At 40.3% G+C, this 57,671-nt stretch carries 51 protein-coding genes and 1 other RNA gene (1 of these 52 running past the window's edge); 13 read left to right on the plus strand and 39 right to left on the minus strand.

Annotated features, from left to right (window positions below):
• Positions 1–414 precede the first annotated feature (414 nt).
• From TY15_RS11015 to TY15_RS23170, 4 genes are all read right to left on the minus strand, one after another.
• The gene (locus TY15_RS11015) at positions 415–1,389 is read right to left on the minus strand and encodes a cation diffusion facilitator family transporter (RefSeq protein WP_040204081.1); all 975 of its coding nucleotides are present in this window, start codon (positions 1,387–1,389) and stop codon (positions 415–417) included.
• A 66-nt stretch (positions 1,390–1,455) separates the two neighbouring features.
• Positions 1,456–1,689, minus strand: a complete 234-nt coding sequence (locus tag TY15_RS11020) for a hypothetical protein (RefSeq protein WP_040204082.1) — start codon at positions 1,687–1,689, stop codon at positions 1,456–1,458.
• A 118-nt stretch (positions 1,690–1,807) separates the two neighbouring features.
• Positions 1,808–2,815 carry an AI-2E family transporter gene (locus TY15_RS11025; RefSeq protein WP_392391402.1) on the minus strand — a complete coding sequence of 336 codons (1,008 nt, stop codon included), beginning with the start codon at positions 2,813–2,815 and terminating at the stop codon, positions 1,808–1,810.
• Between the two features lie 91 nt (positions 2,816–2,906).
• On the minus strand, positions 2,907–3,917 hold the full coding sequence (locus TY15_RS23170) for a polysaccharide deacetylase family protein (protein WP_052353751.1): 1,011 nt from the start codon (positions 3,915–3,917) through the stop codon (positions 2,907–2,909).
• Between the two features lie 222 nt (positions 3,918–4,139).
• On the opposite strand from TY15_RS23170, the gene argR reads away from it, so the two are divergent.
• The 7 genes from argR (at position 4,140) to arcC (ending at position 11,972) form a co-directional block, all read left to right on the plus strand.
• Positions 4,140–4,592, plus strand: coding sequence for an arginine repressor (argR, locus tag TY15_RS11035; RefSeq protein WP_040204083.1), 453 nt, complete (start codon positions 4,140–4,142; stop codon positions 4,590–4,592).
• A gap of 38 nt (positions 4,593–4,630) precedes the next feature.
• Positions 4,631–5,329, plus strand: a complete 699-nt coding sequence (locus tag TY15_RS11040) for a Crp/Fnr family transcriptional regulator (RefSeq protein ID WP_244440914.1) — start codon at positions 4,631–4,633, stop codon at positions 5,327–5,329.
• A gap of 311 nt (positions 5,330–5,640) precedes the next feature.
• Positions 5,641–6,930, plus strand: a complete 1,290-nt coding sequence (gene arcA / locus TY15_RS11045; RefSeq protein WP_042374434.1) for an arginine deiminase — start codon at positions 5,641–5,643, stop codon at positions 6,928–6,930.
• A gap of 49 nt (positions 6,931–6,979) precedes the next feature.
• Positions 6,980–7,990 (plus strand): ornithine carbamoyltransferase, encoded by a 1,011-nt coding sequence (argF, locus tag TY15_RS11050; protein ID WP_040204084.1) that lies wholly within the window; start codon positions 6,980–6,982, stop codon positions 7,988–7,990.
• A gap of 69 nt (positions 7,991–8,059) precedes the next feature.
• Positions 8,060–9,415 carry a M20 family metallopeptidase gene (locus TY15_RS11055; RefSeq protein WP_042374436.1) on the plus strand — a complete coding sequence of 452 codons (1,356 nt, stop codon included), beginning with the start codon at positions 8,060–8,062 and terminating at the stop codon, positions 9,413–9,415.
• 32 nt (positions 9,416–9,447) lie between these two features.
• Positions 9,448–10,938 carry a YfcC family protein gene (locus TY15_RS11060; RefSeq protein WP_040204086.1) on the plus strand — a complete coding sequence of 497 codons (1,491 nt, stop codon included), beginning with the start codon at positions 9,448–9,450 and terminating at the stop codon, positions 10,936–10,938.
• Between the two features lie 71 nt (positions 10,939–11,009).
• On the plus strand, positions 11,010–11,972 hold the full coding sequence (arcC, locus tag TY15_RS11065) for a carbamate kinase (protein ID WP_040204087.1): 963 nt from the start codon (positions 11,010–11,012) through the stop codon (positions 11,970–11,972).
• Positions 11,973–12,170: 198 nt separating this feature from the next.
• On the opposite strand, the gene TY15_RS11070 is transcribed toward arcC, so the two are convergent.
• Entirely contained in the window at positions 12,171–13,046 is an 876-nt protein-coding gene (locus TY15_RS11070; protein ID WP_040204088.1) for a LysR family transcriptional regulator, read from the minus strand.
• 180 nt (positions 13,047–13,226) lie between these two features.
• Here TY15_RS11070 and TY15_RS11075 point away from each other — a divergent pair, with 180 nt between their 5' ends.
• Both TY15_RS11075 and TY15_RS11080 read left to right on the plus strand, forming a co-directional pair.
• Positions 13,227–13,856: a chromate transporter gene (locus TY15_RS11075; protein ID WP_040204090.1), complete on the plus strand. Its 630-nt coding sequence runs from the start codon at positions 13,227–13,229 to the stop codon at positions 13,854–13,856.
• Positions 13,857–13,875: 19 nt separating this feature from the next.
• On the plus strand, positions 13,876–14,418 hold the full coding sequence (locus tag TY15_RS11080) for a chromate transporter (protein ID WP_040204092.1): 543 nt from the start codon (positions 13,876–13,878) through the stop codon (positions 14,416–14,418).
• Positions 14,419–14,490: 72 nt separating this feature from the next.
• Here the strand turns inward: TY15_RS11080 and TY15_RS11085 are convergent, their stop codons facing one another.
• The 7 genes from TY15_RS11085 to TY15_RS11115 form a co-directional block, all read right to left on the minus strand.
• A complete protein-coding gene (locus TY15_RS11085; RefSeq protein WP_040204093.1) occupies positions 14,491–15,471 on the minus strand; it encodes a formylglycine-generating enzyme family protein in 981 nt (326 codons plus the stop codon).
• Positions 15,472–15,606: 135 nt separating this feature from the next.
• The gene (locus TY15_RS11090; RefSeq protein WP_040204094.1) at positions 15,607–16,809 is read right to left on the minus strand and encodes an ROK family transcriptional regulator; all 1,203 of its coding nucleotides are present in this window, start codon (positions 16,807–16,809) and stop codon (positions 15,607–15,609) included.
• Between the two features lie 78 nt (positions 16,810–16,887).
• A complete protein-coding gene (locus TY15_RS11095; RefSeq protein ID WP_052353753.1) occupies positions 16,888–17,928 on the minus strand; it encodes an ABC transporter substrate-binding protein in 1,041 nt (346 codons plus the stop codon).
• Between the two features lie 20 nt (positions 17,929–17,948).
• Positions 17,949–18,743, minus strand: a complete 795-nt coding sequence (locus TY15_RS11100) for an ABC transporter ATP-binding protein (RefSeq protein WP_198138240.1) — start codon at positions 18,741–18,743, stop codon at positions 17,949–17,951.
• On the minus strand, positions 18,740–19,561 hold the full coding sequence (locus TY15_RS11105; protein ID WP_198138242.1) for an ABC transporter permease: 822 nt from the start codon (positions 19,559–19,561) through the stop codon (positions 18,740–18,742). The genes TY15_RS11100 and TY15_RS11105 overlap by 4 nt, the downstream gene beginning before the upstream one ends.
• Positions 19,562–19,589: 28 nt before the next feature.
• Complete coding sequence (locus TY15_RS11110) at positions 19,590–21,065, minus strand: sulfatase family protein (protein WP_040204095.1); 1,476 nt, start codon at positions 21,063–21,065, stop codon at positions 19,590–19,592.
• Between the two features lie 118 nt (positions 21,066–21,183).
• A complete protein-coding gene (locus TY15_RS11115; RefSeq protein WP_040204097.1) occupies positions 21,184–22,695 on the minus strand; it encodes a sulfatase family protein in 1,512 nt (503 codons plus the stop codon).
• Between the two features lie 127 nt (positions 22,696–22,822).
• Between TY15_RS11115 and TY15_RS11120 the strand changes: the two genes are divergently transcribed.
• Complete coding sequence (locus TY15_RS11120) at positions 22,823–23,683, plus strand: AraC family transcriptional regulator (protein ID WP_042374439.1); 861 nt, start codon at positions 22,823–22,825, stop codon at positions 23,681–23,683.
• Between the two features lie 53 nt (positions 23,684–23,736).
• Here TY15_RS11120 and TY15_RS11125 read toward each other — a convergent pair whose 3' ends face one another.
• From TY15_RS11125 to TY15_RS11145, 4 genes are all read right to left on the minus strand, one after another.
• Positions 23,737–25,008, minus strand: a complete 1,272-nt coding sequence (locus tag TY15_RS11125) for an anaerobic sulfatase maturase (protein WP_042374441.1) — start codon at positions 25,006–25,008, stop codon at positions 23,737–23,739.
• A gap of 261 nt (positions 25,009–25,269) precedes the next feature.
• Positions 25,270–26,118: a polysaccharide deacetylase family protein gene (locus TY15_RS11130; RefSeq protein ID WP_040204098.1), complete on the minus strand. Its 849-nt coding sequence runs from the start codon at positions 26,116–26,118 to the stop codon at positions 25,270–25,272.
• Between the two features lie 419 nt (positions 26,119–26,537).
• Positions 26,538–27,773, minus strand: a complete 1,236-nt coding sequence (gene pgaC, locus TY15_RS11140) for a poly-beta-1,6-N-acetyl-D-glucosamine synthase (protein WP_040204101.1) — start codon at positions 27,771–27,773, stop codon at positions 26,538–26,540.
• Between the two features lie 433 nt (positions 27,774–28,206).
• Positions 28,207–28,791: a TetR/AcrR family transcriptional regulator gene (locus tag TY15_RS11145; protein WP_040204102.1), complete on the minus strand. Its 585-nt coding sequence runs from the start codon at positions 28,789–28,791 to the stop codon at positions 28,207–28,209.
• Positions 28,792–28,976: 185 nt separating this feature from the next.
• Between TY15_RS11145 and TY15_RS11150 the strand changes: the two genes are divergently transcribed.
• Positions 28,977–29,858: an ABC transporter ATP-binding protein gene (locus TY15_RS11150; protein ID WP_244440915.1), complete on the plus strand. Its 882-nt coding sequence runs from the start codon at positions 28,977–28,979 to the stop codon at positions 29,856–29,858.
• A gap of 9 nt (positions 29,859–29,867) precedes the next feature.
• The gene (locus TY15_RS11155; RefSeq protein WP_040204105.1) at positions 29,868–31,478 is read left to right on the plus strand and encodes an ABC transporter permease; all 1,611 of its coding nucleotides are present in this window, start codon (positions 29,868–29,870) and stop codon (positions 31,476–31,478) included.
• Between the two features lie 33 nt (positions 31,479–31,511).
• Here the strand turns inward: TY15_RS11155 and TY15_RS11160 are convergent, their stop codons facing one another.
• The 7 genes from TY15_RS11160 to TY15_RS25155 form a co-directional block, all read right to left on the minus strand.
• Positions 31,512–33,023, minus strand: a complete 1,512-nt coding sequence (locus tag TY15_RS11160; protein ID WP_040204106.1) for an MDR family MFS transporter — start codon at positions 33,021–33,023, stop codon at positions 31,512–31,514.
• Positions 33,024–33,162: 139 nt separating this feature from the next.
• Entirely contained in the window at positions 33,163–34,083 is a 921-nt protein-coding gene (gene rbsK / locus TY15_RS11165) for a ribokinase (RefSeq protein ID WP_040204107.1), read from the minus strand.
• Between the two features lie 12 nt (positions 34,084–34,095).
• Positions 34,096–35,112: an aldose 1-epimerase family protein gene (locus TY15_RS11170; RefSeq protein ID WP_040204108.1), complete on the minus strand. Its 1,017-nt coding sequence runs from the start codon at positions 35,110–35,112 to the stop codon at positions 34,096–34,098.
• 72 nt (positions 35,113–35,184) lie between these two features.
• Positions 35,185–36,516 carry an L-fucose:H+ symporter permease gene (fucP, locus tag TY15_RS11175; protein WP_040204110.1) on the minus strand — a complete coding sequence of 444 codons (1,332 nt, stop codon included), beginning with the start codon at positions 36,514–36,516 and terminating at the stop codon, positions 35,185–35,187.
• Between the two features lie 244 nt (positions 36,517–36,760).
• The gene (locus tag TY15_RS11180; RefSeq protein ID WP_040204111.1) at positions 36,761–37,777 is read right to left on the minus strand and encodes a LacI family DNA-binding transcriptional regulator; all 1,017 of its coding nucleotides are present in this window, start codon (positions 37,775–37,777) and stop codon (positions 36,761–36,763) included.
• Between the two features lie 127 nt (positions 37,778–37,904).
• Complete coding sequence (locus TY15_RS25150) at positions 37,905–38,033, minus strand: hypothetical protein (RefSeq protein ID WP_257000212.1); 129 nt, start codon at positions 38,031–38,033, stop codon at positions 37,905–37,907.
• A gap of 115 nt (positions 38,034–38,148) precedes the next feature.
• Entirely contained in the window at positions 38,149–38,274 is a 126-nt protein-coding gene (locus TY15_RS25155; RefSeq protein ID WP_257000213.1) for a hypothetical protein, read from the minus strand.
• Between the two features lie 141 nt (positions 38,275–38,415).
• Here TY15_RS25155 and TY15_RS11185 point away from each other — a divergent pair, with 141 nt between their 5' ends.
• Positions 38,416–38,823 (plus strand): LAGLIDADG family homing endonuclease, encoded by a 408-nt coding sequence (locus TY15_RS11185; RefSeq protein ID WP_040204112.1) that lies wholly within the window; start codon positions 38,416–38,418, stop codon positions 38,821–38,823.
• A 335-nt stretch (positions 38,824–39,158) separates the two neighbouring features.
• On the opposite strand, the gene ssrA is transcribed toward TY15_RS11185, so the two are convergent.
• From ssrA to TY15_RS11260, 16 genes are all read right to left on the minus strand, one after another.
• Positions 39,159–39,493, minus strand: a transfer-messenger RNA (tmRNA) gene (gene ssrA / locus TY15_RS23625).
• 170 nt (positions 39,494–39,663) lie between these two features.
• Positions 39,664–40,131 (minus strand): SsrA-binding protein SmpB, encoded by a 468-nt coding sequence (smpB, locus tag TY15_RS11190; RefSeq protein ID WP_040204113.1) that lies wholly within the window; start codon positions 40,129–40,131, stop codon positions 39,664–39,666.
• Positions 40,132–40,227: 96 nt separating this feature from the next.
• Positions 40,228–42,585 carry a ribonuclease R gene (rnr, locus tag TY15_RS11195; protein WP_040204114.1) on the minus strand — a complete coding sequence of 786 codons (2,358 nt, stop codon included), beginning with the start codon at positions 42,583–42,585 and terminating at the stop codon, positions 40,228–40,230.
• 27 nt (positions 42,586–42,612) lie between these two features.
• On the minus strand, positions 42,613–43,359 hold the full coding sequence (locus tag TY15_RS11200) for an alpha/beta hydrolase (protein ID WP_040204116.1): 747 nt from the start codon (positions 43,357–43,359) through the stop codon (positions 42,613–42,615).
• Positions 43,360–43,495: 136 nt separating this feature from the next.
• The gene (gene secG / locus TY15_RS11205) at positions 43,496–43,729 is read right to left on the minus strand and encodes a preprotein translocase subunit SecG (RefSeq protein WP_040204117.1); all 234 of its coding nucleotides are present in this window, start codon (positions 43,727–43,729) and stop codon (positions 43,496–43,498) included.
• Positions 43,730–43,885: 156 nt separating this feature from the next.
• Positions 43,886–44,839 (minus strand): 3-hydroxyacyl-CoA dehydrogenase family protein, encoded by a 954-nt coding sequence (locus TY15_RS11210; protein ID WP_040204118.1) that lies wholly within the window; start codon positions 44,837–44,839, stop codon positions 43,886–43,888.
• 21 nt (positions 44,840–44,860) lie between these two features.
• Positions 44,861–45,622: an SDR family NAD(P)-dependent oxidoreductase gene (locus tag TY15_RS11215; RefSeq protein WP_040204120.1), complete on the minus strand. Its 762-nt coding sequence runs from the start codon at positions 45,620–45,622 to the stop codon at positions 44,861–44,863.
• A gap of 60 nt (positions 45,623–45,682) precedes the next feature.
• Positions 45,683–47,125 carry a GntP family permease gene (locus TY15_RS11220; protein ID WP_040204121.1) on the minus strand — a complete coding sequence of 481 codons (1,443 nt, stop codon included), beginning with the start codon at positions 47,123–47,125 and terminating at the stop codon, positions 45,683–45,685.
• 178 nt (positions 47,126–47,303) lie between these two features.
• The gene (gene hisD, locus TY15_RS11225; RefSeq protein ID WP_040204122.1) at positions 47,304–48,596 is read right to left on the minus strand and encodes a histidinol dehydrogenase; all 1,293 of its coding nucleotides are present in this window, start codon (positions 48,594–48,596) and stop codon (positions 47,304–47,306) included.
• A gap of 135 nt (positions 48,597–48,731) precedes the next feature.
• On the minus strand, positions 48,732–50,192 hold the full coding sequence (locus TY15_RS11230) for a CoA-acylating methylmalonate-semialdehyde dehydrogenase (RefSeq protein ID WP_040204124.1): 1,461 nt from the start codon (positions 50,190–50,192) through the stop codon (positions 48,732–48,734).
• 22 nt (positions 50,193–50,214) lie between these two features.
• Complete coding sequence (locus tag TY15_RS11235; protein ID WP_040204287.1) at positions 50,215–51,390, minus strand: iron-containing alcohol dehydrogenase; 1,176 nt, start codon at positions 51,388–51,390, stop codon at positions 50,215–50,217.
• A 167-nt stretch (positions 51,391–51,557) separates the two neighbouring features.
• Positions 51,558–53,384, minus strand: a complete 1,827-nt coding sequence (locus tag TY15_RS11240) for a sigma-54-dependent Fis family transcriptional regulator (protein WP_081799389.1) — start codon at positions 53,382–53,384, stop codon at positions 51,558–51,560.
• 215 nt (positions 53,385–53,599) lie between these two features.
• Positions 53,600–54,898: a phosphopyruvate hydratase gene (gene eno / locus TY15_RS11245; protein ID WP_040204125.1), complete on the minus strand. Its 1,299-nt coding sequence runs from the start codon at positions 54,896–54,898 to the stop codon at positions 53,600–53,602.
• 145 nt (positions 54,899–55,043) lie between these two features.
• Positions 55,044–56,576 carry a 2,3-bisphosphoglycerate-independent phosphoglycerate mutase gene (gene gpmI / locus TY15_RS11250; RefSeq protein WP_040204126.1) on the minus strand — a complete coding sequence of 511 codons (1,533 nt, stop codon included), beginning with the start codon at positions 56,574–56,576 and terminating at the stop codon, positions 55,044–55,046.
• A complete protein-coding gene (gene tpiA / locus TY15_RS11255) occupies positions 56,569–57,330 on the minus strand; it encodes a triose-phosphate isomerase (protein ID WP_040204128.1) in 762 nt (253 codons plus the stop codon). The genes gpmI and tpiA overlap by 8 nt, the downstream gene beginning before the upstream one ends.
• A 46-nt stretch (positions 57,331–57,376) precedes the next feature.
• Positions 57,377–57,671: the 3' end of a phosphoglycerate kinase gene (locus TY15_RS11260; protein WP_040204130.1), read on the minus strand. 890 nt of this gene lie beyond the right edge of the window; 295 of the gene's 1,185 nt are visible here — the last part of the coding sequence; its start codon lies off the right edge, out of view; the stop codon is at positions 57,377–57,379.

Genomic DNA, 57,671 nt, shown 5'->3' on the forward strand with positions numbered 1-57,671 from the left:
AAATAAAATTCCCCCATTTTCACGTTTTTCAAGTCAATATAGGCGGAATTTTTCCGTCTGTTTAGGCTATTTTTGATGATAATTCCTAAATAGGCGGAGTTTTTCCGTCTATTTATCAGATTGGGTGCTTAATCGGATCTCAAAACCGATAAGAGCGAGGCCAGGTACCGCGACTTCATGCTTCTCTTCTTTAACCTTCTCGACGGACCCGCTTGTGACCTCGAGCCGATGGCTTCTTGAGCTGGACAATTCCCAAAGTCAAAATTTATACATTCTTATCTTTTAAAGAAAACTCGCCGACTGGCGAGCCCCTAAGGGCGAAGACAGAGGCGTAGTTGCACTTATGCCTGATTGGAAAGTTATACTTTCCTATCGGCCAATGAAAGAAGGTTCGAGAAATTCGCGAACCTTCTTTTACTCTTTGTTTTCTTCGCCAGGTTTTTGCCACGTCATGACGCCATCTTCTTCATCAAACTCAATCGTCACATCAACGACCCCTTTTTCCGCCATGATTTTTTCTTCTAAACGGTCTTTAATATCATCGGCGGCAGCTACTGTTAATCTAGGATCCACTTCAATTTCCAATTCAACATGGAGATCCTCGCCCTCTTTAATGACGGTAATTCCTTGAATGTCTTTTACATCGGGATCCTCCATCACCATTACGCCAATTCTATTTTCCATTTCTTCATCCGCTTGGCCAATAACACCCGCAGCATTGTCCAAGAACACCTTCCCCACCACAAAAAACATCATGGCACCAATTAGTACGGAGGCAATTCCTTCTAATGCATGGTAATCGGTGAAATGAGCAATAACGACAGCAAGAATGGCTAACAATCCACCCATTGTTGCAACGAGATCCTCCATAAACACAAGCTTCGTTGCTGGTTTTGCTCTTCCTAAATTGGCAAAGCTTTTCGTAAACACACTCATCCCCGTTGCTTTTATGTCAAGATCATGAAGTATCTCTTTCATCGCCTTAAACAACACAAAGGTTTCAAGGATGGTTGCTACCGCTAAAACAAGGATATTAATCAAAAAACCGCCCGATTTAGTCGGATGCAGAATATGATGATACCCCTCCTTTATCGTTTCAAAGGCCATAATGCCAACAATCAATACGGCACCTAAAAGAACAAGGTTTACAAGGCGGCCGAACCCATTTGGGTATTTTTCAGTTGGCGTCTTTTTACTTAAGGCTGATCCTACAAATACAAAGAACTGATTGGCAGCATCTCCAAGGCTATGCATCGTTTCCGCAAACATCGCCACATTACCTGTAAACATAAAGGCAACGCCCTTTATGATGGCAATAATCGTGTTAATTATAGCGGCGAGCATTGCCGACCTATTGCCCCGTTTTAATAATTGAAGTATATCTCCCATCGTATCCTCTTTCCTAACAAGACTTTTTTATACTATTTCCTAACACCTCATTTTTCATTGATGCACTTATACATTTTTTAATACCAATAGTAAACGATTATTTCGTGCAGATTGTTCTTCTGCTGATGCTAAATCATATTTTTTCAACAAATGGAATACCTCATTTAATAGCTCCTGCGCATGGTCTCTTGCAAAAAAAGGACTAAATAGCGACTTTATCTCCGCTGGTAAAAAAGACTCCTGGGACTCATATTTCCTTTTTAGATCCGCTTTCGTATGATTTACCCTGCATTCACTCATCTAAACTTCCTCCTGTTTATGTAATACATTTAGAATAGCAGAAATGAGCAAAAAATAAAAAAGCCCACTGAGGGGCTTTTTAGAATTTCCGTTCCAAGCACAAGAAACATATTCCTTTTTAAACCTTATGACTATCTGTTACTTCTAATACATCTAATAGGAAGACGAATACCGGAATCCCAATAATTAGACCCCACACTCCAAAAAAGTGTTCTGAGAAAATCAAAACAATGAATGTATAGAAGACAGGAAGATTTGTTTTTGAACTCATTAAATTTGGATTTAGTATATAGGCCTCTATGCCGTGAATAATGGCAACGGCAATTCCAACATAAAGAACTTTTATCATGCCACCGATACTATAGGCAATAATCACAAGCGGAATTAAAGAAATAATAACACCTGCAACTGGAATTAATCCCAATACGAAAATCATAATGGACAATCCGCCTAATTGTGGGAAATCCAGCAGCCATAAGAAAATAGTTGTCAGCGCACAGTTCACAACAGCAATAATTAATTGTGCTTCGATTACCTTCCCAAATGTCCCAACAAATTTTTTTGCAAAAAATTCAACTTCGACATAAATGGATGAGATTTTACTTGTTCTAAATTTTTTCGTAAATTCAATTAAGCGTGGTTTTTCCAATAAACAGAACAGACTCAATAATAGGGCTAATAAAACTTGCAGTGTGATTTTACTAATATCAGTAAAATACTTGATTAAGAAAGTGAAGCCTTGTTCCAAATAGCTAGAAATTTTAATTTCTTCAATTCGTCTCACCACATAGTTTAAAACCATGTTATCGTGTTTAGACGTATAAAAGGTGGTTAACTGCTTAATCAATGCGGTGATTTCCTCCACAATCATTGGCAGGTACATCACTAACCCATAGGAAAACAAACCAACAATACACGCATAGGACACGATTACAAGAAACTTACGGTTAAGCGGGATCTTACTTTCTAGAAATTGAACCAACCGATTCATTAAAAATGTAAAAATAAACGTGAGTAAAATTAAATTAATCATCGATTTCATTGCGTATAAAATAAGCGCAATGAATACAAAAATTGATATTCTTTTAAATCCGCTGCTTTTAAAAAGTTTATTTATCATAGGCAATTATCGAACCCCATTATTTTTACTATTTCACGCATGGAAAAAATGTCACTACGTGTTAATTATATCAAATTATTCCGATAGATGCTTCATTTTAATTTTTAAATTGAACAGGGGTCATTGTGTTATCTATTGCTTTTCCTTTAAAGCCTTGGCTTGTTAAAAAATCAAGTAGCTGGGGCAGGTGGGCCACGGTTTCCTTCCTTTCATGCAAAAGAATAACAAGTGGTCCTCGATGGTTTGTCAATTTATTTAATTGTTCAATTACACTGTTGACGTATCTGCCATCTTTATAGTCCCAATCCCTGCTGTCGACATTCCAGTCCCACATCAAATAGCCGTTTTCATTCACTACCTTTCTATCCTCTTCGGTCATATATGGCACGCTGCCGTACGGAGTTCTCATTATATAAGAATCAATCCCGGATATTTCTTTTAAGGTGTTACGGTTTTGCGTTAATTCCGCCATGACAGAAGTAGCCGAAGCATAAAAAAGCTTTTGATCGTGTGATACACTATGAAGGCCCACTGTCTCTCCCGATTGAACCATCAATTTTACCGCATCTGGATATTTCCTAATATTCCCGTCTATCATAAAAAATGTAGCTTTAAAATGATAGTTTTCCAATAGTGCGATAATTTCACTGGAAAAAGGGGATGGTCCATCATCAAAAGTTAGAAAGATCGACTTCTCGGAGCTAGTGTTTCCAATTGGTGGATTATTTGGCACAGCTTGAACTTGATCAGATTTCTTTGTTGGCGTTTGAGGTGCTGTATCGTGTGTGGAAATTTTGGTCGCGTTAATTGGCGTAGTAGAAGTTTCTAGCACACTATTTTTCTCACGGTCTTGCATATTTCTCCAAAACATCACTTCCTTAGACTGTTTAAAAATCCGTTCTTTTTCGAGCTTTAAATCGTTCGTGTCTTTGACAATTGGACCTTTTGCATATGCACTTTTTAAAGATTCATTTTTTTGATGATTAATAGGTTGATTTGAAGCCTTTGCCTGAAAATAGTTACTCACAAATATACCTGCAAACAAGAACCCAATAGCAATAATGACAACGACTGCCCCTCTTGACCATCCGCATTTTAGATTCCCCACTGTTCATACCCTCTTTGGTGTTATTTCCTACTCCATTATAGACGAAACTACCCTCCAAATGTTTCAATTCTATTAAAAATATTACAATTATATTAAAATAATAAGAATCTTAGTAAATTTACCAGCCTGTAAGTGTAATAAGTTCACCATTTGTACATACCAATTATTTGTCATTGGCAATATGATATAAGTGATGAAACCTATAGAAAGTGAGTAAAACGAATGAATAAAGAGATGAGATTGCAAACGATTACAAAACTTATCTCTGAACATGAGATAAAGACCCAAGAAGAACTGGGACTATGGCTGCATAATAGTGGATTACAAGTAACACAGGCAACGATTTCTAGAGATATCCGCGAATTGAAACTGATTAAGGTCCCCTCAAAAGAAGGCAGTTTAAAGTATAGCTTTAAAGTAAACCAAGACCATTTTATTTCCGAAAAGCTCCGCCATAAGTTGAAGGATGCTCTTATTAACATGGAGGTTATAAACTATTTTGTCATCATTAAAACACTTCCAGGGCATGCCCATTCATTTGGTGCATTGTTAGATTCAATGGAACTCGATGGAAAGGCGGGAACAATCTGTGGAAATGACACATGCTTAATTATTTGCCGCTCACCGGAGGAATCAGAAAGAATTAAACAGCAAATTGAAGGATTACAAGAATAAAATCATACTAATTTTTCACACGGAAAGGAGAGTCGCTTGTGCTCAACTCACATGTGATAAAAATGGATGTCCAAGCTGATTTACAGCAATTTGATGTTTTTACCCGTCTTACCTCAAAGAGCTTACAAAAATTTCTTCCACACTTTTATTATCGATGCTACAAAAAAAATCAATGTCTCTTCATGCAAGGAGACCCGAGGGATAAAATCTTTTTTTTACTCGATGGTTTTGTCATGTATGAACGTGCCAGTCAAGACGGAGATATGCTTTATTTAGATTTCATCAAAAAAAATCAAATGTTTCCTTATGGTGGAATCTTTCAGGATAAGGCTTACCAAGATACAGCGATTGCTGTTACCGATGTCCATTTATACTTCATTCAAACTCATATTCTGGAGGAATTTTTTAGGACAAATCCAAAGCAATTAATCTATATCATTCATAAACTCTCGGATATTTTAAATCTTCACCAAAAACGGGTGCAACGGATACTCATTCCTAATGCTCAGGAACGCGTGCTGCATTCAATTCAATTTTTAATGGAAGACCTCGGGGTAAAAGATGATGGACAAATTATTATCCCATGTCCACTTACTGCTAGCCATATTTCTAAATTATCTGGAACCACACGGGAAACCGTTAGCTTATTCATGAACCAATTAAAAAGGGAAAACGTCATTTCGGTTTCGGCAAAAAAAATAAGGATCCTGCAACCAGATTATTTTAAAGAAATATAGATCAGCCATACATAAAATATAAAAATGCTGACTCGTTTATCATCGAGTCAGCATTTTTTCATGGTTGAATTATCTTAATTTTAGAACTTTATCTGTGAACATATTATGACATTCAGCGTTTATTCAGGCTTTTCCGTTTGAAATATCCCATTTGCTCCCATCTATACATATTTATTCATTTCCATTTATGCGATAGTCAAAAAAATGTTAAGATTATTACATTTTGCTTGTAAGGGTGATTACAAAAGAAAGGGTTTACATCACGTAGAATGAAGTTGTAGCAAGGAACTTAGAAAAAAGGAGGAAAAAAGATGAACAGTATAGCAGAACTCACTTCTCATCGGGAAACGGACACCAAATTAAAACACCCCATCCATGTTACATCGGAAATTGGGACCTTACGAACTGTTTTATTAAAACGCCCTGGTAAAGAAGTTGAAAATCTAACGCCTGAATATCTACAACGACTTTTATTCGACGATATTCCTTATTTACCGATTATCCAAAGAGAACATGATTATTTTGCCGAGACATTAAAAAATAGAGGCATAGAGGTCCTATACCTCGAAAAATTGGTGGTTGAAACATTAAGTAATACAGACAAAAAAATACAATTTATCGATGATATTTTACGAGAAAGCAAGGCTAATGTCAACGGAGCTGCCAAGGTATTAAAAGAGTACCTACTCTCCTTTTCTACGCCCGAAATGGTTGACAAAGTCATGAGTGGGATTCTGAAAAGAGAGATAGAGCCAGAGAAAAAGTCCCACCTCTACGAATTCATGGAAGACCATTATCCATTCTACTTAGATCCAATGCCAAACCTTTATTTCACCAGAGACCCCGCAGCAAGTATTGGAAATGGCTTATCGATTAATAGAATGCGCGAACCGGCGCGCCGGCGCGAATCACTATTCATGCAATATATCATGAACTTTCATCCCCGCTTTTCAGGTCATGATGTCCCTGTCTGGTTAGATCGCGACTTTGGTTTCTCAATTGAAGGCGGCGATGAACTCATACTTAGTGAGGAAGTAGTTGCGATTGGGGTCTCAGCCCGCACCTCTGCACGTGCAATTGAAAAACTGGCACTAAATTTATTTAAGAGACAATCATCCATTAAAAAAGTCGTGGCCGTGGAAATTCCTAAATGCCGTGCCTTCATGCATTTAGATACCGTCTTTACAATGGTGGATTACGATAAATTTACGATTCACCCTGAAATTCAAGGGCCACAAGGCAATATGAATGTCTACATCCTCGAAAAAGGGATCGACGATGAGCATGTTACTATCACCCACCGTACGAATTTACAGGAAACGTTAAAAGAGGTCTTACATCTAGAAGAGTTAGTCTTAATTCCATGCGGTGGCGGAGATGAAATTGCTGCTTCCCGCGAGCAATGGAATGATGGCTCCAATACATTAGCGATTGCCCCTGGAGTGGTCGTTACCTATGATCGAAACTACATTTCTAATGATTTACTGCGACAACACGGAATTGAAGTCATTGAAATCTTAAGCTCGGAATTATCCCGCGGTCGTGGCGGCCCACGCTGCATGAGCATGCCAATCGTCCGTGAAGATTTAAAAAACATGTAACCTCATCACAAACAACAACACAACAACCATATTAAAGGGAGAGATCAGGATGTTACAAACAGTACCTAATTTTTATGGAAAAAGCTTTCTGTGCGAAAAAGATTTTTCAAAAGAAGAATTTGTTTATTTAATCGATTTAGCCATGAAACTAAAGGATGAGAAGAAACAAGGGATTCCGCACCGCTATTTAGAAGGCAAAAATATTGCACTATTATTTGAAAAACCTTCAACTCGTACCCGCTGTGCCTTCACTGTCGCATGTGTCGATTTAGGGGCACATCCTGAATATTTAGGAAAAGATGACATTCAGCTTGGCAAAAAGGAATCGATTGAAGACACTGCTAAAGTATTGGGCAGGATGTTTGACGGAATCGAGTTCCGCGGTTTCGAACATAAAAAGGTAGAAATGTTAGCCGAACATTCTGGGGTACCCGTTTGGAATGGCTTAACCGATCTCTGGCATCCAACCCAAACACTTGCCGACTTCTTAACTGTAAAAGAAAACTTTGGCCGCTTAGAAGGAATTAAATTCGTTTATGTTGGCGATGGTAGAAATAATGTAGCCAACAGTTTGCTAGTTGGCGGTGCCCTAGTTGGAATGGATGTACGCATTGTTGCGCCTGAAACCTTGTTCCCTGCACCTGAAGTGGTAGAAATGGCAAAGAATTTGGCAGAAAAATCTGGCGGCCGAGTAACAGTAACTGCCGACGTTGAAGAAGGTGTGGCTGGCGCAGATGTTATCTATACAGATGTTTGGGTCTCCATGGGCGAAGAAGATAAATTTGCCGAAAGAATTGCACTTCTCTCTCCATATCAAGTCACGATGGACTTGGTCAATCAGACAGGAAACAAAAATATGATTTTCCTACACTGCCTGCCTGCCTTCCATGATCAAGAAACCACCTATGGTAAAGATATTTTTGCCAATCACGGGCTTGCTGAAATGGAAGTAACCGATGAAGTATTCCGCAGCGAGCATTCAATGGTCTTTGATCAGGCTGAAAATAGAATGCATACCATTAAAGCTGTCATGGCAGCTACTCTTGGCCATATTGAATAAATAAATAATCTGGAGGAGATAAGGGCATACCCCCTATCTCCTATCTGTAAAAAGGAATGGAGGATCCGCATGAACAACATCTCTGATGCTTTGCAAGCAAGCTTGAGAAAAATAGAACCTGCTTTTCACCAAGCACTTCAGCAATTAGTTGAAATCCCCAGTGTTATTCATGAAAACGAAGCTGATTTTCCATTTGGGAGACAGATAGATCTTGCCCTTAAAAAGACTCTTACTATTTGTGAGCAACTCGGCTTTCGCACCTACTATGATCCAAAAGGCTACTACGGTTACGCGGAAATCGGTGAAGGGAATGAAATGATCGGTGTCCTTGGCCATCTAGATGTTGTACCGGCAGGAAGCAGCGAAGAATGGAGCACCCCACCCTTTCAAGCAATAATCAAAGAAGGAAAAATGTTTGGAAGAGGAACACAGGATGACAAGGGACCCACGCTGGCAGCCCTATTTGCTGTTAAAGCTCTCATGAATCTTGACCTCTCTTTTCAAAAAAGAATTCGGTTTATTTTTGGCACCGATGAGGAAACACTCTGGCGTTGCATGAACCGTTACTGTGAGCTTGAAGAAATCCCAAGTATGGGCATTGCGCCTGACTCGGTCTTCCCACTTGTTTATGCCGAAAAAGGACTGCTACAGCTGCTATTAGAAGGAAGAAACGAAACGAGCCTACGAATAACAGCAGGTAATTCCTTTAATGCGGTGCCTGACACCGCCACGTACACAGGGGAAAAACGAACAGAATTAACAGAAGCCTTAACAAGTTTAGGCTTTGTCTATGAAACAACAGACACGGGCGTTACCGTTGTCGGAAAAGCCGTTCATGCACAGGTAACGGAAAAAGGAATCAATGCGATAAACCGCTTGTTAATTGGCTTAAAGCGAATGGGTGTCAGCTCGAAAACAATTGACTTCATTCATGATTTGATCCAAGAAGACCCGTTTGCTGTCACTATCTTTGGTGAGTGTGAAGATGAGCCATCTGGAAAACTGAAATTCAATGTGGGAAAAATCGAGCTAAATGAGGATGTTGAACGATTATCGATTGATATCAGGATACCCGTGACCATCGATAAACAAGAGATTGTGGATGCAATTACACAAAAAGCTGGAGATTATGACTTAACCTATAAAGAATTTGACTATTTACATTCAATCTATGTACCGAAGGACCACTTCTTAATCAAAACCTTAATGAATGTCTACCAAGAAGTAACAGGTGACTTCACTTCGGAACCGATTTCTTCTGGTGGTGCCACCTATGCAAGAGCGATGGATAATTTTGTCGCATTTGGGGCTATTTTTCCACATCAGACGAAAACAGAGCATCAACCAAATGAACATATCGATTTAGAGGAAATGTTTACGGCCATGTTGATTTATGCGAAAGCGATCTATCTTTTATCCCAGTAACCGCAATTATCACATTTTACGGGGGAATTCCTATGAAAAAATTAAAGATGCCGTCTGCTTATACGTTATTATTCTTAATTATTGTTGTGATTGCCGCCCTAACCTGGGTTATCCCGGGCGGGCATTATGATACAAAGGTCGATAAAGCCACGCAGCAAGAGATTCCAGTTGCGGGAACCTATGAACAATTGTCTACCGCCAAACAAACCCCACAAGGCTTATGGGAAGTATTAAATGCACCGATCAACGGATTCTTTGACGCGAAAGATATTGCCTTGTTCGTCTTAGTGATCGGTGGTTTCCTTGGCGTTGTCATGAAAACAGGTGCCATTGATGCCGGAATCACCCGGGTCATACGAAAATTAAAAGGGCGAGAGCAATGGTTAATCCCGATCTTAATGGTTCTCTTTGCGATTGGTGGTTCAACTTACGGAATGGCAGAAGAAACAATTGCCTTCTACCCAATCCTGATCCCAGTCTTAATTGCTGCCGGATATGACGCATTAACAGCTGTTTCGATTATTGCTCTTGGCGCTGGAATTGGCTGCTTAGGATCTACTGTTAACCCGTTCGCCACTGGGATTGCCTCTGGTTTTGCCGGAGTCTCCATTGGAGATGGTATGGGACTGCGCCTCATCATTCTTATTGTGACATTAATAGTGACGATTTATTTTGTCATGCGCTATGCAAAAAAGGTGAAGGACGATCCATCTAAATCACTAATCTCCAATATGAAGGCAGATAATGAAAAGCACTTTTTATCCCAAAATGCCGAAGAAGTGGAATTTACTGGCCGTCATAAAGCTGTTCTATCGGTATTTGGTTTAACCTTTGTCGTGATGATTTTGGGTGTAATCCCTTGGGCCTATAAATTTAATATTACGATTTTTGAAGATATGACAAACGCCGTCGCGAAAGTTCCATTCATTGGTAAATTACTTGGAGCGATGATGCCGCTTGGTGACTGGTGGTTCGGCGAATTAACGATGCTTTTCTTAACCTCTTCTATTATTATTGCATTTATTTACAAAATGGGAGAATCAGAGTTTACTAGTACCTTTGTAGACGGTGCACGTGACTTATTAGGAGTTGCCTTAATCATCGGGATCTCCCGCGGTATCACCGTGGTAATGGATGCTGGTGGAATGACCGCAACGGTGCTTCACTGGGGTGAAGGAATGTTAGAAAATATGGGATCTGTTCTCTTCACGAACATCTCATTCCTATTCTATATCCCATTATCCTTCCTAGTCCCATCCACCTCTGGACTAGCGACACTTTCGATGCCAATTATGGCACCGTTGGCTGATTTTGCTGGAGTTGGCCGTGATTTAGTCATCACCGCTTATCAAAGTGCTTCCGGGGTTGTGAATTTAGTTACACCAACAAGCGCCGTCATTATGGGGGCACTTGCAATCGCCCGCATTCCTTACAGCACTTACTTAAAACATGTTTGGAAATTGGTCGTAGGATTATCTGTTATCGTCATGGTGATTATGAGTATTGCCACCATGATGAGTTAACGATCACCCAGATAAAGTCAAATTAATTCGTTTGAAAAAAAAAATAATACACAATAAAGAGGCGATACTTAATGAAAAGACAAAAGGTCGTCATTGCCCTTGGTGGTAATGCCATTCAATCTGGAGATGCTACAGCAGAAGCCCAGCAGCATGCACTTGAAAAAACAGCCCGTCAGCTTGTCGATTTTATTGAAAAAGGGATCGATATTATCATTTCACACGGGAATGGACCGCAGGTCGGGAATATTTTACTGCAGCAAGCAGCTGCCGACTCCGTTAAGAATCCAGCCATGCCGCTCGATACATGCGGAGCGATGAGTCAAGGCATGATTGGCTACTGGATGCAAAATGCCATGGATAAGGTATTAAAAGAACGAGGGCTCCATAAAAATGTGGTCACTGTGGTAACCCGGGTCGTTGTCGATCAAAATGACCCTGCATTCTTAAACCCAACAAAACCGATTGGTCCATTTTACAGTGAAGAAGACGCAAAAAAAATGATGGCTGACACGGAGACTTTCTTTAAAGAGGATGCTGGTCGTGGCTGGCGCCGTGTGGTCCCTTCACCAAAACCGATAAGCATACGGGAACATGAAGTGATTCAATCATTAATGGAACAAGGAAGTATTGTCATCTCTGTCGGTGGAGGCGGAATTCCCGTAATTGAAACGGAGAATGGCTACATTGGAATTGAGGCTGTTATTGATAAGGATTTTGCCTCCCAGAAACTAGCTGAACTTGTCGATGCCGATGCATTATTGATCCTTACTGCTGTCGACAATGTGTACATTGATTACAATAAGCCAACACAAAAGAAATTAGCAGATGTCAGTATTGAAGAGCTGCAGTCATATATCGCTAGTGGGCATTTTGCCGCAGGCAGTATGCTTCCGAAAGTTGAAGCGGCCATTACTTTCGCCCAAACAAACCCAGAACACAAAACCATTATTACTTCCTTAGATCAAGCCCTACATGCTATCGAAGGAAAAGCAGGAACGAATGTCAGTTTACATGGGGCCGGGGTTCTTGCATAAATAGAAAAAAACCTCTTTGTATCTAGGTTCAAAGAGGTTTTTTTCTATTAAAATATCCTTTTGATGATAAACAAATTCCTTGCAAATTAATCATCCCTACCGGCAGTATGTTCATGGCCAATGCTCAGGTCAGATTAAGACGAAAATGCCAATTAATAAAATAAGAGATACGTCCATACCGCCATATCCCTCTCAAGGTTACCCCTTCAAAAAATCTAAAAAATGAGTAACACCATTTTTGCTGAATCGTTTGCTTTTTTTCACCAGCCATAAATCTCTCTTTATGGTTCCTTCGGAAATATGTACTTCCTTTAAAGTCCCTTGCTCTAATTCTCTTGCTACAGTCAATCGCGGCAGGATACTAATCCCAAGTCCAGCTTCTACGGCACTTTTGATCGCTTGTGTACTCCCTAATTCCATATAACTTTCAATTTTTTCTAAGATGGCGTGATTTCTTAACATATTTTCGACAATCAATCTTGTCCCTGAACTGGATTCACGCCAAATCATTCTTTCATTCGCCAGCTCTTCGATTTGGATTTGTTCACTCCATACGTGATCAGGGGAACAAACGAGTATGAGCTCGTCGTCTGCAAATTTTTCGATGATAAAGTTTTCGTTTTCAAAAATCCCTTCAACCAAGCCCAAGTCGATGACATCATTGGATAAATCTTCGATAACACCTGGCGTATTTTTAATTGTTAAAGACACCTTTATATCATGTTGTTGCTTTTTAAAGCTTCCCAGCAAGCTCGGCAATAAATACTCTCCAATGGTAAACGATGCACCAACGTGGAGGGTAGAATTATACTCTCCTGTTGCCTGTTTGATGACTTCCTTGGAACGATTGAAATCATGTATGATGGTTTTGGCAAAAGGATATAACATTATTCCCGTTTCCGTGACCTTCATCTTTCCATCCTTTCGATCAAATAATAAGGTGCCATAAAAACTCTCCAGTTGATGAATCTGCCTTGTTACAGCTGGCTGAGAGACATAGCTTAATCTTGCCGCCTGACTGATAGTTCCTTCATCGACGACCAAACAAAACATTTTCAAACTCTCTATGTTCAATAGGAAAACCCCCACACTCCTAAATTCAGGCCATTCTATTTGATATAACAAATTGTTATACCCTATCCGTTTATTGCAATTTACCCTACAGACTTCTTTTGCTAATGTATTAGATATGATGATTCATATGAAAGTTTTCCCCATATGAATACATGACAAAAAAAGAGAGAGGGGAATTTAATGGAGAAACAATGGAAATTGCTGTTCCAACTATTTTGGTGTTTTTTCAAAATTAGTCCTGTCACATTTGGTGGGGGTTTTGCCATGATCCCCTTAATTGAAAAAGAAATTGTCGAAAAAAGAAAGTGGTTAACAAGTGAAGATGTGACAGATGTATTTGCCTTATCCCAAACCGTTCCGGGAGGAGTTGCAGTTAATTCGGCGACATTTATCGGAACTCGGATTGGCGGCCAAAAAGGGGCAATGGCAGCCTTGATTGGTGTGTCGCTGCCAACCTTTTTAATCGTTCTTACACTGGGAATATCATACTTTTTCATTCATGATAACCTAAAGCTAGACGCAGCTTTTAAATCGATCAGGATCTCCATTGTAGCCATGATCGTGTATGCAGCTTTTAAAACCATAAAGACAGCGATTGTCGATAAGACCACATGCTGCATCATGCTTGTGGGTATCCCGGCATTATTCTTCATTCATCCGATAGCGGCCATCTTTGCTGGAGCATCGATAGGTATTTTAACCGTCTGGATTAAACGAAAAAAGGGCTGCAAAGTGGAATTGGAACATCGTCAAGACAAAGAATCCGATCCCACCCAACATCCAGATTATTTTATGGGGGCAGGAATATAAAAAGAATGGAGTGATTTTTATGGTACTATGGCAGCTGTTTAAGACATTCTTAGTAATGGGCTTTGTCTCCTTTGGAGGGGGATATGCCATGATTCCCCTCATCGAAACTGAGGTTACAAAATATGGATGGATGACAGCAGAGAAATTAACTAATGTGATCGCCATTGCAGGCATGTCACCCGGTCCAATCGCCACCAATAGCGCGATTCTTATAGGTTATTCAACGGCTGGGATCATGGGCGCAATCGTATCTGCCATTGGCATGCTGCTGCCATCCATGATATTGGTGGCCATTGTTTCCGCTTTTTTCATAAAGCTGCACCACAACCCTATTGTCCAATCGATATTTTACGGAATAAAGCCATTGGTGGCCAGTTTAATCATCTATGCTTCCATAAAGTTTTCATTTTCCAATAACTTAATTTCGACTGAGCTCTCATTTCTAACAATCAGCTCATTCCTTATATTTGGATTATCCTTACTTGCCATCATGAAACTGAAGTGGCACCCACTTTACGTCATTTTACTTTCTGGATTAGTCGGTGTTGCCCTTTATTCCTAATACAATGGGATTAGAAAGAAATTCGCTAACCCCAGTATCGATAGAATATTCAATTCGATTTTTACATGACACCTACCTTCCCAACCCATTTGCTGGTTTAGAAACATCCCCAACACACCTAAATCCAATATTCCCCGTTGAACTATCAGGAGTATTTGAGCTCCTCGCAGCAACCCGATACCGGTTACAATAAGATTTATGACATAAATAGGAACCTCCACGCATCGACCGATTTACCCCAGTCTCTGGTCCTTTAGGATTTTCGCAGGATCTCATCGCGTGATAGTCTTTGCTGAACCAATCCCCACACCATTCCCATACATTACCAGATACATTATACAATCCATATCCGTTGGGATAAAAAGCATCAACAGGGCACGTTCCTACATACCCATCTCTTGCCGTATTTTTATGAGGGAAAACCCCCTGCCAGATATTACACTGGTGCTTGCCATTAACGATTAACTCGTCTCCCCATGGATATTTCTTTTGTTCCAATCCACCGCGCGCAGCATATTCCCACTCAGCCTCGGTCGGTAGCCGCTTCCCGCTCCATTCACAATAGGCTTGTGCATCATTCCAAGAAATATGGACTACCGGATGATTTAACCTGTTTTTTATGGTTGAACCCGGCCCCTCTGGCTGTCTCCAAAAAGCACCATTTACTGGCACCCACCAAGGAACCTGCGCTGCCCATCTTGGATTTTCCTTTAAAACCTCATCGGCTAACAAGAGTTGAAAAACAAATGACCAGCCAAACTGTTCAGCCTCGGTAATATATTTAGTTTCTTCAACAAATTCCTTAAAACTTTCATTTGTGACAGTGTATTGGTCAATATAAAAAGAATTGACTTTTACCATCCCTACAGGTCCCTCTCCATCATGTGGAAAACCTTCCGAATCATTGGTACCCATTAGGAATTCTCCGCCTTCAATTAAAACCATATTTTTTTCAGAAAATGATTTGCCCCTTGAAACTTTGCTTATAGTGGACGTCTGATCCTGAATTGTCCCTCTAGATACATGACAACAGTTACTCATACTATTCCTCATCCCATATATTGTTTTCTACTAACCTACAAAATTCTGCCTTTAGAATACAATCAAGGCCTGTGCTATCCAATGCGTACCCAAATCCAATTAAGCCAACATTGATTTTTCACATATACTCCCGCTCACCTTCTCGCCTTAATTTTCGTAAACTTTACTATTGTCCATACAATAAGTGAATGCTTCAATTATGACCAGTGCGGCGGCACCAAGTACAACTCCATCAGTAAAGTCTGATACGATTATGGGGGTGCTTTTTCCGCCATATCCGATAACATGTGATTGGACCACTTTACGTAAAGAATCTATAAAAAGATCTCCCAGCTCGACCAAACGTCCACCGACAATAATCATCTCCGGATCGAAAAAGCTGATCACATTGGCAACCCCTACTCCTAGAAATTTCCCTGCTTCTTCCACTACATTTTGCGTTATCGAAGAACCTATTTGTAAAAAATGAACAATATCATCAAACGTTAAATTCTCTCCGCTATTTTTCAGCCCTTTCATAACTAATTGTTTTTGTACATTCATTACGACTTTTGTAGTAGAAACAAAGGTTTCAAGGCAGCCAAAGTTACCGCAATGACATTGCTCGCCAAACATGTCGACGGTTGAATGCCCAATAAAGCCAGATTCCCCAGTACCTCCACGATACAGTTCACCATTGATAATAATGCCACTGCCAATTCCGGCATCTGCCATAATATAAACAAAATTATTACACCGAACTCCTCTGCCAAACCACCTTTCTGCCAATGCAGCGACATTTGCATTGACATCTAATATTACGGGTAAGGAAAAGGCATTTTGCAATATCCTTCGTAACGGGACATTCCTGACATCATAAAAATTTGGAATCGTAATAAATCCTTCACTGGATTCATTGATTGGACCTGGTATCCCCACTCCTATGCCTAGCAGTTTACTTGGTTCAATTTCTTCTTCAACCAGGATCTTCTCAATATGATCTTTAATATAATCAATAATGTCTATGATACTTTCTTGATTACTTGTTTCTTTCGTTTGATAGGAAATCATGTTACCGCATAAATCGGTAATCGCCATTTTTACAGCCGAACGACCAATGGCAACCCCAATGGAGTAGAAACAGGTACTATTGATACTTAGGAGGACCGGACGTCTTCCCCCCGATGAATTCCCCAAGCCATTTTCGATCACTAATTGTTCCTGAATTAACTTTTCTGTCATTCTTGTCACGGTCGGTTGGGGAATGCCTAATCGTCTCGACAGCTCTACCCTGGAAATAGGCCCCTGTTCTCTAATACAATTGATCAACGTATTCATTTGATAGTCTTTTAAAAAGTCGATTATTTTCATCAGTATACACCTATTAGTTCGCCTTTAAATAAGAAGAGGAGGAATTCAACCTCTCTCCCCCTTTTTTTCAAAAATATATTATTTCTTTAATGCCTCATAAAATGGTTCAGGGCTGATGAATTTTTCTCCGTCAACTACTTTGTCCATCTTGCCATTTTGGACAAAGAGTTTTTGGAGATTTTCGAACCAAGTGATAGCCGTTCCGTCTTCGAACTTTTCTTTAATTTCGTCAGAACTTAAAAATTCTGTTGTATTAACCTGCGAAGCCAAAGTAGTTTCATCGATACCAGTGAACTCAGCTGTTAATTTTACAGCCTCCTCGATATTTTCTTTCCGATAATCGTTTGCTTTTGTCCATGCTTCTAAGAATTTTTCTACTCCATCTTTATGTTCCTTCAAGTATTTCGGGCTTGCTACCCAGCTTTGTGGGAACACATATTCTGGGAAAAAGTCGGTATTATCCGCTAGCTTGACAAAGTTTTCTTTGCCAACTTGCTTTTCTATTTCAGCTGTAAATGGTGACCAAATCGCTACTGCATCTACTTGATTGGCAATAAATGCGGAAACCGCACCGGCCACTTCCATATTGACAATATTTACTTTACTTGGATCCACTTTGGCTGCTTCTAGAGCTAAGTTCAACACCATTTCACCAGAAGTACCTTTTGGTACACCTACCGTTTTTCCTACTAAATCCTTTACATCTTTGATACCCGATTTCTTAGAAGCTAGTAACATATCACCAGTATTTAAACTGTCAATGGCAATGATATTTCCTTGACCTTGCGCAGCTAAGAAGGTTGCACCTGGTCCAATATAGGCAATGTCAATGTCACCGGCAACCATTGCCTGAAATTCTGGAGGACCGCTGTTAAATTTAACAAGGTTTACTTTAATGCCAGCATCTTCAAAATACCCCTTTTTCTCGGCAATCACGAGTGGTGTCGCACCATGTACATCGGGCATATACGCAATATTAATCGTTGGAATTTCTTTCTTTTCATCCGACTTCTTTTCTCCTGAAGAATTACTTTCACTAGATGTTGATGAAGAACAAGCACTGATTAGTAGAATCATGGCTAAAAGAAACATTAAGTATAATGATTTGTTTTTTCTCATCCAAGTTTCCCCCTATTAATTTATTTTTTTACTGCTAAGTACTCCTGATACACCTTCGACCATATTTCGTTCTTGATTTCAACAAACCTTGGATCTAACTTTGTTTCTTGTGTTCGTGGATAAGAAATATCCACATCAATAACTTCCTTAATTCTGCCAGGACGGGCACTCATGATAACTACCCTTTGCCCTAACAGGACAGCTTCCTCCACATCATGGGTGATAAAGAAACATGTTTTCTTCTTGTTATCCCAAATATTGAGAAGCTCCTCCTGAAGCTGGGCACGTGTTTGAGCATCAAGGGCACCGAAAGGCTCATCCATTAACAGCACTTCCGGCTCTGCCGCAAAGGCACGGGCAATCGCTACCCTCTGTTTCATGCCTCCGGATAACTCCTTAGGATAGGAATGAGCAAACTCCTTTAAGCCTACTAATTCCAGATACTCCATAGCATGTTTCCTGCGTGTGACGGCATCAACGCCTTTTAACTTTAAGCCGAATTCAACATTTTTAAGAACTGTCTTCCATGGAAAAAGTGCGTACTGCTGAAACACCACTCCACGACCTTCTCCAGGTCCTTCAATTTCCTTATCATCGGCTAAGACAGATCCAGACGTTTTTTTCTCTAATCCGGCAATGATATTTAACAACGTACTTTTTCCACAGCCACTTGGCCCTACGATACAAACAAATTCATTTTGTTTAATCTCGAGATCTACATTATTAAGGGCAATGACATCACCATTTCTCCCCTGGAATACCTTCGAAAGCCCATTTACCTTAATCTTTGTGTCACTTTTTCCTGTTGTCATCATTTGCTCACCTCTTGCCAGCCAGCTAATTTTTTCTCGAGCCATAAAACACCTTTATCCATGACAAATCCAATTAATCCAATTAAAATAATTCCCAAGATAACGAGATCCATCCGGAAATAAAGACCAGCTTCCATAATCATATTTCCCAGTCCCTTAGAAGCCCCTGTAAGTTCCGCTGCCACTAATGTTGTCCATGCCGATGCTAATCCTAAGCGGACCCCAACAAGAATGTAGGGAAAAGACGCAGGAACCACGACTTCTAAAAAGATATCTTTATCTGTAGCCCCTAGTACCCTGGCTGCTTTAATAAGGGTAGGGTCTACATTTCGAACGCCTTGATAGATGGATACAACCATCACCAAAAATGTTGCGACAAAAATAACGGCGATTTTTGCACTTTCTCCCACTCCCAATGCCACAATGACGAGCGGAATTAACGCGATCGGTGGAATGGTTCGAAAGAATTGAATCCATGGTTCAAACAAAGAGCGGAAAATATCGTACCATCCCATTAAAAAAGCAAATGGAATCGCTACCAAAAGCCCTAGAAAAAACCCACCTAAAACACGGTAAATACTCGCGACGATATCCGTTACCAAATTCTGATTCGATAGCTCTGTGACAAAGGTTTTGGCAATTGTGACCGGATTGGTTAAGATAGCATTAACTGAAGGAATCGTTGATAAAAGCGCCCATATAAGGATTCCAACCACTAAAGATAAAAATACCATGACTCTATGATCGACACGTTTCCAAAACGGCTTTTGTTTTTCTTTTTGTACCTGGATGACTGATTCCGTATTTACTTCACCCTGCATTGTTTTGTTCCCCCCTCGTTTGTTTACGTTACTTGACTGTACCTGCATTTCCATACGCAGATGATACATCATTATAAGGATTATATTTGTTTAGTAGTTGATCCGCGGCTTCCTCCCAGCCTGCCTTTCGCAAATGATTCACCCACTGATCAAGCGTGACATATTTCCAAGGTCCCGTTTCAACCACCTTTTGTAAAGGGTCCACCATATTCCGTGGATATCCTAGATGCTCTTGCTCCCACAAGGCTAATCGATGATTCATTTCCTTCACAATTTCCGGATGGTCGAAAGCCACATTTTTCATTTGATGCGGATCAAGTTCCATATCGTATAAGGTGACATCATCAAAGCGATAGAGACCTGGATGATAGGTGCGGATAAAATACCACTTTTCATCCCGAACGGCCCGCTGGCAGGTATATAAAGCATGATCCATAACCAGATACTCGTGTCCTGCTTGCTTTTCTCCTTTTAAAACTGGAAAATAGGAGATTCCGTCCCATCCTGAGGGGAGCGAAAGACCTGCGAGTTCCGTAATGGTTGCGATCACATCCACATTGTAGAGAAACCCATCATAAATTGTACCGGGAGAGGTTACACCTGGAACCCTTACAATAAGCGGGAGATGATGAACAGATTCAGTAGCACTGGCATGCTCTCCATAAATCCCTTGCTCCCCCATGGATTCCCCATGGTCCGCACTGATCACAAAACAAACATCGTCTTCAATTCCGAGCTCGCTTAATGTGCGTAAAAGCTTCCCAATTTGTTCATCCATAAAGGAGATGGCCCCATCATAGCCGTCAATTAAGTGCTTATAATCATCCCGATTACTGATCTTGACTGGCATGGTTGCTGGGAAGGAGTCAATTGTATGTAGAAACGCTGCTGAACGAGGAAAACTGTCCGCTTGATGCTCTTGAATGATTTCCTCGCTAGGAAATTCCTTTGCTGGTGAATGACTCCACTTTTCAATGTATTCTGTTGGACAAGTATAGAGAGTGTGAGGATCCCAAAGTTGGATATGCAGGAAATAATTGTCCTCATTGCCATGCTGCTCCAGCCAGGGGATGACCTTTGAAATCACTTCATCCGCATTCTCGTTACCTTCTTTTAACGTATGAGTATGAACCTCGCTCCAACCTGCAAAATACCACCAAGCATGATGCCTGTCACCAAAGGAAGAAAAGGTGACCGTTTTATAATCAGCTTCCCGTAAATATCGTGTGAAAAATGGATACTTCTTTGAATGTCCATCTCCTTCTGGATAATAGAAGTCATATCCTGGTCCCCAATGAGTTAAGGCTCCGTGATTTACTCCAAATCGACCTGACATAAAGCTCGCTCGCGACGGGACACAAGGGGATGATGCGGCATAACAACGTTGAAAGCGCATACCTTTTTCTGCAATAGAATCTAAATACGGTGTCGTATTTCGCTCGTACCCATAGCAGCTCATGTGATCCGGACGTAGTGAATCAATATCTAGATAAATAATCTTCAATTTCTAATTCCTCCTGCCTGATAAACTTAATTTCATTTTGAAATTATTTATTTCCATGGTATCACCATGAGCTATCTACTTTCAACAAAAAATAATAATATTCTTAATTTTTTGATTATTAAGCAAAGCTTTGTCTTTGCGGATAAATGTTTTCCAATTCTCCATATACTTCGGTTAGTTTAATAAACATCTTGAGTTTAATAGCTTCATAATCTTTATGATTAAATAAATTGGTAAATTCATTTGGGTCATTCTCAAGATCATATAATTCCCCTTCAGCTCTGCCAAGATAATAATTTAGCTTATATCGGTCCATAACAAGTGTTTTTACATAAAAGGTCGGTTCAGCGCGATTTTCAACCAAACACCAGTCACGCAAGCAACGATCAGGAGATTTAAAGGTTTCAAATTGGCTTATTCCCTGCATATGCCCCTGCTTGTCAACTCCGCAAATATCTAAGAGAGTGGGAGCTACATCTACTAGACTAAGTAATGATTGTGTTCGTTTTCCTGCAGGTATGGTACCTGTCCATTGAGCAATAAAAGGAACTCTCACAACATCTTCATAATGAATCGGTCCCTTTAACCAAAGACCATGGTTTCCGGCATAATCTCCGTGATCAGAAGTAAACACAATAAGCGTATTTTCTTTTATTCCCAGCTGTTCTACTTGATCCAAAATTCTTCCAACATGATGGTCGATCAAACTAATCATGCCGTAATAAGAAGCAAGCCATTTTTTTGCACGTTCTTCCCCAATACTATAGGTCGTTTTACCCAAGCATTGAATTCCTCCCGTATCATGCCCAGGGTCTGATGTGACATTTACATCTAAGTCTTTCAGTCTTCCTTCAATCAAGTATTGATGGATAAGGGGTTTATCCTTCATTTCCCCTTCAAGCATGTTAAAGGGCGGCATATCGTTAGGTGCATACATACTATTCCATGGCTCCGGGCATAAGAAAGCATTATGCGGGTCCTGAAAACTACACCATGCAAAAAATGGTTCTTGATTAGCGTTCTTTTCGATAAATTCCATCGTTCGGTCTGCCGTCCATCGTGTGTAATGATATTCTTCCGGCAAATTCCACGAGCCTTCCCTGTGTCCCCCGCCAGGTCCAAAATAATCTTTCGGATTAATTCCCTTCTCTTCCAGCCAAACTCCATAATGCATGCCATGGGAGGAGTCCTCATCTGAATGTCCATGGACCATCTCGACGTGTTCAAACCCATAATAAGGTCCATTGAAGTTCTTCCAAAATTCCCGGTTATGAATATGCGGAGGCGCTTCAAAACTTCCCTCCTTTAGGACTGGTTTAAAATGTGCTTTTCCAAATAATCCTGTTTTATAGCCTTCATCCTTCAGGGATTGACCAATCGTATGACGGTCCTCATTCAATTCAACACCAATATTCCAGCAGCCATGCCGGGATGGATATTCACCCGTAATAATGGATGACCGACTTGGTGAACACACAGGACTAGCTACATAAGTTCGTTCAAACGTAACTCCGTTCTCAACCAATCGATCTAAATTAGGAGTACTAATATGGGAGTTTCCCAAAGCGTTAATGGTATTCCAATGTTGCTGATCTGTTGTAATAAAAACGATATTTGGCTTTTTGTTCACAATATTAAAACTCCCTTATTAAAATTTTTTTGATTAATATGAATATATCCGCAATTACGAGGTTATTTAATGTTATAATGTTAAAAGTTTACTTGTTATTTTGTTAGATTAAGAAGGAGGTTGGAAAATGCAGGAGTTTACTCACGAATATGCCTACCATTGGTTTCATACCCCCACTCCAATTGAAAAGGCTGGTGGATTGTGGCCAATTCGGGCAGGAAGAAATCTAGCCAAGCCCCACTACAAAATAGGACCGCGAATGATTCCCTACTTTAGTATCCATTTCGTTTTAGAGGGAGAAGGCCTATTTATGTTTGAGCAGAATAACATTTCCATCACCCCTGGTGATTTCTTTTGCTTATTCCCCAATCAAACCCATACATATAAAACCTTGGAGGAAAAACCATTGCAAATGGTTTGGCTTGCCTTTGAAGGAAAACAATCAAAGTCCATTCTTCAAAACATGGGAGTGACACCTTTCGCTCCTGTAGCTTCAAAGGTCATTGATGAAGAAGTGAGAAAAATGCTTGTGGAATTTATCTCCCTTACCAGTGAGGTCACAGAACTCAACCGTTTAAGCAAAATATATGAACTATTCTCTAAGCTTATTAAAAACTCGAAGGTAAGCCATCAACCAGAACAGAATGATGGAAGCTGGTTAAGAAAAAGCATTGAGTTTATGGAAACGCATTACGGAGAAGGAATTACAGTGGAAGATGTTGCGAAGTATGTCGGAATGCACAGATCCTATTTAACGAGTCAATTTTCCAGCCAACTCGGATATAGCCCAAAGAAGTTTATAATTGCTTGTAAAATGAAGCAAGCTGCAAAAATGATAGAAGAAAAGCGATTTAATATTACAGAAATCGCATTTACATTAGGCTACTCTGACCTCTATTCCTTTTCAAAAGCGTTTAAAAATCACTTCGGGGTCTCACCAAAACATTATATTAATAAAAGTCCAACTTCAATTTTGCTTAATATGTGAAAGGGCCAGGATTTATCATAATCGTGGCCCTCTTCATTGGTTTACAAGTAATGCTATGTCACTTCAACAAATTTCTTCTCGATTTCATTTAGAAGTGGTTCACAGCATTTCTTATATTTTTTCCCACTTCCACATACACAAAGATCATTCCGCCCTGGTAAGGGATTACCTGCCACTTTTAATTGAATGATTCTTTGTCTTTTTATAGTAGAAGCTAGTTTCATCATTCTTTCATGTGAATAACGATAGACCTGTTTGTAACTCTTACAAAAATATTCCATCTCTATCCCATTATTTTCGCCTGTTCGATTTCTTGGGCATCCTCCATGACATAAATGGAGAAATTCACAGGACTTACATGGATCTGAGAGAGAAGGCTTTTTCATTAAGAACAGTTCCATTCGTTCATTGTTAATAATACTTTCTAACGAATCCTCCACTAAATTTCCTAATTTATATTCATCATTAATATAAAAGTCACACGGATAGGCATCCCCATTTTGTTCAAAGACAATGGTTTTCGGACAGTTTTTTTGATGAATGCATTCCTCAGCTGATTGATGGAGATAAACAGCCAGCATATTGTCAAAAAATCGAATAGAGAGTTCAGGTTGTTCCTCGTTATACCATATATCAAACACTTCACATAAAAAATCTCCATATTGCTGTGGTGTAATCAGATATTTTCCAGGCTGACCTGGTTTCTGTGATTGAAAATCCATACATGGAATAAATTGAATATAGCTGAAGCCCTCTGCTTTATAAAATTCCATTAATTCTTTCGCTCTATCAATATTATTCTCGTGTAAAACAGTTAATATATTTAAATCTACATGAGCATCTCTTAAACATTGAATTCCCTTCATAATAGACGTAAAGCTGCCTTTACCAGATCCAGTCACTCTTCTAGCATCATTTATTTCCTCGGGTCCGTCTAAGCTAATGCCTACTAGGAATTTATATCTCTTAAAAAATTGGGCCCATTCTTTATTGATTAATGTACCGTTCGTTTGAATTACGTTGCTGATGATTGTATTTTTGGGGGCATATCTTGCTTGCAATTGAACAGCTTTGTTAAAAAAGTCGATCCCCGCCAATAACGGTTCCCCGCCCTGCCATGCGAAGGGAACAAACCCTTTTTTGATTACCATATATTCACGAATGAATTTTTCAAGGACCTGATCTCCTATTTGGGCTATTTTGTCTGGTTTTCCATTACATCTGCTGTAATAGCAATAATCACATGCTAGATTACATGCTTCAGAGACTGTTTTCCACATAACACCAGATAACATATGGCTTACTCCATCCCCACCCATTTCCATATTTCTCCCTCCCTTAAGATGTTCATTAAATGGTAGGAGAAAAACAAAAAAATGTATATGATGTTAATCACTAATAGTCCCATTCATTACGAATTTTAGTATCGGTAGTTTCTACATTATCAAACAATTGTATTTGCCTGCTGCAGCAAATTGCACTCTTTAGTGAACATATTCCTGATTGGAAAGTTATACTTTCCTATGGCCAAGAAAAAACCACTTTGAATGGTTAAATTCAAAGTGGTTTTTTCATTAGAATGTGAATTAAGCAATCCATCCAGTAACGATTTCCTCAAAAACCTCATCATTTACAAGGATCCGGTTCATCCAATATCTATCGTTATCAGCGGTTATCGACCTAGGTGCAAGAATGTACGCACTTTTAAATCCACATCGCTGAATCACAGCTGCTAAATCCTCTCTTCCATTCCCATATGGGTAAGCAAAATCAGCTACGGTCACTCCTAAATGGCCCTCAATCGTTTTTTTACTAAGCAGAAGATCTTTCTCAAATGCTTGGAGATTTGTTTTCTTAAAAAAGATTGGTTCATCTCCGACAAGTTTATGCATATCGAAAGTATGTGATCCCACCGTTACTAATTCACTATCAACCATCTCTTGAAGTTGATCCCAAGAAGAAAGCTTTAAATTGTCAAAATCCTTTCCAACATGTCCTGCAATAACAAAGATAGTAAAAGGTATATTGTATTCTTTCAATATCGGAAATGCCTGTTGATACACAGAAATATCAATATCATCAAAAGAAACCCAAACACATTTTTCTGGAAATATCCCATTAACCTGAGCTTGTCTGATTTCAGTAGGGGTTAGAAATACAGCTCCCTTTTTCTTTAACATTTTTATTTGGTTCCTAAAATCATCCTCATACACATTATACATGGTTAATTCATCAGTACCTGTTAAGAATTCAATTGTTTTATTAAAAAGATTGTCCTTGCGGATACGATGGTAGGTTAAACCGAGACATCCATCTGTATTTAGTTTTTCTGGAAAACTCATCGCTAATTCCGAAGAATCCGTAGGATCATGGAAATAGTGCCGACATCCAATTACAATTAAAACTAGAGAAACACCATAAATAAAATTCTTCAAAACCCCCACCTATTTTCTTATATCTTTTATTGGGTTTTTTTCAAAAACTACTAGCCTAGATTGGTGTAATAAATGAAAGTCTTCTTCAGTCATAAGTTCAAGGCTCAATAAGTCTTCGATTGTCGTATCATGCGGCTGTGATCTTCTATTTAATGAGCCAAACCTTTTTAGATTGTAATTTTTCCAACTCCATAGTCCAACAAAGAAAAATAACCACAACCAGAAAATCACTAACATAAAAGAACGAATGTCACTGTTGGTCATCTTAAAAGCAGTCTTGATTAGACTTATATAGGGATCCGTATAATCAAATAGGGCACTAATAAAAAAAAGAACGACCATGATGCAATAAAACCAGACAAAAATAGAAAAAATTGAGATGATTATTTCCCTTAACCAATTGATCTTTGTGCGAACAATTATTCCATTTTCCGATTCCCTCTGTCTGGACTTGACCACGTAGCATAACCACCCTTTACTCTGGATTTAATCGCTTTTGGCAAAGCAAAGATGACAATAAACGCATTAAGAATCCAGTATATGACGGGGTACCAGGCTGCCCATAAATAGTACATTTTAATATTGTCATACATGGAGTCTACTTTTAGCGAAATCCAGAGTTGGATAAGACTCATAAACACAAGGGCAAAAGATGAAAAAGTTACCCATATAAAAAGCTGTTGAATCGTAGAAGCAGAAACTAAATAATAGAATGTTATCAATACCCATGAAAAAGACCAAATCAAACTAATCCATTGTTCCAGATAGACAGGCCAAATTCTTCTTTGCCTCCAGTCCCCTAAAATTCGCCAATACTTGATCATAACTTCTTGTCCACCCTGGGCCCAACGAATTCTTTGTTTCCAAATCCCTCTTATTGTTTCAGGAACCAGCATCCAGCACAATGCCCGTGGCTCATAGCGAATATCCCAAAAACGTTGCTGTAATTTCCAAGAAACGGATATGTCTTCTGTAATCATATCGCGGTCCCATAACCCAACATCGACGAGTGCCTTTTTTCGAAATGCAACAACAACGCCCGAAACGGTCATAATTTTGCCCACAATTCTTTGTGTTCTTTTGATAGCACCTATAATGGATGCATATTCAACAATCTGTAAACGACTTATTAATGTATCCCGATTCCGTATTCTTGGGTTTCCCGTCACTGCTCCTAACCTTTCTCCCTTATGAAGAAAGTGGTAGATAAGGTAATGGGCTGCATGGGTATCTAAAATGGCATCAGAATCCACACAGACCAGAAATTCGGCATTGGATGCATGACAGGCAATGTGTAAGGCATTCGCCTTTCCCCGGTTTTCTTTACAATCAATAAATGTAAGTTCTTTGTACAGCGTCACCAGTTTCCGAAGAATTTCCGAGGTATTATCACTACTCCCATCATTCACAACGATGATTTCTTTTTTCGGATAAGAAATATTGGCCAAATACTTAATCGTTTCTCCAATCGTTTCTTCCTCATTGAAGCATGGAACTAAAATGCTTATTAATGGCCAGTCAATTTGATCAAAATCAATGTCCCATTCCTTTTCACGATATTTAAAGAATAAACTAGAACCAGTTATCCAAAACAACGACATAACTAATGGATACCAAAATACAAATTCCGATAGATAACCAATAATAAATTCCACTATTTTCTCCTGTCCATAGTAATTGCTTTTTCCGGATAATATCAGAATAACTAGCGTTAGATTGTACTTAAGTCAAAAAGCTTGTTACGTTATTTTTCCGGTTAACTACTACTTCTATTCTTTATCAGGATTATTAGTTTAAGGTATCCAAAGGGAGCTGAGAAAATCAAATTCGAGGCATCCTTTGGATACCTCGAATTTTTGTCGTTATAGTACTTTAAGCTATTAAGCTCTAAACCCTCCTTTACTACATGAAAATAAAAAGACATTTGGTTATAGTTATTCTATAAACCCAATGTCTTCTATTCTTTGCTCAATTAAACTTCTGTGGTCGTACTACAAGCAAAAAAATCGTGCAGTTCTTTTCAACTTTAAAATCGTGTATCCGCTAGTTCAAAAAGGCTTCATGTTGAACTTATTTTTGTTGTTTCATTTAACGCAAACCATTCAAAAACATTTGCGTGATTTGATCGCCATATTTTATCAGATTATCACTATTATATGCCTGACTCTTCATTCCCTCCGTGTAAATATGCATCAACGTTAGTAAAACCTCATCAGAATAGGCGGGGTTAATTTTCCCCTCTTTACGACCTTTTCGAAACATTCTTAAAATTAATCGATCACTCATTTCTTGAGCGTCCTTATCAAAAAAAGTCTCATCACTTGCATATTGCTGCATCACATTATGAAAAAACATCGATGTCATACTCTGAATTTTTCTCATTTTATATTGCGAAAGTTCTATATAGGTTTGCTCAAATGGTAACTCACTTTCAATCAAACGTTCATATTCATCTATGATAGAGGCAAATGAATTTTGAATCGTGGTATTTATTAATTTATCTTTTGAATTGTAATAATTAAATAATGTAACTTTACTAACCCCAGCACTTTTGGCAATCTCGTCCATGGTTATATTGGAAATGTCCTTTTCATTCAGCAATTCAAGTGTGGCATCTTCAATATTTTTCATTTTCTTCTCACGTCTTAGGTCAAAGCCACTTTTTTTTGTCATCTTATCACCACTTTTTTTTCCTCTTTTCCATTACTTTCTACATATATATAGTATTTTATTTTTTGAACCAATTCAAATATTCTGGTTAAAAATAATTTGATTTCCAAAAAACAAAGGCGTATATTATGAACTATAAAAGTGCTTTTAGTAAAAAAATGATTCTCATAGAATAGGAGATGAGACGAATGATTATCGCCGAAATAAAGGGGCTACAAAAAAATTATAAATCTACCCCTGCCTTAAAGAATGTAACGATGGAATTAAACAGTGGTGAAGTGCTAGGTTTTATCGGACCAAATGGGGCAGGAAAATCAACGACCATCCGAATCCTGCTTGGCATTATCAAATCTAGCGGAGGAACAGCTAAGATCTTTGGGAAGGATGTCTGGAAAGATTCTATTGAAATCCATAAGCAGCTAGCCTATGTTCCGGGCGATGTAAATCTTTGGCCCAATTTAACAGGTGGTGAAATTATTGATCTATTTATGCGTCTGCAAGGAACCAAGAACAACGGGCGACGCGATGAATTAATTCAAAAATTCCAACTCGATCCAAAGAAAAAAGCACGCACTTATTCAAAGGGAAATCGTCAAAAAGTGGCTCTTATTGCTGCGCTTGCCAGTAACGCAGAACTTTATATTTTTGATGAACCAACGAGTGGTCTTGATCCTCTGATGGAAGCTGTATTTCAAGAGGAAGTGGAAAAATTAAAAGGTCAAGGGAAGTCGATCCTTCTCTCTAGCCACATATTAAGTGAGGTAGAACGCTTGTGTGACCGTGTAGCGATTATTCGTCAAGGTGAAGTAATTGAAACTGGAACGCTAGAAGAATTAAGACATTTAACTCGTTATCAATACAGGATTACAACGAAAGAGAATCCAGTTGGATTAAAACAAGTGAGTGGTGTGCACGACTTAGTAATCAATGGCAACCAAGCCGTATTCCAAGCCGATAGTGATCGAATTGATGCGATTCTAGAAGCCATCGTGCCGTACCATGTAGTAAAGCTAGCGAGTGTTCCACCGACTCTTGAAGCCTTATTTATGCGCCATTACACGGGGAAGTAGGTGAGAAGGATGAAAAATCGATTTAATCAAACTGGGATGATTTTCCTTCATACATTACGTAGAGATTGGTTAAAGCTTCTTATTTGGACTGTGGCCTTAAGTCTTTTCGCAGGCGGCTTTGCCAAGTCACTGTATGAAATGTACGGAAAAGATCCTGCTGGTTTAGTAACTATGTATGAAACCATGAAGAATCCAGCGATGATTGCCATGCTCGGACCAACCTTAGCTACTGCCAAAACGTACTCGATTGGGGCTATGTACGCACAGGAAATGATCTTGTTTACGGCACTCGTTTTTGCCATTGTATCGATCATGCATGTCATCAGTCGGACAAGAAAAGAAGAGGATGATGGAATAACCGAGCTCATCCGTTCCTTTCAAGTTGGTCGGTTGGCTAACACAACTGCAATCGTGCTGGAAATGTTCCTCTTACATGTAGTGATCATTGCCTTTTCGACCATCTTGCTACAGGTTCAAAATATACCTGGACTTTCTTTTTCTAGTAATTTATTATACTCCGCTTCACTGGGGGCACAAGGCTTCTTATGGGCTATGATTGCCCTCATATTCGTCCAATTAGCTGCTGGAGCAGGTGGTGCAAGAGGACTTAGCTTCTTGACAATTGGCTTTTTTTACATTCTTCGAATGGGAACCGATATGAGCGCACCGGATGCTTCTTGGTTCAACCCACTCGGATGGAGCTATCTTGTCAATGTTTACGTTAGTGATGACTGGTTTCCAATCGTTATTGCCTTTGTTGTCAGTATTGTTTTCCTAGTAATTTCCTATATGTTGGAGCAGGCTCGAGATATGGGAGCTGGATATCTGCCAGAACGGTCTGGACGTGATCATGCAAAAGAACGTCTGTTAAGCCTTCCTGGGCTAGTATTACGACTGCAAAAAACATTTATAATTAGCTGGCTCTTCTCCCTCTTTATTGCAGGGGCTATGTATGGATCCATTTTCGGGGATATGGATGATTTTGTTAGCGATAACGAGATCATGAAACAAATGTTCCTCCATAATGCCAATTACACCATACAAGAACAATTTATGAGCGTTCTCTTCGTCATTTTATCGTTATTAACAACTATTTTTATTATAGGAAGTCTCATGAAGCTCATGAATGAAGAAAAGAAAGGTCGTTGGGATCAGCTTTATGCCACTAAAATAAGTCGGGCAAAATTCTACTGGTACCATGTAATTATGACTTTCCTCTTAGGAGTGATCGGGCAATTTGCAGCCATATTAGGGCTCTATCTAGCTCAACGAAGTGTCATGGACACACCATTAAGTTTATGGGAAGTTAGTAAGTCTGGGATCATTTGGTTGCCTGCTATTTTCTTCTTTATCGGTATTTTAGCTGTACTAATTGGTTGGCTGCCTCGTTTTACGGTGGTCATTTGGGGATACCTCATCTTTGCTTTCTTTATTAGTTATTTTGGTCAAATGATGGATATTCCAGAATTCGTAACGAAACTAGATGTCTTTAGCTATATTCCAAAAGTTCCGGTTGAAGAATGGAAATGGGGAGCCATTATCCTGATCAAATTGATCGCTCTCTTACTGATCGTTATAGGCTTCATCGGTTACAAAAAACGGGACTTAGTAAGTGAATAATAAATAGAGCCGCCATGATTGGCGGCTCTATTTTTACTGCTGTACCTGCTTTTGATGCTCCAATACCTTCTGATGCGAAGGAAGGAAGAAAGTAACGATAAGGGTTGCGATCCCTATGATAAACACAAGAATAAACACGAGATGTAACCCATGGGCAAGTGCTTTATGAATCAGTTCTACAACACTTTCAGGCAGCGTATTGATCGTATCTGAGCCTAGGATATTATTAATATCGCGGTCTTTGGTCAATGCTCCAGTGAAATGTTCTTTTCCATAGTCAATAAGAGAGTTATTAAAAATAGTTCCAAAGACGGCAACCCCTACCGTTTGGCCAATTGACCGAGTGAAGGTGTTCGATGCCGTTGCTGCCCCGCGCATTTGCCAGCCGACTGCCGATTGGACAAGTACTGTAGTTGGCGTGGTGGCGTATCCCATCCCAAGACCAATGACAATCATAATACCGACAAAATACCAATACGGAGAGTCAAGCTCTAAAGCCAATAACCAGGTGCTTCCAAGTGCAATAAAAACAGCACCTATGACGGCAGTTAGCTTAGAACCTATTTTATACATATAACGTCCGGCAAATGTTGCCCCTAATGGCCAGGCAATCGACATTGGCATGAGGGTAAGGCCAGAGCTTGTTGCACTGTGCCCAAGAATCGTTTGGATCCACATAGGCAAATAGACATTCACCCCTATTAGTACTGCACTTGAAAGAAAACCAATGAGATTCGAAACAAGAATCACTGGGATTCGGAATAAGGACGGAGGAAGCATTGGTTCCTGCACTTTGGTTTCAATATAGCCAAAGAGCACAATAAAGATGATGGCAACAGCAAACAATACATAGATGGTTGTTGAATTCCATGCATACTTTTGTCCTGGACCTGCATTTAGAAGTGCGTATAAGAGAGTTGAGATCCCAATCGTAAAGGTAATCGCTCCAAGGTAATCGATGTTACGACTCTTTTTCAATTCAACTGATTCGTGGAAGAAAACTGTGATTAACAAAAGGGAGACAATACCAACCGGCAAGTTAATATAGAAAATCCAACGCCAGCTAATTTGATCCACAAAGAATCCGCCTACCAATGGACCAAGCAGACCGGCAATTCCCCAAACCGAACTAAACACTCCTTGCATTTTTGCCCGTTGTTCTCCAGGATAGATATCACCAATAATCGTAAACGTTAATGGCATCACCGCTCCAGCACCAATTCCTTGAAAGGCACGGAACCAGATTAATTGAGTCATCGTCTGTGCTGCGCCAGAAAGCATTGACCCGGCAACAAACAAAATGACTCCAGTCATAAAAATCTTCTTCCGTCCAAATAAATCGGATAATTTCCCGTAAATAGGTGTTGTGACAGCCGTAGTTAAGGTATAAATGGCGAATACCCAGCTAATTAATTTTAAACCGTTAAGGTCACCAACAATCTGCGGCATAGCGGTGCTAACTACTGTGACATCAATGGCAACAAGTAGAATGGCTACCAGCATCGCAATCGTTACCATTTTACGATTCGTAGCTTTTTTTGACATATGACTGATCTCCTTACAATGATAATAATTAAGTTCAATTTATTATTTCAGATATGTTAATTTTAAGCAATTTAATAGACAAAAAAAGGCATTTGGGAATGCTATTATTCCCAAATACCCTTGCCATTTCTGAACTTTATTAAACTCTTTCCTTCATAAACTCCTCTAACTCTTCCGCACTTGGATACGAAGCTTGAGTTCCACGCTTTGTAACGCTTAATGCAGCAAAAAATGTTGCCTTCCTGATAGCATCAAGAATATCCCCATTTTGTACAAAATAGTGGGCAAAGCATCCGATAAACGCATCCCCAGCACCTGTTGTATCGATCGCATTCACCTTTTGTGAGGCAACTACATGAACTTCGTTTTCGCTCACCCACATAGCTCCTCTGCTACCCATCGTGACAATGACATCTTTTACACCTTTCGAAATTAACATTTTAGCTGCAGCCTGAATTTGTTCTTCCGTTTCAACTGGCATACCAGTCAAGATTTCCAGTTCACTTTCATTTGGAATGAAAAAGTCACATTTACAAACATAGTTAAAGTCCAAATCCTTTGAAGCTGGTGCTGGATTTAAAATCACAGGTATCCGATGCTCGTTTCCAAATTCAACCGCTCGATAAATAGTTTCAAGCGGAATCTCAAGCTGGAGGACAATCAATGAACATTGTTTCAGTTTATCTGTTGCTCGGTCCACATCCTCTGGTAAAAGGTTCTGATTCGCCCCCTTAATGATAAGGATACGATTTTTTGAATCTGGATCGACAAAGATCGGTGCGACACCACTTGAGGAACCTAGTATCTTATTCGTAAACTCTGTATCAATTCCATAACTTTCAAAGTTTCGAATTGTGTTATCGGCAAAAAGATCATCTCCAACCTTAGTGACCATCATGACCTTCGATCCCATTTTTGCGGCAGCTACAGCTTGATTTGCCCCTTTTCCTCCACACCCAATTTCGAAATCTGGTGCCTCAAGCGTTTCCCCTTCTTTCGGCATTCTATCAATATATGAAATTAGATCTACCATGTTAGACCCGATGACTGCAATATCCATGTTGTTACCTCCTTATTTCTTCCCCGTTACCACTGTAAAGGACCGTTCTTCTCCTGCCTCTAGTAGTATTAATGTACCGGATTTTTCAGTTGCAAGAAACCCTTCTGGTCTGCACGTTGCAGGCAAGACAAAGGCTCCCACTTGCTGGTCGTTATTATATAGCAACCACCGTGTTGCGTAGTTCAATTCTGCTGTGGAAAATTTGGTAAAAAATACTGTTCCACTTGGTAAAACCATTTCAAATTCTGCTTCGTCTTGATACTGACTCAACTCGTCTGCGAAAAATACGATCTCTGGATCATACATCTCAGGCTTGTTTAACGAAGAAATCTCTTCTTTCACGCTAAGGAGGTCTTTATTATACGACAACCATTTTTCCGTTGGCTTCACATGAGCTGGAACTGTTTCTCTTAGCTTGAATGCGCTAGAAGAAATGTTCTGCTTCATCACTGCATTGTCAACATAGGCATAGTTTGTATGACACATGTATTGAAGCGGCATTTCGGCTCCTGAAAGATTCTTCACCTTCATGTTGATTTCAATAAATGTTTCATGATTGAACATTTTCACCATCGGACTTGCTAAATAATGATGACCAAAACCTTTGACATACTCTGTTTCACCACAAATCACAATGCCATCATCCGTGATCTCGATCCATGCCTTATCCATTTGCGCACAAGGCATTTCGCCATGCAGTTCATGGTCATCCACAGGACTTGGACATCCATTGCGAATCAAACCTGAGTGAAAAGCAAAACAGCCATATGTATCAACGACACTCTCCACCTTTTTCGGCTGGGAGAACATATTTTTCATTTTTAAGTCTGTACCGTCAAATTCTAAGTCCCAAATCATCTGACCCATATAGGGAAGAACAACCATCCTCCCGCGGGAATTGTTCAGCTCAATGGCCTCTACACCAGATGGATACTTAAAGAAACTTGCGGTCACGAAATCGTTTCGAAAGATGATTTTTTTACTTTCGGTAAAATAATCGCGGTTCAATTCAATGATTCCTGATGTCATTACATTCATCTCCTAATAGTAACGAGGGGAACAACCGATGTCCAGTCGTCCCTCTCCGATTTCATTTTTACGTTAAGCTGTCTTTTCCACTTGAACAGCCACTTTCTGCTTGATTTTTCCGAAAGAATAGAAACCTATATAGATGAAGCATGCCATTGGAACGAAGAATGAAAGCTGCATTGAATTAAATAGGTCGGATACAAATCCTTGTGCAGCCGGGATGAATGCTCCACCTACAATGGACATGACAAGGATTGCCCCAGCTGTCTCTGTATATTTCTTGTTCTTCACAACTCCAAGGGTTTCAGCATAAATGCTTGGCCAGCATGGTCCAAACAACATGCTTACAGCGACTGCGCCGTATACCGCTGTCATATTCGGCACGAGTGAGACATAAGCAAGTAAAGCTGTACCGATGATGGAGTATACAAATAATACCCTTGACGCAGTAAAACGAGTAATTAAGAAGTTGGCAACGAACTTTCCAGCAAAGAAGCAAATAAAACTAAAAATCATGAAGTTCGATGCGAATCGCTCATTAATATCCGGATTAAGGTCAAGTGCGAGACGAATCGTAAACGACCATACCGTAGTTTGCATTCCTACATATAAAAATTGAGCTGCAATCCCGCTTCGGAATTTTTTGTTTCCAGCTAAATGCTTCAAGGTTTCTAGTAAACCAGCTGATTTTTCAGTAGCTTTTTCTTTTTCCGAAACTGGTTTACAAAACGGAAATTTAGTAAGAATAAATAAGATTAAAACGCCAATCAGGACAAAAATAATATATTTATATGGTTGAAGTGTATGCTGTAGCATTTCTAAGCCAAATGCATGCGCTTCCTCGGTTGACATATTGGCCATCTGCGACTCTAAGCTTGCACCTTCTTGGAAAACAAGGTATTTTCCGAGCAAGATTCCGGAAATGGAGCCGAGCGGATAAAACGTTTGACTAATATTTAGACGAAGTGTCGCAAACTGACGCGGTCCGATCATGGAACTGTATGTATTTGCAGCAGTTTCAAGGAACCCTAGACCGATAGCAATGGAGAAAAGAGCAAATAGAAACATTGTATATGTTGCCATCTCTGACGCTGGGTAGAATAATGTACATCCTACAATATAGAACAATAAACCTGCAATAATAGCAATCTTATAATTTGTTTTCTTGATAACCATGGAGGCAGGTATTGCTACTAGGAAGTATCCTCCGTAAAAGGCACTCTGTACTAAAGCGCTTGCAAAATCACTTAACTCAAACACATGCTTGAATTGCGTAATGAGGATGTCATTCAGGCTGGCAGCTACCGCCCACATTGGGAATAACATCGACAACAGGATAAATTGAAAAATAGGAGTTCGGTTCAAATAGCCGTCTGGCAACTGAATCAGATTTTTACTTGTCATTTTCATTTCCCCTTAATTAAATTTTAGAAACACTCAAAAATGTAAACGTTTAGATTTTGTTGTGAAAACAATGAGTTTAATAGGTTTTGATTACGTTTTCTATTAACATAAGTAATGTAAACGTTTAGATTTTGTTGTAAAATTAGATTAACACCATTTTCTGAATACCGCAATATTTTTTTGAATGCGTTTACAAAAAATATTTTTCTTAAGGACCAGAGTCCGTCCAAAACATGGACAGATCTCATTTCTCCCAAAGACGACAGGACTGTCTAACAATCAGTTCTGGAGGAAGTGAATATTGCCTTTTCGGCAGAGCCCCTTTAAATTGAATCCGTTCATACAAAAACATAAAGGCAATTTCACCAACCGTATTCATCGGTCTTGCCACAACGGTCAGTTTTGGATTCAAGAAAGTAGCGATATCCACATCATCAAAACCAATAAAGGACACTTCCTCACCGAGCTTCCAGTTTAACTCCTCCAATGCCTTCATACAGCCAATGGTCATCAAGTTATTCGACGAAAAAATAGCCGTTGGACGCTGACGTAAATCTCTTAATCGCTTGGTTGCTAGATAACCACTTTGCTCCCCAAAGTCCCCTTGGACCACAAGGCTTTCATCAAGAGGAATGTTATAGTCCTCAAGTGCCTTTTTATAACCAATATATCTTTCAAATCCCGGTGTTGTATTTTGAGGACCACAAATAATTGCGATATTACGATGCCCTTGGAGAATTAAGTGCTGAACTGCTTGATAGGCTCCTTTGACGTTATCGACAAGGACGGTATCTACATCAAAGCTTTTGATGATCCTATCAACTGCTACCACTGGTATATTCTGTTCTTTTAAGAGTTTCAGATGCCCTCCATTTTCATTGGCTGTCGTGATGATGACGCCATCCACGCCACGTTCAATGAAATTCTTAATGATTTTTTCCTCAACAATCGGCGACTCATTCGTGCTGCTCAAGATTGTGAAATAATCCTTCTCTCTCGCCTTTTGCTCAATCCCTGCCATCACAAGTGGAAAGAATGGATTCTTAATGTCTGGTACGATCACACCTATGGTTTTCGTTTCTCTACTTTTCATCGTTCTTGCTGCAGCATTGCGAATGTAGCCTAGTTCCTCAATTGCCTTAAGAATTCTCTCCTCAGTTTGCTTTCTGACGCCACCCTGGTTGTTAATCACCCTCGAAACGGTTGCGATCGAAACATCGGCAAGTCTCGCCACATCCTGGATATTTGGTTTTGAATCCATTTTACATAACCCCTAATTGAAAACGTTTAGATTTTTGTCTATGCACTCAAACTAGCATTTTTCGTGGTACATGGCAAGAATTAATCCTTTTAGTGCATCTTAATTAATCATAAATATTCTCTCAAGTCTACCAAGCAATAGGCTGCCGATCACGGAAATAACCACCATTAGGTCCATCCTCATCCAATGTTTCTAACCAAAAAACAGCGGTATCTGCTCCTTCTTCCACTGTATTAGGTGCATCAGATCCTCCCATATCGGTTTGAACTCTCCCAGGGCAAACTGCGTTCACTTTGATTCCTATATCAACTACATCTTGCCCTGCTTTTCAATTCTGTTACGACTTTTACTCCTTTTTCTGCATCTCTGCATCAGATTAGGACATGGTATCCTCGTAGAGCCAGCTGACGAGATGTTTCTCTCCCAATCCCACGATTCCCCCCTCCCCCCGTAACCAACGCAACTTTATGAGTCTGTTTGTCTACTTGATAAACCATTTTACTGATCTCCTTGTTGGATTTGTTTTTTAGATCTTCGACTAGTTCATGTTGTAATAAAGTGAAAAAAACCATAAAATATAATAAGAACATATGTTTCATTTCGGTGATTGAAGAAATAATTTTAGGGAAGGGATTTAAATGGAATGTTGGGAAGCAGCATATGTTGCTGGAATAATAGATGGAGAAGGATCTATTACCTTAACTAGAATGCATGAAAAGGAACACCGGAGGCCATGTATTTCGATTGCATCAACCGATTTGGAACTATTGGAATATCTCCTTTCTTTAACAGGTGGAAACATTAGTAGTAAAAAAAATTATAATCCCGAAAAACATAAAGATTCTTACACACTTACAATAAAGAAAAAAGAAGACGTTATGTGTTTATTAAAAGAGATATCAGGATATCTTCGAGTAGAAAGAAAGAGAAATCGTGCTCTATGGATACTTAAGAATTATGAAAAAGTGACTCTTCGAAACGGAAAGTATAATTCAGAATTGCTTGAAAGGAAACATGCTTTTGAAAAAATGTTTTTTGAAATATAAAAAAAGACCAGCATTTCTGCTAGGTCTTGTTATCCACCTATGTATGGTGGAGACGGCGGGACGTGCGTTTCCATGCTTTCGTCATGGCACTGACTATATCTTGAACCTGTTTTGTGTGAACAGGTCCTCTGGCGTCTTATGCGAAATATATATTTACCTTTTGGGGTAGAGATTTCGCATCCTAGTACTACCATCACTGGCAGCCTATAAGTCGATACACGGCTGTTGGATTACTCCACATACCGCTCGGCATTGCCTTATCACAATTGTGACGTAGGTTTCACCGATAAAGCCAGATTTTCACTTATGTGTTACCACATAAGGCGACTAATTCCTAATCGAACCCGCGTCCAAAGATATCGCCACTTAAGCATCTACGAGTGTAGTCGATATATTGGTGTTTCGCTGAGCCTTTTGCCTATCGACCGGCGTCCGGTCAGCTAGCCTGGTTGTTCTCTTCCTTCATCCTCAGGCGGTGGAATCCGTCGTAGCCCACTTAGAGTGAGTCCCTTACCCTACCACATGGGCAATGGAGGGAGGAACCGCTATGCAGTATTAAGCTGCGAAAGCGAGGTTGTTGTTAGTTTTGCCAGTTATGGCTTTGACGTTTTAACGAGGCCGATCCCCTCGACTCGCAACCTAAGCTCAAACTACCCCTGTCGAATCCGTAGCGTCCCCATATAAAATGAGCTGAGATCTACTTAAAGATTCTAGCATCAGACGTTAGGATTGCTCCATGAATATAAGAGCAAAAGATTGTGCCGCTTATTTCAGCGACAAACTTATTATAACACACTCAGAACATTTTTCAATTGTAACTTTTTGTAAAATATTTTCCAATTACATCTTCTGACGATCACGGAAGGCTCTTTCAATCTCACGCTTTGCCTCTTTCTGCTTTAACGATTCACGCTTATCATAATTCTTTTTACCCTTTGCTAGGCCAATTAAAACCTTACAAAAGCCATTTTTTAAATATAACTTTAACGGAACAAGGGCATAACCTGCTTCTTTTGTTTCTCCAAGCAGTTTATTAATTTCACGTTTATGAAGTAACAGTTTGCGCGTTCGCAATGGATCGTGATTAAAAATGTTTCCCTGCTCATAAGGACTCACGTGCATTCCAAACAGAACAGCTTCTCCATTTTGGATTCGTGCATAGGCATCCTTCAAATTTACTTTACCACCACGAATAGATTTAATTTCGGTCCCCTGCAGAACGATGCCTGCTTCGTACGTTTCTTCGATAAAATAATCATGGTAAGCCTTTTTGTTCTGTGCGACTACCTTACCTACACCTTTTGGCATGTCCTTCACCTCATTATCTATAAATTTATTTTAGCAGAATGTCCCTATAAGGACAATGAAAAGGAGCCTCCTCTATATAAGGCTCCTCACCATTGGTTATTTATTTCTTCGTTTTGTGCTTTTCGATTTCGGTACATTATCGTAAAATTTCCGCTTCTTTTTGGCCTTCGCACCCTGAGTGCTACTGCCAGTTTCGGACTTTTTACCACGTCCGCCTTGTTGACGGTCACCCTGCTGGCTGCTGCGGCGTGGTTTCTTCGTATCACTGCCCGTTTTAAAAACCTTCGGCGTTTCGGACCGCTCACGGCGCGTTCCTTTCATACCGACAATTTCAAAATCAATCACACGCTCGTCTTTGTTGACCTTTACTACCCGAATGGTAATTTCATCACCAATCCGGAACACATTTCCGGTCCGTTCCCCAATCATTGCGAGGTGACGTTCATCGTAACGATAGTAATCGTCGGTCAAATAGCTGACATGGACGAGTCCTTCAATCGTATTTGGCAGCTCAACAAACATTCCAAAATTGGTCACGGAGCTAATAATACCATCGTACTCCTCGCCGATCTTATCTTCCATATACTCCGCTTTCTTCAAATCGTCCGTTTCTCGCTCAGCATCCACCGAACGTCGCTCCATTTTTGAAGAATGCGAAGCAATTTCCGGCAAACGTGCATTCCATTTTTCCTGTGTCGCGGTATCGAGCTTACCTTCAATTAAATACGTACGAATGAGGCGATGTACAATCGTATCCGGGTAGCGGCGAATTGGTGAAGTGAAATGGGTATAGAACTCTGTTGATAAACCAAAATGTCCGAGACTTTCTGGATCATATTTTGCCTGTTGCATCGAGCGTAGCATAACCTTCGAGACAACCATTTCCTCAGGCTTTCCTTGTACCTCTTCAATAATTTCTTGAAGAGCCTTTGGATGGACATCATTTGCCGTACCTTTTACAATATATCCAAAATTAGTGATGAATTCGAAAAATCTACGGAGTTTATCTTCCTTCGGATTCTCGTGAATACGATAGATAAATGGAACCTCCATCCAGTGAAAATGCTCAGCAACTGTTTCATTGGCAGCCAGCATAAACTCTTCAATTAATTTCTCGGCTACCGAGCGCTCGCGAAGAACGACATCGGTCGGCTTGCCTTCCTCATCCACCAGTACCTTCGATTCCTTAAAATCAAAGTCAATTGCTCCCCGCTTCATCCGTTTGTTTCGTAAAATTGCCGCCAACTCTTCCATCATTTCAAACATTGGCACTAGCGGTTCGTAACGCGCACGCGTTTCTTCATCATTTTCAGCAAGAATCAGATTCACATCATGATAGGTCATTCGCTCGGTAGTTTTTATCACGGATTGAAAAATTTCATGGGAGACAACTGCGCCCTCAGAAGTTATTTCCATTTCACAAGATAAAACAAGACGATCCACTTTCGGATTTAACGAACAAATCCCATTTGATAAACGATGTGGAATCATCGGGATTACTCGATCGACTAAATACACACTGGTAGCACGATCTTCTGCCTCCACGTCAATCGGAGTTCCTTCCTGTACATAGTAACTCACATCGGCGATATGGACCCCAAGCTTAAAGTTACCATTTTCCAGCTTTGTCACAGTGACGGCGTCATCAAGGTCCTTGGCGTCCGCCCCATCAATGGTGACAATTGTTTCATTCCTGAGATCACGACGATTGGCTAATTCGCTTTCATCAATGGTGTCAGGCACCTCATTTGCCTGCTTCAACACATCATCAGGAAAGGCCATTGGCAAACCGTGCTTATGTATAACCGAAAGAATGTCCACACCTGGATCATTTTTGTGCCCAAGGATCGTGATTACCTCTCCTTCAGCACTTTTCCGTCCCTCTGGGTAGGTTACAAGTTTAACAACGACTTTATGTCCTTCCACGGCCCCCTTAGAGGCTGCTTTCGGAATAAAAATATCATTGGCAAATTTCTTATCATCGGGAATCACAAAGCCGAAGCTTTTGCTTTCAACATATGTTCCAACAACCTGCTGTACGCCACGTTCAATTATCCGGATAATGCTGCCTTCACGTCTTTGCCCCGACGTTTCCGAGGAGACACGGGCTAAAACAATATCCCCATGCATCGCTGTGTTTGTTTCATTTGGTGGAATAAAAATATCATCCATACCAGGCTCATCTGGGGCAACAAACGCAAACCCTTTGGCATGCCCAATTAATTTTCCTCGTATTAAATTCATTTTTTGCGGCAGGCCGTATCGGTTGCTACGAGTACGAACAACCAGACCTTTTTCTTCCATTTGGACAAGTGCTTTGACAAATTCTTTGAAGTCGCTCGAGTCTTGGATACCGAATGCTTCTTCCAACTCCTGAACTGTAAGCGGTTTATAGGCTTCATCTCTCATATATTGTAATAGCTTATCCATGTGTTTTTGAATACTATCTTCCAAGCGGATCCCTCCTTAGTGGGTGCTTTATTAATGGTGCCAATCCAATTTTTCTAAAAAGGCATAGACATCTTCATGCAATTGGTCACGTTCTTTATCTAACGTGATGACATGACCCGATTCTTCATACCATTTCAATTCCTTCTGGACCGACTCGATTTCGTTATAAATGATATTGGCACTTTCTGTATTAATCATTTTGTCATGACGGGCCTGAACAACAAATGTTGGTGCATAGATCATGTCTACATTTTCCCGTACATCTGCGATTAATTGCTGCAATGCTTTTAATGTTTTCATCGGGGTATTTTGAAACTCTCTCATTTCCATTTCGATTTGCTCAGCTGATTTTCCTTCATGTCTTTTATATTCGCGGGCATAATCCAGGATTCCTTGGTACATGACCGGTTCACTTTTTATATACATAGGGGCACACATGGGCACAATTCCTTTTATAGGTACAGTGTAACCCAATTTCAAGGAAAATACGCCACCAAGCGATAGTCCAGCCACCGCAATTTCATGGTGACCTCTATCCTTTAAAAACTGATAACCAGATAGAACATCCTCCCACCAATCTTCTGGACCAGTATGGACGAGCTCTTCTGGTGGTACACCATGGCCTTTATAGTGGGGAGCGTGGCAGGTATAACCCTTTTTCTCTAAAAATCGTCCAAGCATCCGTACATCTGCCGAATTTCCGGTGAAACCGTGGAGCAGCAAGACTGCTCTTTTTCCCCCTTCAAAGGTAAATGGTTTCGGTGGTGCAACTTTCATCGTAAAAACTCCTTTACTTTCAATTCACTTCTCTTAGTTTAAGCAATGCAGTAGTGAACATTCCAGAAATAAGCCTGCACTCAATCTCCAAAAAAACAAAAAACCTGGCGATCAGGCCAGGTTTGAATGTGTAAACTTAAATTTTAAAATAAGTTACGGCAAGAGCTAGAATAAAGAACAAGACTGCTAAAACAATCGTAATACGATGTAGAATCAAGTCAATTCCTCGCGCTTTTTGCTTACCGAATAGAGATTCAGCACCACCTGAAATGGCACCAGATAACCCAGCACTTTTACCTGATTGAAGTAAAACAACCGCAATAAGACCAATACTTACGATTACTAATAATGTTACGACCAATGCATGCATGAAAGCCACCTCCTGTTAGACGTACAGTTCACAGTATATTAAATTTACCATAATATGTCCCTTTAGACAATAGTCGTTATTGTGAAATCCGTAAAGGAATATAACAGGCGGAGAAAAGGACAACTGTCCAACTAAACTAGTTTAAAATAGAGAAGGCTATTTCTTTTGAAGCTCCCTTAAATCCTTTTTAAGCCACTCAATCAGTTCCCGCTCACGCTCCTCATTCATCTGCGCTGAGAATGGAGGAGTCCATTTGTAAAATCCTTCACCGTTCTTTTGACCATATTTCCTTGCTTCCACACAACGCCTCATCTCAGGTAAGGAGGTTTGATCCGTACTTAAATCTGGGAATAAGTAGCTTGAAATAGATTCAAACACATCAAGTCCGCCCATATCCGCTGATAGAAAAGGGCCTGTTACAGGAAGCCTGCGGCCTATGCTATAACGAACAGCTGCATCAATATCCTCTATCGTTGCAACCCCTTGTTCTAATATATACTGTGCCTCGCGGAACAAGGCGTACTGAAGACGGTTCCCAATGGCACCAAGTATCTCCTTCTGAACAACAATCGGTTTTTTATTCATTTGAGTTAATAAATTTAGTGAGCGATTAACAGTATCATCAGAAGTATACTTTCCTCGAACAATTTCAACAAGTGGGATAAGATGACCCGGGTTCCAAAAATGAGTGACCACTGTACGTTCTGGATTTTTTGTATGTAAGGCTATTTCTGATGGACTTAATCCAGATGTATTACTGGCAAGAATTGTTTCTGCACTGCATAGCTGATCCAGCTTCTGAAACCACTCTTGCTTCAAGGACAACTTTTCAGGAATGGCTTCAATAATAAAAGTAGCATCGATCAGACACTCATTTAAATCATCTGTAAACGCTACGCGATCATCAATCTGTTCGGCTTCTCTGGATGAAATCACTTCAAATTTTTTAAGTACCTGCAGTTTTTCTGAAAATCCTTTCTTCCCCATCTCAATATCCTCACGATCATTCCCCCAAACTTTTACCTGCAACCCCGCAAGACTAGCTGATAATGCAATCGAATGTCCCATCGTTCCAGAACCAATGATTGAAATCCTTTCATTCTTTAACATAAAAACCATCCTCTCATTCTATTAAATAGCTGTCCAGCCGCCATCGACTTTAATCGTTTCTCCAGTGATAAAATTAGCTAAGTCTGCTGCAAGAAATAAAACGGCCCCCGTTACATCAGCCGGACGTGCAAGTTGCCCAAGTGGAATGCGACTCAACACGTCTTCATAAAAATGTTGGTCTTCGAACATCGTTTTTGTCATTTCTGTTTCAACAAACGTGGGTGCCACCGCGTTTACATTAATCTGGTGTTTTGCCCATTCAACAGCGAGTGCTTTTGTTAACTGAACAGCGCCTCCCTTACTTGAACAATAAGCGGCTCGTTTAAAATAACCAACAAAGGCCATTTGCGAAACAATATTAATCACTTTTCCATGTCCTTGAGAAATCATATATTTTCCGGCCCGCTGGGTACAAAAGAACAGTCCTTTTAGGTTCGTATTCATAATTTGATCCCAGTCTGCTTCGGTCACTTCAAGTGCAAGCTTTGGAATATTGACACCCGCATTATTGACAAGAATATCAATTCCTCCCATTCCTTTGACCGCTTCATCCACCATCGTATAGACACTTTCTACTTCTTGCATATCCGCAACAAGAAAGGAACAATCTTCGTGAAACGTTTTTAACTGTTCAACTGCCTCTAATAGATGAGATTCATTCCTTCCCGTAATAATTACGGTTGCGCCAAGGCTGGCAAAGGCTTGAGCAATATCAAAACCAATCCCTTTACTTCCCCCAGTAATTAATACCCTTTTACCATTAAGCTCTGAAAAATATGCCAAGATAATCTCCCCCCTATTAAAAAGCAGGGCACCAATAAAGAAGTGACCTGCCCCAATTTATTAAATAAGTCCTGTCAGCGAATATAAGCCGATAATAAAGAAGACGGCAATGGTTTTAATTACGGTTACAGCAAAAATATCACGGTAAGATTGCTTATGAGTTAGTCCACAGACTGCCAGAAGGGTAATGACGGCCCCATTATGTGGTAAAGAATCCATCCCCCCAGAAGCCATTGCTACAATCCGGTGCATAACCTCCAGTGGAATTCCGTTATCAAGAGCTGCCTGAACATACTTATCTCCCATGGCGCTTAGCGCAATCCCCATTCCGCCTGACGCCGAACCAGTGATTCCTGCTAGAACGTTGGTCGTAACTGCTCCATTCATTAATGGGTTTGTAAACGTATGGGAAATGCCATCACGGACGATACCAAAGCCAGGTAATGAAGAAATGACCCCCCCAAAACCATATTCAGAGCCAGTATTCATCGCTGCCAGCAAGGCTCCTCCGATACTCGCGTTAATTCCTGTTTTAAAGTCAAGCCTTACTGCTTTAAAATTAAATGCAAGCGTTGTCAATATTCCAATTACCAAAGCAAGTTCCACAGACCAAACCCCAACAACTGCTGATAGCTCCACTTTTCCAAAGGTATCAAGCCCGATGCTGGAAAAATCAAATCCATTTGGATACCACTTAGGAATAAATACAGTAAAAAATTTATTCATAACACCCACTAAAATAAGCGGCACGAATGCAAGCAGTTGCCGAAGGGTGCTATCGGTTTCAGTTTTCGTTAATGTCATGGGAGCGGCATTGAGTTTTTCAGCCGTTGCTGCCATTTCACCCTGTGCGTCGCCAAATCCAAAATAGCCTTCTCCCGCTTTTTGTGCCTTACGGCGGCGGGATTCTAAATAAACCATGCCAAGAATAAAGACAAAAATGGCACCGATAATCCCTAATGTTGGAGCTGCATAAATATCCGTTTTGAAGAAAGTCGTAGGAATTACGTTTTGAATTTGAGGTGTTCCAGGAAGTGCATCCATTGTAAAGGAAATAGCTCCTAAAGCAATGGTACCAGGGATTAGTCGTTTGGGAATGTTGGCTTCTTGGAACAATTTCGCAGCAAATGGATAAGCAGCAAAAGCAACAACAAACAGACTAACGCCGCTGTAGGTGAGAATAGAGCATAAAAGGACAATTGCCAACATTGAACGTTTGGCTCCCACTACATGAACAATCGTTTTAGCAATGGATCCAGCTAAGCCTGACATCTCAACTACTTTTCCAAAAATAGCCCCTAATAAAAAGACAGGGAAGTAGGTTTTGATAAATCCAACCATTTTTTCCATGAAAATATTAGAAAAAAACGGTAACACATGTCCTGGGTCTGTAAGCAGGACGGCAAAGAGGGCACAAATTGGTGCAAATAAGATGACGGAGAACCCTCGGTACGCAACAAACATCAGCATACCTAAAGCTAGTAAAATAATAATAAGTTCCATAAACAGCCTCCATTTTGGGGTTAATTTCTTTTAGATGAGCAGCAATCAACTATCTCTAGACATTACCTGTTCGGCTTGTTTTGAAGTGAAGCGGCAATCATCCTTTTTAGATTGCCGCTTCCAGTCCGCTTACCAGCGCATCGATGACTTCAGTATTCTTTTGTTACAGATTCGTATTTTAGTAAGGAACCGATTCCTTTTTGTACCGACGGACTCTTAGTAATGCCTGCTCACGATGACCGGCAAAGTTTTCTAAGTGACAAAGTCTTTCAGCATATTCCCCAATTAATGCACTGGCTTCAGCCGTTTTAACCTCTTGGTACGTGCAGGTTTTCAAGAACTTTCCAACCCACAGTCCACCCGTATAACGGGCCGCACCTTTTGTAGGCAAGGTATGATTCGTACCGATTACCTTATCACCATAAGCTACATTCGTCTTTGGTCCCAAGAATAAAGCACCATAGTTTGTCATATTCTCTAAGAAATAACGTGGATTTTCCGTCAGTACTTCTACATGTTCGTAAGCAAGCTTATCTGCTTCAACCACGGCTTCCTTCATACTATTAACAACAATGATTTGTCCGTATTCCTGCCAAGCAACACGAGCAACATCGGCCGTTTCCAGCGTTTGAAGCTGACGTTCAATTTCCTTAACCGTTTCATTGGCAAGCTCTACTGATGTAGTAATAAGCGCTGCTGGAGATGTTGGTCCATGTTCCGCTTGGCCAAGTAAATCCGTTGCGACGATTTCTGCATCCGATGTTTCGTCAGCAATAACCAGCACCTCGGTCGGACCAGCCAGAAGGTCAATACCCACCCGACCGAACAGCTGCCGCTTTGCTTCAGCAACAAATGCATTTCCTGGCCCTACTAACATATCTACCTTTTCAATGGTTTCGGTTCCAATTGCCATCGCAGCCATTGCTTGAACGCCACCGAGCAAGTAAATTTCATCTGCACCTGCAAGCGCCATTGCTGTAATAGTTGCAGCTGGTATCTCCCCATTAATCGGAGGAGTACAAGCGATGACCCGTTTCACTCCTGCCACCTTAGCTGTCAGGACACTCATGTGAGCAGATGCCACCATCGGGTATCTTCCGCCTGGAATATAGCAGCCCACACTGTTGACAGGGATATTTTTATGACCTAGAAAAACTCCCGGTAGTGTTTCTACCTCGATATCCGATAAGGCGGATTTCTGTACTTCAGCAAACCGACGAATTTGTTCTTGAGCAAATTTAATATCATGAATGGTTTCTTCCGGGACACTTTGGATGATTTCGTTTATTTGTTGTTGAGAAAGCCTAAAGCTTTCTGGTGACCATTTATCAAACTTCTCTGAATAAGCACGTACGGCCGTATCACCGTTCGATTCAATTTCCGCAAGAATATTTTTGACGGTCTCAGAGACCTGTGCAGCTTGTACAGCAAGTTCTTCTTTTGTTTTTCCTGCTTTCAAAAACCTCGCCATGATCATATCTCCTCTTTTCACCATTTATTGTCTATGTATCTTTTTACCGGGTGAAGAGTCCAACCGGCAGTTCTATACTTGACTAGGCTTTGCTTTTAAGGTCTATAAGTCTGACAAACTAGTCGATTCTTACGATTAGTAACGGGCTGTCAGCATTTTTTTACGTGTATAAAATTCAACGCCATCTCGTCCATTGGCATGTAAATCACCATAGAAGGATTTTTTATAGCCAGAGAATGGGAAGAAGGCCATTGGTGCTGGAACCCCCATGTTAACCCCTAACATACCGGCATCAATATCTTCACGGAACTGTCTAACTGCTTTTGCACTATCTGTGAACAAGCAGGCACCATTTGCAAATTCGGATTGATTAGTAATTTCAATCGCTTCCGTTAAATCTTCAGCACGAACGATGGAAAGAACGGGTGCAAAGATCTCATCCTGCCAAATTTTCATCTGAGGAGTCACTTTGTCAAAAATAGTTGGTCCTACAAAGTATCCTTGGCCGCTTGTTGCCGCATCATTTCTTCCGTCACGAATGAGCAGGGCACCTTCGTTTTCACCAATTTCAATATATTTTACTGTTCGTTCTTTATGAGATTCACGGATAACTGGCCCTAAAAAAGTTCCCTCTTCAAGACCGTTGCCAATTTTCATTTCTTCCGCTTCTTTAACAAGTCGTGCAACCAATTTATCAGCAACGTCTCCAACCGCTACCACTACTGCACAGGCCATACAGCGTTCACCAGCTGAACCAAAAGCCGCACCGATAATATTTGTAACTGTCACATCAAGGTCAGCATCTGGAAGTACAATAGAATGGTTTTTTGCTCCGGCAAGGGCTTGTACTCGTTTACCGTTTGCTGCCGCTGTTTTGTAAACATATTCAGCAACCGGCTGAGAACCTACAAAGGATACCGCTTTAATGTCTTTATGCTCTAGAATGCCATTCACCACATCATGGGCCCCGTGAACGATGTTTAGGACACCATCTGGAAGACCAGCTTCCTTAAATAACTCTGCTAAACGGTTCGCAAGCAATGGTGTCCGTTCCGATGGTTTTAGTATAAAGGTATTTCCACAAGCAATCGCTAGTGGGAACATCCAACAAGGAACCATCATTGGAAAATTAAATGGTGTAATTCCTCCAACAACTCCAATAGGATAGCGGTACATTCCAGATTCAATTCCAGTTGCAATATCAGGAAGCTGTGTGCCCATCATCAAGGTTGGAGCTCCAGCAGCAAATTCTACACATTCTATTCCACGTTGTACTTCTCCATATGCCTCTGCAAAGCTTTTTCCATTTTCAACTGTAATCAAGCGGGCAAGCTCATCCCAATTCTCTACTAGCAATTGCTGATACCGAAACAGGATGCGGGCACGCTTAGGAACAGCAACGTTTTTCCAAGACTGATAAGCCTTCTTTGCAACGGCTGCAGCCTTGTCCAGATCTTCTCTGCTGCTCAGTGGAACATAGGCTAGCACTTCACCTGTTGCCGGGTTTGGAACCGCTTCTGTTTTTTCAGACGAAGAAGCGATCCATTCTCCGCCAATAAAGTTTTTTAGTATTTTTGTTTCGATTGATACTGCCATGTGTTTTTCCCCTCTCAAACTATTATTTGCTTACTTTTTCAAGTACAGTAAAGTCATAGTCATAACAAATATGATACAAATCAATAATCTCTTCATGACTTGGAACGCGTGGATTATTTCCAGGACTTCCACTTGCCAACGCATCTGTTGCCATCTTGGAAACGACTTCATTGAATTTCTCCTCGTCCAATCCATATGTTTTCATATTAGGTATATGTAAATCACGACAGAGTTTCTTCACTTCATTCACTGTTACTTCAGCAAGTTCCTCATTTTTCAACGATTTCAAATCTGGCCGTAATACCCTGCCAATCACAGCTAAACGCTCAATTGCACTTTCTTTCGTATATTCAAGAACTGCTGGAAGCAGCATGGCATTGGACACACCGTGTGGGACATGGAATAAAGCGCCAATTGGCCGGGACATTCCATGCACAAGGGTAACCGAAGCATTTGTAAAAGCTAAACCCGCCTGCATGGAAGCGAAAGCCATCTTTTCCCTTGCATCTTGATCGTGTCCATTTATGTAGGCAGTACGGAGATTGTTCACAATTAACTCAATTGCTGATAGGGCAAGATTATCTGTCAGCGGCTGAGCAACACGTGAAATAAAGGCCTCCATTGCATGACATAGGGCATCTACTCCAGTCGCTGCTGTCACATGCGGCGGAGATGAATACGTTAATACTGGATCGACAATCGCCACCTGCGGAATAAACGCAGGATTTTTTATCATCATTTTAATATCGTCTTTTGTATTGGTTATGACCGTAACACTCGTGACTTCCGATCCGGTACCGGCAGTGGTTGGAATCGTAATAAGTGGAATCGGATTCTCTGTCACAGTTTTTTTCCCGCCCATATAATCCCCGATATAGCCGTCATTTGTTGCAAGCACTGCAACGGCCTTTGCTGCATCCAGACAGCTGCCTCCCCCAATCGTAACAATCACATCACATTGCTGATCTTGGAAAATGGTTAATGCTTCAGATACATGCTCATCTGTTGGCTCAGAATTTACTTCTAAATAGGGGACTGTTGTTAAACCAGCCTCTTCTAGATATTCCTGGCACCTTTTTACATTGCCAATTTGGCTCATGATTTTATCACTAATAATTAATGCCTTTTTCCCAAGAAGTGCCGCCTGTTCGCCGAGCTTCGTTAATGAATCATTCCCATAAAAAACAGTCTGTGGCATCCGAAATTCTGAAAACCCTTTCAATTTTATTCCCTCCTTTGATTACACTTTAATAAATGCAAGAAGTGTGCCAAATCAAAAAGTAGGAATATAACAAATATTTAAACTATTAAACCGTCCTTATCATCATACACTTATGTACGGCAAGTGTATGATTCTCCGAACACTTACTGACGAATTTCATACTTTTTTAGTTTTTCATATAATGTTGATCGCTGAATACCCAGTCTTCGTGCAGTAGCTGCTTTATTACCATTTGATTCAAGAAGGGCTCTCATGATTAATTCCTTTTCCCTCATATATACTGTATCTTTTATGTTGGTTAACAGATCCTTATCAGCATCAATTGCTGGAGAAGCTGTTCGATCTGCCCTATCGAATTCGTGGAATTTTTGTGGTAAATCGTGTACCTGAATAATATTTGAGTCTGATAAACTCACAAGCATTTCAACTGTATTGACAAGTTCCCTGACATTTCCTGGCCAACGATAATTCATAAGAACTGCCATAGTCTCACTTGATAAAGACTTTAGCCCCAATCCAAACCGTTCTGAAAAATGGGTAAGGTACTGCAAAAGCAATTCCGGAATATCTTCTCTACGTTCCCTAAGCGAGGGGATTTCAATTCGAATGATATTCAAGCGGTAGTAAAGATCCTCCCTAAATTTCCCCTCTATTACCATGGATTCCAGCTTTTGATTAGTTGCGGCTACAATTCTAACATCAACCTTATGTTTAGCTATTCCGCCCACCCGCTCTATCTCTCGTTCCTGCAAGGCGCGAAGTATTTTAGATTGCATAAATAAAGGCATATCCCCCACTTCATCAAGAAATAACGTCCCTTTGTGTGCAAGTTCAAACTTACCAGGTTTACCACCTTTTTTTGCACCGGTGAAAGCCCCTTCTTCATAGCCAAATAATTCTGCCTCTAGGAGATGCTCCGGTATCGCGGCACAGTTGACGCTAATGAAAGGTCCTTCTGCAAATGGACTTAATTCATGGATCGCTTTCGCAAACATTTCCTTTCCTGTCCCACTTTCACCTGTAATAAGGACAGTGGACGGGGTCTTAGCAACCTTATGAGCCATTCGTTTAACTGCTTGGATCTTCTCACTCTGGCCGATAATCCGAGCAAATCCATCAGGTAAATTGGGCGTGGTAACAGGAATGTCTTTTATGATATTTCCTGAAACCTGACGCGATAACTCCTGCATACGGCCGAGAATATCATAAAGCTCTGTAACCCCTTCAAAAATCAGCATTCCTATGGCCCCAACTACTTTCCCATCTTTCCAGATGGGAATTCGATGAACGACCATATCTTGTCCCTGAATACGTTGTATATAGCCTTTTTCAGCTACTCCTGTTTGAATAACAATATGAAGCCGGGTATTTTCGATAATCGTGCTCACATGCTTTCCAATTACTTCCTCACGTTTTTTTCCAATAAATCGGGCATAGGCATTATTAAACTCTTTGATGTATCCATTTGCATCAATGACCGCAATACCTTCGTAGGCACTTTCAAGAATGGTACTTAATGTCTCGGCAATATGTAGTGTTTCTTGTAGTTGGTCTATATGTTTTGCATAAGATTTTAAAATATCTGTACGTGTTAATACACCGACGAGTCTCCCCGTTTCATCCACTACGGGGAGACGACCCACAGGGAGTTCGTACGCTGTTGTAATAGTATCATCTTTTTCAATCGTGATCACTGATTGCGTCATCACTTCCGCAACAGGCCTATCAGGCGAGACTCCTTTCAAGAAGCAATTCATTAAGCGAGTTCTGGTAATTAAACCGACTACTCGTGTATCTTTATTAACCACTGGCAAACCGTCAATTCGGTAGGTTTGCAAAATCGAAATAGCTTCTTTAATTGTTTGAGTAGGAAAAACGGTATGTGGATTAGTTGACATCCATTTCCAAACTTGGTCAGAACCATCTAGATTCCTCATCCTTGTGTCCTTTTTCTCTTCATTTACTAGCATTATTACAGCCTCCCCAAAAAATGTAAGCATCAACTAACACTAGTGTACAACATTTCAATTCTTAATAGTGTCTATTTTCTGACATATGTCCATAAAGACCTACACATTAGCTATATTATTAAAAAACTCACCATACAAAAAGCCCCTCGGCCTGGTGATTAACACCATTAGCCGGGGGGCTCTTTTATTCCTTAACATTCCTTTTTACAAAAGAATTATTTTTTCAAGTTGTAGAAAGAATTTAGTCCGTTGTATTGAGAAGTTTCACCTAATTGGTCTTCGATACGAAGCAATTGGTTGTATTTCGCAACACGGTCAGTACGTGATGGCGCACCAGTCTTGATTTGACCAGCATTTGTAGCCACAGCGATGTCTGCGATTGTGTTGTCTTCTGTTTCACCAGAACGGTGAGAAATTACTGCTGTGTAACCAGCACGTTTCGCCATTTCGATAGCATCTAATGTTTCAGTAAGAGTACCGATTTGGTTAACTTTAATAAGGATAGAGTTGCTGATTGATTTTTCAATCCCTTCAGCAAGCTTCTTTGTGTTTGTTACGAACAAGTCATCACCAACTAATTGAACTTTTTTGCCAAGGCGCTCAGTTAATAGTTTGTGACCTTCCCAGTCGTTTTCATCTAGACCGTCTTCGATAGAGATGATTGGGTATTTAGCTGAAAGCTCTTCGTACCAGTCAACCATTTCTGCAGATGTCTTCACAACGCCTTCCCCAGCAAGATGGTATTTGCCATCTTCTCTGTTGTAGAACTCAGAAGATGCAGCGTCCATTGCTAAGAAAACTTCTTCGCCAGGCTTGTAGCCAGCTTTTTCAATCGCTTCAACGATTGTTTGAAGAGCTTCTTCGTTTGAACCTAGGTTTGGAGCAAATCCACCTTCATCACCAACAGCAGTGTTTAGGCCTTTGCCTTTTAAAACTGTTCTTAACGTATGGAAGATTTCTGCGCCCATACGAAGTGCTTCTTTAAAGCTTGGTGCACCTACAGGCATAATCATGAATTCTTGAATATCAACGTTGTTATCAGCGTGCTCGCCGCCGTTAACGATATTCATCATTGGCACTGGAAGTTGTTTTGCATTTACTCCGCCAAGGTATTGATATAAAGGTAAGCCAAGGTACTCAGCAGCTGCACGTGCAACAGCTAGAGAAACACCAAGAATGGCATTGGCACCTAATTTACCTTTGTTTTCAGTACCATCTAATTCGATTAGGGCATTATCTACTGCCACTTGATCAAGAACACTGAACTCTTCACTAACAAGGTGTGGAGCAATAATTGTATTTACATTTTCAACCGCTTTTTGAACGCCTTTTCCAAGGTAACGGCTTTTGTCGCCGTCACGAAGTTCAACTGCTTCGTATTCACCAGTTGACGCACCACTTGGTACTAAAGCACGGCCAAATGCACCTGATTCTGTTGTTACTTCTACTTCGATTGTTGGGTTACCGCGGGAATCTAATACTTCGCGAGCATATACATCTACAATAAATGGCATTTAATTTCTCTCCTTCAAAATAAAATTTATTCCGCATTAAGGGGCAGTAAGCCCTCTCTCAAGCGGTTTGTAAGTTTGGAGCTAGCTGCCCCATTGGCTTCACTAACCCTCAGTGGCAAAAACCACCACTGAGCGAAGTTTCACCTTATTTTATTAATGATGTTCCAGTCATTTCTGCTGGTTTTTCAACATTTAATAACGCTAAAATAGTTGGTGCTAAATCCCCGAGAATTCCACCATCTCGTAGTTCCACACCATGCTTGGTTACAATTACGGGCACAGGATTCGTGGTGTGAGCTGTCATTGGCTCGCCTCCGAGTGTTACCACTTCGTCGGCATTTCCATGGTCAGCCGTAATGATGGCTGCTCCGCCTTTTTCAAGGATTAAATCGACAATTTTACCTAGGCACTCATCCACTGTTTCAATCGCCTTAATGGTTGGCTCAAGCATTCCTGAATGGCCCACCATATCTGGGTTAGCGAAGTTTAACAAAATCGCATCAAACTTATCGTTCTTAATTTCATTAAGCAACGCATCCGTTACTTCATAAGCACTCATTTCCGGTTTAAGATCATACGTCGCCACCTTCGGTGAGTTAATTAAGATTCGCTCTTCACCAGGGAATTTCTCCTCACGACCACCACTCATAAAGAAGGTAACGTGCGGATATTTTTCCGTTTCAGCAATTCTAAGTTGTTTTAAATTATTTTGCGCTAATACTTCACCTAATGTGTTGTCAAGATTCGTTGGTTTAAAAGCAACGTAACCATCAACTGTTTCACTAAAATGTGTTAAGCACACAAAGAATAAATCCTTCGGATGCTTCGGTCCGCGGTCAAAGGCACGGAAGTCAGCATTCGTGAATGTATTAGAAATTTGGATGGCCCGGTCAGGACGGAAGTTATAGAAAATAACTGCATCATTATCTTGAATCGTGGCAACCGGTTGTCCATCTTCTTTCGTGATCACGGATGGAAGAACGAACTCGTCAAAGATTCCATGTGAGTAAGAATCCTCTACAACCTCTAAAGGATTGCTGTAAGAAGGACCTTCACCGTACACCATGGAACGATATGATTTTTCTACACGTTCCCAACGTTTGTCACGGTCCATTGAGTAGTATCGGCCAGAGACAGTTGCAAATTCGCCAATGCCATACTCCTTCATTTTATCCAGTGTTTGCTGAATATATGTTGCTGCTGTTTTCTGACCAACGTCACGGCCGTCGAGGAAGGCATGAATATAAACTTTTTCTACGCCTTCTTCTTTTGCAAGTTTAAGCAAGGCAAACATATGTTGAATATGGCTATGAACACCACCATCTGACAATAAGCCAAATAAATGAAGGGCTGTGCCATTTTTCTTTACATGCTCCATTGCACCTGTAAAGGTTTCATTTTTTTCAAATTCCCCTTCACGAATGGCAATGTTCACGCGTGTTAAGCTTTGGTAGACAATACGACCAGCACCAATGTTCAAGTGTCCTACTTCCGAGTTACCCATTTGTCCTTCTGGAAGGCCAACAGCTTCTCCAGATGCGGTTAAATGAGAGTGTGGAAACTCGTTCCAAAAACGGTCGAAGTTAGGCTTCTTTGATTGAGCCACAGCGTTACCTTTTTGCTCGCCTCTACATCCAAAACCATCAAGGATGATAAGGGCAACTGGAGCTTTACTCATACTTCCCTGCCTCCAGTAACTGCAAGAATGATTGTGCCTCTAGGCTTGCGCCACCTACAAGAGCACCATCAATATCAGATTGAGCCATGTATTCTTTAATGTTTTCTGGTTTTACGCTGCCACCATATTGAATTCTAACAGCATCAGCGACATCTTGAGAGAACTGCTCAGCCACTACTTGACGAATGTGTGCACAAACATCGTTCGCATCTTTAGAAGTCGAAGATTTACCAGTTCCAATTGCCCAAATAGGTTCATAAGCAATAACAGTTTGTTTTACTTGGTCGTCCGTTAAACCAGCTAAAGCTTTGGCTACTTGGTCGCCCACTAATTGATTCGTCTCACCATTTTCACGTTGCTCAAGTGTTTCACCACAGCAAACGATTGGAGTGAGATTGTATTTAAAAGCTGCAAGTGTCTTTTTGTTTACTGATTCATCTGTTTCATTGAACATTTCACGGCGTTCAGAGTGTCCAATGATCACATAATTTACAGCAAGATCCGCAAGTGCTTTCGGGCTAATTTCTCCCGTAAACGCACCGTTTTCTTCAAAGTGCATATTTTGAGCACCGATTTTTACGTCACTGCCTTCTGTCACTTCTACAAGGCTTTGTAAAAATAAAGCTGGTGCACAAATAACAGATTCCATGTTTTCAGAAGCAGGTACAAGTCCTTTCACTTCTTCAGCAAAGCTTTTTGCTTCAGCAAGTGTCTTGTTCATTTTCCAGTTCCCTGCAATGATTGGTTTACGCATATAGGCACATCCTTTCATGGGTGGTAATATTTTTCTTCAATCAAGCTTATTTATCGTTTAAAGCGACTACTCCTGGCAATTCTTTGCCTTCCATAAATTCAAGCGATGCGCCACCGCCTGTAGAAATATGGCTCATTTTATCGGCTAAATCAAACTTTTCAACTGCTGCTGCAGAATCCCCGCCGCCAATGACTGAATATGTACCTTCTGCTCCAGCAAGTGCTTCGGCAACGGCTTTTGTACCATTAGCAAACTTATCAATCTCAAACACACCCATTGGTCCGTTCCAAATAACAAGTTTTGATTTTTGAATAACATCACGGTAAATTTCTGCTGTTTTT

Origin of the sequence: Neobacillus jeddahensis, assembly GCF_000612625.1 — a bacterium.
Lineage (GTDB): Bacteria > Bacillota > Bacilli > Bacillales > Cytobacillaceae > Neobacillus > Neobacillus jeddahensis.

Coding starts and splice junctions, on each gene's coding strand:
- TY15_RS11015 (WP_040204081.1), bottom strand. CDS start 1,389: ATGGGAGATATACTTCAATTATTAAAACGGGGCAATAGGTCGGCAATG.
- TY15_RS11020 (WP_040204082.1), bottom strand. CDS start 1,689: ATGAGTGAATGCAGGGTAAATCATACGAAAGCGGATCTAAAAAGGAAA.
- argR (WP_040204083.1), top strand. CDS start 4,140: ATGAATAAAGAGATGAGATTGCAAACGATTACAAAACTTATCTCTGAA.
- arcA (WP_042374434.1), top strand. CDS start 5,641: ATGAACAGTATAGCAGAACTCACTTCTCATCGGGAAACGGACACCAAA.
- argF (WP_040204084.1), top strand. CDS start 6,980: ATGTTACAAACAGTACCTAATTTTTATGGAAAAAGCTTTCTGTGCGAA.
- TY15_RS11055 (WP_042374436.1), top strand. CDS start 8,060: ATGAACAACATCTCTGATGCTTTGCAAGCAAGCTTGAGAAAAATAGAA.
- TY15_RS11060 (WP_040204086.1), top strand. CDS start 9,448: ATGAAAAAATTAAAGATGCCGTCTGCTTATACGTTATTATTCTTAATT.
- arcC (WP_040204087.1), top strand. CDS start 11,010: ATGAAAAGACAAAAGGTCGTCATTGCCCTTGGTGGTAATGCCATTCAA.
- TY15_RS11075 (WP_040204090.1), top strand. CDS start 13,227: ATGGAGAAACAATGGAAATTGCTGTTCCAACTATTTTGGTGTTTTTTC.
- TY15_RS11080 (WP_040204092.1), top strand. CDS start 13,876: ATGGTACTATGGCAGCTGTTTAAGACATTCTTAGTAATGGGCTTTGTC.
- TY15_RS11085 (WP_040204093.1), bottom strand. CDS start 15,471: ATGAGGAATAGTATGAGTAACTGTTGTCATGTATCTAGAGGGACAATT.
- TY15_RS11090 (WP_040204094.1), bottom strand. CDS start 16,809: ATGAAAATAATCGACTTTTTAAAAGACTATCAAATGAATACGTTGATC.
- TY15_RS11095 (WP_052353753.1), bottom strand. CDS start 17,928: ATGAGAAAAAACAAATCATTATACTTAATGTTTCTTTTAGCCATGATT.
- TY15_RS11100 (WP_198138240.1), bottom strand. CDS start 18,743: ATGATGACAACAGGAAAAAGTGACACAAAGATTAAGGTAAATGGGCTT.
- TY15_RS11105 (WP_198138242.1), bottom strand. CDS start 19,561: ATGCAGGGTGAAGTAAATACGGAATCAGTCATCCAGGTACAAAAAGAA.
- TY15_RS11120 (WP_042374439.1), top strand. CDS start 22,823: ATGCAGGAGTTTACTCACGAATATGCCTACCATTGGTTTCATACCCCC.
- TY15_RS11125 (WP_042374441.1), bottom strand. CDS start 25,008: ATGGAAATGGGTGGGGATGGAGTAAGCCATATGTTATCTGGTGTTATG.
- TY15_RS11145 (WP_040204102.1), bottom strand. CDS start 28,791: ATGACAAAAAAAAGTGGCTTTGACCTAAGACGTGAGAAGAAAATGAAA.
- TY15_RS11150 (WP_244440915.1), top strand. CDS start 28,977: ATGATTATCGCCGAAATAAAGGGGCTACAAAAAAATTATAAATCTACC.
- TY15_RS11155 (WP_040204105.1), top strand. CDS start 29,868: ATGAAAAATCGATTTAATCAAACTGGGATGATTTTCCTTCATACATTA.
- TY15_RS11160 (WP_040204106.1), bottom strand. CDS start 33,023: ATGTCAAAAAAAGCTACGAATCGTAAAATGGTAACGATTGCGATGCTG.
- rbsK (WP_040204107.1), bottom strand. CDS start 34,083: ATGGATATTGCAGTCATCGGGTCTAACATGGTAGATCTAATTTCATAT.
- TY15_RS11170 (WP_040204108.1), bottom strand. CDS start 35,112: ATGACATCAGGAATCATTGAATTGAACCGCGATTATTTTACCGAAAGT.
- fucP (WP_040204110.1), bottom strand. CDS start 36,516: ATGACAAGTAAAAATCTGATTCAGTTGCCAGACGGCTATTTGAACCGA.
- TY15_RS11180 (WP_040204111.1), bottom strand. CDS start 37,777: ATGGATTCAAAACCAAATATCCAGGATGTGGCGAGACTTGCCGATGTT.
- TY15_RS25150 (WP_257000212.1), bottom strand. CDS start 38,033: ATGGGAGGATCTGATGCACCTAATACAGTGGAAGAAGGAGCAGATACC.
- TY15_RS25155 (WP_257000213.1), bottom strand. CDS start 38,274: ATGGTTTATCAAGTAGACAAACAGACTCATAAAGTTGCGTTGGTTACG.
- TY15_RS11185 (WP_040204112.1), top strand. CDS start 38,416: ATGGAATGTTGGGAAGCAGCATATGTTGCTGGAATAATAGATGGAGAA.
- smpB (WP_040204113.1), bottom strand. CDS start 40,131: ATGCCAAAAGGTGTAGGTAAGGTAGTCGCACAGAACAAAAAGGCTTAC.
- TY15_RS11200 (WP_040204116.1), bottom strand. CDS start 43,359: ATGAAAGTTGCACCACCGAAACCATTTACCTTTGAAGGGGGAAAAAGA.
- secG (WP_040204117.1), bottom strand. CDS start 43,729: ATGCATGCATTGGTCGTAACATTATTAGTAATCGTAAGTATTGGTCTT.
- TY15_RS11210 (WP_040204118.1), bottom strand. CDS start 44,839: ATGTTAAAGAATGAAAGGATTTCAATCATTGGTTCTGGAACGATGGGA.
- TY15_RS11220 (WP_040204121.1), bottom strand. CDS start 47,125: ATGGAACTTATTATTATTTTACTAGCTTTAGGTATGCTGATGTTTGTT.
- hisD (WP_040204122.1), bottom strand. CDS start 48,596: ATGGCGAGGTTTTTGAAAGCAGGAAAAACAAAAGAAGAACTTGCTGTA.
- TY15_RS11230 (WP_040204124.1), bottom strand. CDS start 50,192: ATGGCAGTATCAATCGAAACAAAAATACTAAAAAACTTTATTGGCGGA.
- TY15_RS11235 (WP_040204287.1), bottom strand. CDS start 51,390: ATGCCACAGACTGTTTTTTATGGGAATGATTCATTAACGAAGCTCGGC.
- TY15_RS11240 (WP_081799389.1), bottom strand. CDS start 53,384: ATGCTAGTAAATGAAGAGAAAAAGGACACAAGGATGAGGAATCTAGAT.
- eno (WP_040204125.1), bottom strand. CDS start 54,898: ATGCCATTTATTGTAGATGTATATGCTCGCGAAGTATTAGATTCCCGC.
- gpmI (WP_040204126.1), bottom strand. CDS start 56,576: ATGAGTAAAGCTCCAGTTGCCCTTATCATCCTTGATGGTTTTGGATGT.
- tpiA (WP_040204128.1), bottom strand. CDS start 57,330: ATGCGTAAACCAATCATTGCAGGGAACTGGAAAATGAACAAGACACTT.